Raw genomic sequence first — 55283 nt, 5'->3', positions numbered from 1 at the left:
GTCGCGTCATCCTCGAACAGGATCTCGACCGGGCGCCCGGCAATGCCGCCGCCGTCGTTGATCAGCTTCAGCGCTGCCTGCGCCGTGCGCTCATACCAGCGGCCATAGCTGGCGCCGATCCCGGTCCGGTGCAACTGGAAGCCGATCTTGATCGGAGCGGCCTGGGCGCCGACCACCGCGGGCAGCGCCGTGGCCAGAAGCCCCGCACCCGCACCCATCAGCAGCGCCCGGCGGGTGGGCATCAGAAGCGAAGTCATGTCGTCTCTCCTCTGTTGGGCGGGCGCCTCTTGGCCGGGTCGCCTCGCGGTCAAGTTTGTATGCGTGCAAACGGCTTGTCCACGGAAATCTCACCCGACCCTGGCCGTGGACAGAAGCCAGAGACCGAGAACCGTATAGCCCACCATCAGCCCGGTCATCGGCAGATGCGCCAGTGCCCGGGTGCCCTGCCCCGCCAGCTTCAGCGCCAGCACGACCGCCAACAGATGCGCGCCCAGAATGGCCAGGAACTGGGTGCCGTAGATCAGCGGCATCACCTGCGGATCGGTCAGGAACCCGAACGAGACATAGAACGGCGGCAGGCCCAGCAGGCTGTCGCCGGTGAAGAACGGATCGTTCAGCGCGGCCAGGGTGTATTGCCCGGCAGTCAGCAGCATCACCAGGTAGTGTGCTGCATGATAGCCCGCAGCGATGGCCAGGAAGGACAGCATCACCGGCCCCAGCGCAAAGCCCCCGCCCCCGATCGCCCGGCCCAGCCGCACCACCCCCGGCAGCGCCAGCAGCGTCACCGCCCAGACCCCGAACAGCCCCGCCGTGTTCGCCCAGACAACGGCCGAGCGGCCGGTCGGCTCCAACGGGTTCTCGCCGATCAGCGCCACCCACCAGAAGGTCTCGTGCAGCCCGTCGAAGGTCAGCGCCGACAGGGCGAGGCAGACGAAGGCCACCTCGGACCGCGACAGCGGCGCCATCCCCAGCACCTGCGCGCCCGGCGGACCGGCCATCAGCCGGGCGCGGGCGCCGTCGACCGTCAGCCAGATGGGTGCGATCCGGGCGATGTAGCCGAAAAGGACGGTCAGGAACTCGCCCCGCTGCAGCCAGTCCTCGCCCTCGGCCACCGCCAGCGCGAAGATCGCCGCGTAGTAGCAGGCCGCCAGCGTCGCCAGCACGGCCGGATCGTCGGGGTAAAGCGACACCATCTGGAACCAGGCGAAGCCGGCATAGCCGGCCACCGCCGGCAGATGCCCCAGCCGCGACAGGCCGATGCCCCCGGTCCGGCCCAGAAGCTGCCGTGCAATCCGCACCGGCCCGGTCCAGGGATTGATCGGCCGCCAGAGGTTGCCCAGCAGCATCGACCCCAGCGGCACCGCGATCCAGACCCCGGTCCAGAACACCAGCGTCATCAGGTTGTGCATCGGGTCGCGGCTGCCGGTCCAGCCGATGAACAGCAGCCCCAGAAAGCCGAGGAAGCCCAGATAGGACGACAGGCTTTCCGGCACCAGCACCGGGCGGCTCAGCACCAGCCGTGGCTGCAAGGCGGGCAGCCGGTGCGCCGCGGCCCCCAGGACAGCCGTCAAGGCCACGGTCAGCGCGGCGGCGGTGATGTAGTGCCCGGTCGGCAGCGTCAGGATCACCGAGGGCGGCAGGGCGCAGGCCGCGGCCGCGCCGGGGAAAAGGCAGAGAAGCAGCGTCGGGGTCAGGCCCCTGCCCGTCATCTCAGACCGTCCTCCCCCTTGACCTGGCCGATCTCAAGCCCGCCCATGCGGCTGTGCACCCGCCCGCCCCGCGCCATGGCCAGCGCGAACAGCACCTCGCTGGCCCGCGGCCCGTCCTCGCAGGCCACCGTGATCACGTCGAACCGCGACCGCACATAGGCCGCGTTCAGATGGCCCAGCGGGATGTCCAGCGTGGTGCCCATGCCGCCCACCTTCATGGCGCTTGGCACGATGGCCCGGCATTCGCCCAGCCGGTCGCGCATGCCGTAGCCGCCCGAGACATGCCAGATCGCGCCATGCTCATGCTCGCCGGCCTCGCCGACGATGGCACCCTTGCCATAGGCGTCGATGCCGTCCCGCCCGCCCAGGGCCGCCACCAGCCGGTCGGTCAGCATCAGGGCGAGGGGCTTCAGCGCCTCCATCGCCGGCTGCAGGTCCGGCTCGTAACGCCCGGCGAAGGGATTGGCGCAGATTGCATAGACCGCGCCCTTCACCGGCGCCGGGTCGGCCACCGGCCCGCCCTCGTGGAACACCTCTTCCACCTGGCAAACGATCTTGCGCACCTTGAAGTCAGACACCCAGCTTCTCCCCTTCGGCAAGCGCAAGCGCCCCGGTCATCCTGCATTCACCCTGCAGGAAAAGCGCCGCCCCTTCAATCAATCCGCGCGCGGCCAGGCCCCGGGCGGCCCGCAAGCCCGCCGTCAGCGCCTGGTCCCGGTCCTGTGCCGAAAGAACCGGCACCGAAACCGTCACCAGCCGGTCGCCAAGGTCGCTGTCGGCCTGCACCTCGCAGGCCCGCCGCCGCACGATCCCCGGATGCTCCGGCAGATCGACCGCATTGGCCACCGTCGTCGCCGCCGCATCGGCGAGCGCCGCCGTCCGCGCCACCACCGTCACCGCATCGGCAATGCCCAGCGACAAACTGCGCCCCCGCCAACCCGAGGTGGCAATCCCCCGCACCGGCCCCTCGGCCCGCACCCGCACGCGGTCCAGACCCCCGGTCACGGCCAGCGCACAGACCAACTCCTGCCCCGGCGCCAGCCACAGCGCGATGTCGCCGCCGTTGTTGGCATAGGCCCGGGTCACCCCCGGCCCCGCCAGAGCCGCCACGATCTCTTCGGCCACCGCCCCGGCCACCGCCGCCATCGGCGTGATGAAGGCCGGCCGGAACGGCGCCACCGCCGCCGCCATGCGCCGTGCGATGCTGCCGGTCAGCGGCAAATCCACCCTGCGCAAGGCCGGCAGTTCCGCCACCAGCTCCGCCAGTATGGAAGCAAACCGCCCCGCCGCCCGGGCATGGGCCGCCCGCACCGCCGCCGCCTCGCCAAAGGCCTGCGCGACAATGTCGATCGGCCCGTGCTGCAGATGCAGCCGCCCCTCCGGTAACAGCGCCGCCAAGGCCCCGCTCATGCCAATTGCCCTTTGCCAAATACTCCCGCCGGAGGCATCGCGTTCACCGCCGGGGCCAGGGCTGCACACTTGCCGCCGTCGGATACTCGCCGCCCTCGGCCAGGGTCTGGTCGACCGTGCGGATGCTGTCCTCATGGCCGCCCATCGCGATGTAATCGGCGCGGGCCAGGGTGAACTCCAGGGGCGCCACCAGCGCCGGCGTCGGCACATAGCCGAAGGCGCCCTTCGGCAGCCGCGTCACGTCGACCATGAAGGTGATGCCGCCGCCCGGCCAGACATAGCACTCGGCCCCGCCGCTGGTCAGCCGGGTGACCCGCCCCTGGACCGAGCGTGTCAGCCGCACCGGGTTCCTCGTCACGCCGGCCCGCAGGCTGCCGCCCGCGCCGCCCATGAAGAGGACCGTGCAAAGCGAGGCCTCGCAGTTCTCGTCGATCAGTTCGACCGATGTCCGCAGGGCGTCGGGCAGATCGCGCCTTTGCGGCTGCAACGCCTCGTCCAGCACGTAATAGGCGAACTCCTCGCCGGTGGTCGAGACCATCAGCAGCGTCAGCCCCGGCCGCGCGCCCTTCTTCGGGTTCCACTCGCCAAGGATTTCCAGCGGATCGGTCAGCTTCGTGCCGCCCCAGCCCAGCCCGGGCTCGGAGACCTTGAAATACCGCCCCGGCGTGCTGCGGTGGCCCTTGATGCGGATGCCGGTGGGCGGCCAGCCCAGCACCTTGCCGGCCTGATGCTCAGAGACGACGCCGGTGATGTGGTCGTCGACCACCACCACCTCGTCGACCAGGCCCTGCCATTGCACCGCGAACATGCCGATGGTGGCCGAGCCGCAGCCGACCCGCATCCGCCGCTCCGGCACGCCGTCGACGATTGGCGGCTGGCCGGCCTGGACGATGACCGAGGAGCCGTGGTCGACCACCATCTCGACCGCCTCGCCGTTGCACAGCCGCAGAAGGGCGTCGCAGGTGATGCGGCCTTCGGCCTTGGAGCCGCCGGTCAGGTGGTGCACGCCACCAAGCGACAGCATCTGCGACCCGTATTCGGCGGTGCAGACATGGCCGATGACTTCGCCTTGCACCCGCACCTTGGCGCCCTCATGCCCAAGGAAGCGGTCAGTGTCGATCTTCACCTTGACGCCGCAGTAGGAAAAGATCGCCTCGGTCACCACGGTCACCATGTCGGCGCCGTCGATCCGGCTGGAGACGATGAAGGGCGCGGGTTTGTAGTCCGGGTAGGTGGTGCCCGAGCCAATGCCGGTGACAAAGCTGTCGGCCGGCACCGGCGCGCCGTCCCAGTCGCGGACGGCAAAGGGGACGATGCGGGCGCCACCTTCCAGTGCGTGGCTGAGCAGGATCACCGGATCGGTGCGGGTGATGCGGCCGGCCTCGTTGGCGTAGCGGTCGCAGGCGCCGGTCTGGCCGGGCGCAATGTAGCACATCACCGGGCAGGCATCGCAGCGGATCTTTTCGGGCGCTTCAGGCAGGGGCGCTTCAGACATGGGCGCGGCTCCGGGTGGGGCCGGAGGCCGGGGGTTTCACACCCCCGGACCCCCGTGGGATATTTGAGGACAGATGAAAGGGGCGGTCATTCCCGGCCCTCCAGCGCGGCGAGGATGCGGTGCGGCAGCGCCGGGGTGCGGGTGAGGCTGGCGCCGGTGGCGTGGCGGATCGCGTTCAGGATCGCCGGGGCGGTGGGGATCAGGACGTGTTCGCCCAGACCCTTGGCGCCGAAGGGGCCTTCGGGATCGGGGATCTCCAGGATCAGGCTGTCGATCGGGGGCACGTCGCCGGTGGTGGGGATCAGGTAGTCGTGCAGGTTCTCGGTCCGGCCCGAAAGGTAGTCTTCCATCAGCGCAAGACCGATGCCTTGGGCGATGCCGCCCTCGATCTGGCCGGTCACCAGTTGCGGGTTGATCGCGCGGCCGACGTCGTGGGCGGCGGTGATGCGGTGCAGCGTCACGGTGCCAAGCGCAGGATCGACCGACAGTTCCACCAGTTGCGCGCCGTAGCCGTAGACGGCGTAAGGCGTGCCCTGGCCGTTGGCGTCGAGCTTGGTCGTCGGCGGATCATAGGTTTCCTCGGCCGAGACGGCATAGCCGCGCGGGTCGGTCGGCAGGGTGGCAAGGTCGATCACGCGCCGGGTGGCGCCTTCGGTGACCGTCACCTTGCCGGGGGCAAGGGTCAGCGTCGCGCCCTGCCCCGCATTGGCCAGCCGCAGCAGCGCCGCGCGCAAGGAGCCGCCCGCCTTCTGCGCGGCCTTGCCGGAAACATAGGTCTGCCGGCTGGCGCTGGTCTTGCCGGCATCCGGGGTGATCGCGGTATCGCCCCCCAGCAGGCGCAGGGCATGGACCGGGACGCCCAGGGCATCGGCGGCGATCTGGGCGATCACCGTGTTGGACCCCTGGCCGATATCGGTGGCGCCCTGATGCAGGACGATGTCGCCGGCCCTTGTGAGGCCGATGCGGATGGTGGAGGGGTTCGGCAGCGCGGTGTTGCCGCAGCCATACCAGCAGGAGGCGACGCCGACGCCGCGACCGGGGGCCTGCGCGGCCCAGTCGAGGGCCTCGCGCCAGCGCGGACGCAGCGCCTCAAGGCAGGGGCCGATGCCCACGGCCTGCAGGACCTGCCCCGTGGCACTGGCATCGCCATCGCGCAGGGCGTTCAGGATGCGGAACTCCAGCCGGTCGAGGCCGGCCTGTCCGGCCAGCCGGTCGTACAGGGTTTCCTGCCACAGCGCCCCCTGCGGCACGCCAAAGCCGCGGAAGGCGCCCGAGACCGGACCATGAGTGTGCACGGCGCGGGCGCGGGCGGTGATGTGGGGGGTGCGGTAGGGGCCCGAGACGTGAACGGGCACCCGGTTCGCCACCGTCGGGCCCCAGCTGGAATAGGCGCCGGTGTTGAAGCGGCCCTCGAAGTCCAGGCCGGTGATGCGCCCTTGCGCATCGCAGCCGATCCGGCCCGTCATCTCGGCCGGGTGGCGCTTGGTCGTCGAGGCCATGCTTTCGCCGCGGCTGTAGACCATCCGCGCCGGCCGGCCGGTCTTCAGCGCCACGAGCCCGATCAGCGGTTGCAGGCTGATATCCAGCTTGGAGCCGAAGCCGCCCCCCACGGCGGACGGGATGATCCGCACCCGCTCCAGCGGCAGGCCCAGGATCAGCGCGGTGTCTTCGCGGTCCATCCCCGGGGCCTGGGTGCAGGCGCGGATGACGAGGGTATCGCCGTCCATCCAGGCCACGCCGGCCTCGGGCTCGATATAGGCGTGTTCGACGTATTGGGTGGTGAAGCGGCCTTCGACAACATGGGCCGATGCCGCCAGCGCCGCGCCGGCGTCGCCCTTCTGCACCCGGCCTTCGATCAGCAGGTTCGCGGCGCGGTCGGGGTGCAGGAGGGGTGCGCCGTCCGCTTCCGCCTCGGCGGGAGTCAGCAGCGGGGGAATTTCGGTCCAGCTGACGGGGAAGCCGTCGAGGCGGGCCTCCGCGCCCGGCTCGAACGCCACCAGCGCCACGCATTCGCCGCGGAAGCGGGCGGGCGAGGCCGCGATGGCGGGCTGGTCGGCGAAGGGCGGGATGACGGAAAAGGCGTTGCGGCCGGGGATGTCGGCGGCGGTGAAGACGCCGGCCACGCCGGGGCGGGCGGCCCAGGCGGCCAGGTCGCCGAAGCCAAATTCGGCATGGGCGTGCGGCGAGCGCACCGCCTTGACGATCAGCGCGCCTTCGGGGGCGAAGTCGGCGCCGAAGACATCGCCCGCCACCTTGGCGGCACCGTCCAGCCGGGCAATGGCGCAGCCCACCGCCTGCCCGGCCGGCGGGGCCTCGGTCGCGCCTGCCGGTGTGGCATCGCAGACCGCGGCCAGGATCTTGCGGTAGCCGGTGCAGCGGCACAGCACACCGCCCAGGGCCTCCATCGCCTCGGCCTCGCTGGGCCGCGGGGTGCGCACCAAGAGTTCCGCCCCGGCGATCAGCATGCCCGGCGTGCAGATGCCGCATTGCGCCGCCCCATGGCGCAGGAAGGCGTCCTTCAGGCGGAGCAGTTCCGGCGTCTCGCCCTCGACCGTCACGATCTCGGCGCCGTCGGCCTGGGCCACCGGCACCAGACAGGCGCAGACCGACCGGCCGTCCATCAGCACCGTGCAGGCCCCGCAGTCGCCGGCATCGCAGCCGACCTTGGTGCCCCGCGCGCCCAGCCGTTCGCGCAAGACCTCGGACAGCCGCTCGCCCCCCGGGGCATCGACCCCGACATCCTTGCCGTTCAGGCGGAAGCGGATCACAGGCACCTCCCCACGGCGCGGGCCACCAGTTCGACAGCCGCCGACCGGCGATAGGCGGCGGTCGCGCGCACATCGTCAATCGGCGACAGTGCCGAGAAATCGGCGGCGCGGGCGCGATCCACGGCCCCCTGCACCGGGCCGACCAAGGCCGCCTCGACCGGCGCCAGCCGCAAGGCAACCGGCCCGCAGGCGCCAACCGAAACGGCAGCCCGGGTGATGGCCCCACCGGCCACCTCAAGCCGCACCGCCGCCATGGCGATGGAAATCACCAGATAGGCCCGCGCGCCCAGTTTCTCGAAGGCTGATACGCCGGCCAGCGCGGCCTGCGGCACACAGACCGCCGCCAGCACCTCACCCGGCCGCAGGTCCACCTTGCGGGGGCCCAAGAGAAACGCTGACAACGGCACCCGGCGCGGGCCGGTGACCGAGACCAGCTCGACCTCGGCCTCCAGCGCCAACAGCGGCGGCACCCCGTCCGCCGCGGGTGAGGCGTTGCACAGGTTGCCGCCCAGCGTCCCCGCGTTCTGGATCTGCCGCCCGCCGACCTGCCGCGCCGCCTGTTGCAGGGCGGCACAGGCGGGGGGCAGCGCGGCCTCGGCCAGATCGGTCCAGCGCGTGCAGGCGCCGATGCGCAGGCCCCCGGCATCGCGCGTGATGCCGCGGAACCCCGGCAGCGCCGTCAGGTCCACCACCGGCCCGGCAATCCGCGCCCCTTGCCCGGGATAGACATCCGTCCCGCCCGCCAGCACCCGCGCGCCCGCGGCCAGCGCCGGAAACACCTCGCTCAGGCTTGCAGGGCGAAGATAGTCCATCGGCGCCTCGGGCAGGATTGTTCGCACACCAACAGGTTTCCCGATCCGCCGCCGTCCTGTCAACAGCCTTGCCAGCCCCGCCGCCCGCGCGCTATGCCCAAAGCCAGAATGAGCACGCGGCCCTATGCCCTGGATGAACAGATCGGCTACCTGCTGCGGCGGGTGACCCAACGCCATCTGGCGATCTTCGCCCAGGCCATCCCCGAGGTCACGACGACCCAGTTCGCCGTGCTGGCGCGGCTGTCCGAGCTGGGGCCGCAGTCGCAAAACCACCTGGGCCGCGAAACCGCGATGGATGCGGCCACCATCAAGGGCGTGGTCGACCGGTTGGCCCGCCAGGGCCTTGTCGCCACCGCGCCCGACCCCGACGACCGCCGCCGCCTGACCGTGGCCCTCACGGCCGAAGGCGAGGCGCTGTTCCGCGCCCGCATCGACACCGCGCTGGGCGTCTCCGACAGCACCCTTGCGCCGCTGACCGAGGCGGAACGGCAGACGCTTACCGATCTTCTGGCGCGGCTGACCTGACCGCATGCCGCGCCCGAAAGGCGGCAACCTCGGCCGCGGAAGGCGCCAGCCCGGTGAACACCAGCACATATTCCGGAATGCGCGCCATCCGGGTCTCGAAATCCTCGTCCGAGCGCAGGGCGATATAGCCGACCTGCGTCAGATAGACGGTGCGCGCCCGGGTATCGGCCTGCACCGGCGGCACGCCGTGGCGCAGGAACAAGGCGGTCAGCGCGGCGATGCGGTGGGCGTCTTCCTCGGCAAGGGCGCGCGCCACCGAAGGGTCGGTCAGCGCCCAGGTGCGCATGGCGAACTCGGCCCGGCTGTCGAACAGGCCAGGGTCCACCCAGGCGTCGAACAGGCCAAGGATGGCCTCGGTGACGGTGGCCGCCGGGGCCTCGATCCGCGCCACCAGGGCGGCGGTGTTGGTGGCCCGCCAGCGCTGCACCAGCGCCGCCAGCAAGGCCTCGCGGTCGGCGAAATGCCAGTAGAAACTGGTCCGCGACAGGCCCAGCCGGTCGGCCAGGGCGCCGATCTTGACCGCCTCGACCCCGCCTTCCACCAAGAGCACATGCGCGCCCTCCAGCCACAACTCGGCCGACCCTCGCCAGCCCCGCTCCGCCGCCTGTTCCACGCCCGTATCCATCATGGCCCTGACGATAGGCCGCCCCACCCCGGCCCGCAACCGGGGGCGCAGGAAAATCGACACCCCTGTCGAGATTTCTGTTGACCGCCGCCGCGCCCTGCCGGACGATGCCGCCATCCCCCTTGGCATACCCCACCCGGAGCCCGGCCAATGTCGAACGACCCCCTGCTGCAACCCTACCAGCTGGCCCACCTGACCCTGCGCAACCGGATCATCACCACCAGCCATGAGCCGGCCTATGGCGAAGACGGCATGCCCAAGGACCGCTACCGCCTCTATCACCTCGCCCGCGCCAAGGCCGGCGTGGCCATGGTGATGACCGCCGGCTCGGCATCGGTCAGCCGCGACAGCCCGCCGGTGTTCTCCAACCTGCTGGTCTGGAAAGACGAGGTGGTGCCGTGGATGAAGAGCCTTGCCGACGACTGCCACGAGGCCGGCGCCGCGGTGATGATCCAGCTTTCCCACCTTGGCCGCCGCACCCGCTGGGACAAGGGCGACTGGCTGCCGGTGCCCGCGCCCGGCCCGTTCCGCGAACCCAGCCACCGCGCCTTTCCCAAGGTGATGGAGGACTGGGACATTTCCCGCATCGTCACCGACTACGCCGATGCTGCCGAACGGATGCAGGCCGCCGGCCTCGATGGGGTGGAATTCGAATGCTACGGCCACCTGATGGACCAGTTCATCAGCCCCTTGACCAACGGCATGCCGCCCGGGCCCTATGACGGCTCGTCGCTGGACAACCGCCTGCGCTTTGCCTTCGACGTGCTGCAGGCCTGCCGCGACCGGGTCGGCCCCGGCTTCCTGCTGGGCATGCGCTATGTCGCGGACGAAGACGCGCCCGGCGGCCTGCCGGTCGAGGAAGGCGTCGAGATGGCGCGGCGGTTCAAGGCCTCGGGGCTGGTCGACTTCGTCAACATCATCAAGGGCCGCATCCACACCGATGCCGCGATGACCGACGTGATCCCGATCCAGGGCATGCGCTCGGCCCCGCACCTGGGCCTGGCGGGGCGCATAAGGGCCGAGGTCGGCCTGCCCACCTTCCACGCCGCCCGCATTCCCGACGTCGCCACCGCCCGCCATGCGGTGGCGTCCGGTCTGGTCGACATGGTCGGCATGACCCGCGCCCACATGGCCGACCCGCAGGTGGTGCGGAAGATCGTCGAAGGCCGCGAGCATGACATCCGCCCCTGCGTCGGCGCCACCTACTGCCTTGACCGCATCTACCAGGGCGGCATGGCGCTGTGCATCCACAACCCGGCCACGGGGCGCGAAGAGACCATGCCGCACGACATCCCGCCGGCTTCGGTGAAGAAGAAGGTGGTCGTCGTCGGCGCCGGCCCGGCCGGTCTGGAAGCCGCCCGCGTCGCCGCCGAACGCGGCCATGACGTGACCGTGTTCGAGGTGGCCGACCGCCCCGGCGGCCAGATCCGCCTGACCGCGCAAAGCAAGCGCCGGGCCGAGATGATCGGCATCATCGACTGGCGGCTGGCCCAGTGCCAGGCGAAGGGCGTGAGACTCAACTTCAACACCTGGGCCGAAGCCGCTGATGTAACGGCACTTTCCCCCGACGTGGTGATCGTGGCCACCGGTGGCCTGCCGCAGCGCCCCGAAATGACCTCGGGCGCCGATCTGACCGTCACCGCCTGGGACATCCTGTCGGGCGACGTCAAGCCCGGCAGCAACGTTCTCTTGTTCGACGATGCCGGCGACCATACCGCGCTTCAGACCGCCGAAGTGCTGGCGGCAGCCGGTGCCACGGTCGAGGTGATCACCCCCGACCGCAGCTTCGCGCCCGAGATCATGGGCATGAACATCGTCCCCTACATGCGTAGCCTGCAAGGGAAATCCGTCACCTTTACCGTCACCTACCGGCTCTTGTCCGTGGCCCGCGACGGCAACCGCCTGCGCGCCACCATCGGCAGCGACTACCGCACCGACTGGTCAGAAGTGCGGGATTTCGACCAGGTGGTGGTCAATCACGGCACCGAACCGAACGCCGGCCTCTACTTCGACCTTAAACCCGGGTCGGAAAACCTGGGCGCGGTGGATTACGACGCCCTGGTCGATGGCCGCCCGCAACCGGCGGGCAAGGGGCCGCAAGGCTTCCGCCTCTACCGCATCGGCGACGCGGTGGAATCGCGCAACACCCATGCCGCGATCTACGATGCGCTGCGGCTGGTCAAGGACATCTGACCTTCGTCGCGCCGGTCTGGACAAGGCCAGGAACCGGCCTCAGGCTGGTCCTCCCGGGCCTGGACCTGTTCCATACGGAGGCGCAGGGTGGGCCGATTGCCGCAAAGGAACCGCCATGCGCCTTGCCCTGCTGCAGCTTCCCTCACCGGCCGGAGACCTGGACGCCGCCTGCCGCGCCGTCGAGGCCGGTCTGGCCGCCGCTGCCGCCGCGGGGGCGGCGGTGCTGGTCACGCCAGAGTTGCTGTTGCCCGGCTACAACCAGCCGGACCTTGCCGGCCAGGCTCTGACCGCGGACAGCCCATCCCTGCGCCGCCTGGCGCAAGCCGCGGGCGACGCGGCCTGCGCCCTGGTCATCGGCTATGCCGAACGTGCGGGGGCGCAGGTCTACAATGCCGCGGCCTGCTTCGGCGCGGATGGGGCGCTGCTGGCGAATTACCGCAAGGTCCAGCTTTACGGTCCGCGGGAAAAGGCGACCTTCGCCCCGGGCAATGCCTATGCGGTGTTTCCGCTGGCCGGCGAAACGGTGGCGCTGCTGATCTGCTACGATGTCGAGTTCTCGCCGCATGTGAAGGCCCTGTCCGACCGCGGGGTGACCGTGCTCTTGGTCCCCACGGCGAACATGCAGCCCTTCACGCATGTCGGACGCGCCACGGTTCCCGCCATGGCGGCGAACCACGGCGTGAGCATTGCCTACGCCAACCTCTGCGGAACGGAAGGCGACCTTGCCTATGTCGGCGGCAGCCTCATCGCCGGGCCGCATGGCGAGGTTCTGGCGCAGGCCGGCGAGATGCCGGCGCTGCTGGTGGTCGACCTGCCGCGCCGCGACCCGCACCGGCTGTCGACACAATCCGCCGACCTGCGGCGGATCGGCTGACCCGGCGCCGCGGCGGCGATCGCCCCTGCCGACCCGCCCCTGCCGACCGGCCTTGCCGGCTGGACAACGGGCCGGGTCCGGTGGCACATCCTGACGCCATGGCCGACACCCATCGCCCGCTTGCCGCCGCCCTCTGGATGACCGGCTCGATCGCCGCCTTCACCGCCATGGCGGTGGCCACCCGCGCGATCCGGGACCGGCATGACACCTTCGAGATTCTTGCCTACCGGTCGCTGCTGGGCCTGCTGCTGGTGCTGGCGGCGGCGGCGGTCCTGGGCCGGTTGCACCGGATCAGCGCCCGCCGCCTGCCCGGCCATGTGCTGCGCAACGGGTTCCACTTCACCGGCCAGGCGCTGTGGTTCTGGGCGATCACCCAGATCCCCCTGGCCCAGGTCTTCGCGCTGGAATTCACCTCGCCGCTCTGGGTGATCCTGCTGTCGCCGCTGGTGCTGGGCGAGCGGATCACGCGCGGTCGGCTGGCTGCAGCGGGGCTGGGCTTTCTGGGCGTGCTGCTGGTCGCACAACCCGATTTCGGCCGCATCCAGCCCGGCGTGCTGGCTGCCGCCGGCTGCGCGCTGTTCTTTGCCGCCTCGATGCTGATGACCAAGCGGCTGACGAGGGGAGAGGACGTCGTCTCGATCCTGTTCTGGCTGACGCTGCTGCAGTCGGCCATCGGCCTTGCCCTCAGCCTGCGCGACGGTGCGATCACCCCGCCCGATGCCGGCAGCCTGCCCTGGCTGGCGCTGATCGGCCTAGCGGGGCTTCTGGCGCACCTGTGCCTGACCAGGGCCCTGTCGCTGGCCCCGGCCAGCTTTGTCGGCCCGGTCGACTTCGTGCGTCTTCCGGTCATCGCGCTGATCGGCGCCGCCTTCTACGCCGAGCCGGTCGGCTGGAGCCTTGGCCTGGGCGCCGGGCTGATCCTGCTGGCAAACTGGCTGTCGCTCAGGACCGAATCCCGTGCGCCCAGGACACAGCGAGGGCTTCACAATTCCGTGACGCGGCGTCATTGATTGACCGGTCCGGTCGCGCCTCCTAGCGTGGCCGAAGGGGAAATCCGTCTCGGGGATGAGGACAATGAGAAGACTGACGACAAGTGCGGTCGCACTGGCGGCCGCGGCGGGCGCGGCGCAAGCCGGGGGGCTGGATCGCACCGGCCAAGGCCTTGCATTCCTGTTCGAAACCGGAACCTACGCCGAACTCACCTTCGGGTTTGGCGCGCCCTCGGTGTCGGGCGTCGCGGTGGCCGGGCTGGGCGGCGCCTCATCGGGCGACATGGCCGCCAGCTACTCGAATGTCGCGATGGCCTACAAGCGCGACCTGTCGGACAAGCTGGCGCTTGGCCTGGTGCTGGACCAGCCCTTCGGGGCCAACGTCGATTACCCGGCGGGAACCGGCTACTACGCGCAGGGCTCGCAGGCCGAACTGAAGACCATGGCCCTGACGGCCATCCTGAAATACAAGACTCCGTCCAACATCTCGGTCTATGGCGGCCTGCGCTACCAGACGATGGAAGCCTGGGCCAACGTGCCCTTCGTGGGCACCTACTCGGTTGAAGGCGACCGCGATGCCGCGCTGGGATATCTGGTCGGCGTCGCCTGGGAAAAACCCGAGATCGCATTGCGCGTGGCGCTGACCTACAATTCGGCCATCGAGCACAAGCTTGACACCGTGGACAGAAGCGCACTCACCGGCGGGGCGGACGTGGCCTCGGTCACCACCATCGAAGCGCCGCAATCGGTGAACCTGGATGTGCAGTCCGGCATCGCCAAGGATACCCTGCTGTTCGGTTCGATCCGCTGGGTGGACTGGACAAGCTTCTCGATCGACCCGGCCGGCTATCCCGCCGCGACACCGCTGGTCTCCTATGACAACGACACGGTTTCGTATTCGCTCGGCCTTGGCCGGCGGTTCAACGAGAACTGGTCCGGCGCCGTGACCCTGGGGTATGAACCCTCGCACGGCGGCTATTCGTCGAACCTGGGGCCGACCGATGGCTACTGGTCGGTCGGCCTGGGCACAACCTACACCCAGGGCAACATGAAGGTGACGGCGGGCGTGCGCTACGTCGACATCGGCGACGCGCAGACCCAGTTGCCGGTCGCCGCACCCTCTGCCAACTTCACCGACAATTCGGCGATCGGCCTTGGCGTGAAAGTCGGCTGGTCGTTCTGACCCGCCAGCACCGGCTGCGACACCCGCCCCCGGCCCCCGGGGGCGGGTTTTTCGTTGCGCCGTCCCGGCCCCGGCGCTAGGCAAGGGCGCAGGGCGTGCGGGCGGGGGCGGCGCGATGATCTACGGCTCGGGGCATGAATATCTTTCGGCCGCCCGCAAGCGGGTTCTCCTCGTCGGCATGTCGGGCCTGGGCAAGACCTGGCTGTCGAACCTCTTGCGCGACACCGGCAACTGGTTCCACTACTCGGTCGATTTCCGCATCGGCACGCATTACATGGGCGAATACATCGCCGACATGTTCAAGCGCGAGGCGATGAAGCTGCCGCTCCTGCGCGAACTGCTGATGTCTGACAGCGTCTACATCGCCTCGAACATCACCTTCAACAACCTGGCGCCGCTGTCCACCTACCTGGGCAAGCCCGGCGACCCGGCCCGGGGCGGCCTGCCCTTCGCCGAATACATGAAGCGCCAGGACCAGCACCGCGAGGCCGAGATCGCCGCCACGCTGGACACCGCGCGCTTCATCGAGCGGGCCGAGGACATCTACGGCTACCGCAACTTCGTCTGCGACACCTCTGGTTCGATCTGCGAGGTGGTGAATCCGCATGACGCGCACGATCCGGTGATGACGCAACTCTCTGCAACGCTGCTTCTGGTCTGGATTCGCGGTTCGGACGCCCATACGGCCGAACTGGTGCGCCGCTTCGACCGTGCGCCCAAGCCGATGTATTATCAGCCCGCGTTTCTTCATGACATGTGGGAAGAATATCGCACAACCTATGGAAAAACAGAAGCAAACTGCGATCCAGACCATTTTGTCCGCTGGACCTATGCCCGCGCCCTGGCCCATCGCCAGCCGCGCTATGCCGCGATGGCCGAATGGGGCGTCACGGTCACCGCCGAAGAGGTGGGGCTGGTCCGCACCCCCGGCGACTTCGACGCGCTGATCGCCCGAGCCATTGACCGGCGCATCTCCGGCCATATCTGACCCTCCCTCGCGCCCGCCAGGATTCGTTCCCCCGATGCCCATCACCTTGCCCGAGACCCTGCCCGCCTATGACGTGCTGCGCCGCGAAGGCGTCAGCGTCATGTCGCCCGAGCGTGCCGCGCGGCAGGACATCCGGCCGCTGCGCATCGGCCTTCTCAACCTGATGCCGAAGAAGATCCAGACCGAGAACCAGTTTGCCCGGCTGATCGGCGCGACGCCGCTGCAGATCGACTTCCAGCTGATCCGCATGTCCGAGCACAAGACCAGGAACACCGCCGCCGAGCACATGGCGACCTTCTACCGCCCGTTCCGCGAGGTGCAGGCCAGCGGCGAGAAGTTCGACGGCCTGATCATCACCGGCGCGCCCATCGAGCACCTGCCCTTCGAGGAGGTGACCTATTGGGACGAACTCACCCAGGTGATGAACTGGACCCAGACCCATGTGCAGTCGACCTTTGGCGTCTGCTGGGGCGGCATGGCGATGATCTACCATTTCCATGGCGTGCCCAAGCACATGCTGCCGCGCAAGGCCTTCGGCTGCTTCCGGCACCAGAACCTGGCCCCGACCTCGCCGCTGCTGCGCGGATTCTCTGACGATTTCGTCATCCCCGTCAGCCGCTGGACCGAGATGCGCGCCGCCGAGATCGACGCCGCCCCGGGGCTGCGCACCCTACTGGGCAGCGACGAGGTCGGCCCCTGCCTGGTCGAGGATGCCGGCCACCGGGCGCTCTATATCTTCAACCACTTCGAATACGACAGCGACACGCTGAAGCAGGAATACGACCGCGACATTGCCAACGGCACGCCGATCAACGTGCCGCTGAACTACTATCCCGAGGATGATCCGTCGCGGCCGCCCTTGAATCGCTGGCGCAGCCACGCACATCTTCTTTATGGCAACTGGATCAACGAGATCTACCAGACCACGCCCTATGAGATAGACCGGATTGGCAATCGTTAGCACCGTCGGAACCGCGGTGGCCGGCGCCCTGGCCGGGGTGACCGGCTGGCGCTTGCGGGGGCGGGCAGAACGCGCTGAGAAGGCGCATCCGCCCGAAGGCCGGCTGTTGCAGGTAAACGGGCTGACCGTCCATGCGGTGGTCCGCGGCGCCGGGCCTGATCTGGTGCTGATCCACGGTGCCTCGGGGTCGTCGCGTGACTTCACCTTCTCGCTGATCGACCGGCTGGCCCCCCATTACCGGGTAATCGCCTTCGACCGGCCGGGCCTGGGCCATTCCGACCCGCTGCCCGGCGGCGATGCCTCGATCAAGGGGCAGGTCGCGGTGCTGAAGGCTGCAGCCGACCAATTGGGCGCGACCCGGCCGCTGCTGGTCGGCCAAAGCTACGGTGGCACGGTGGCGCTGGCCTGGGCGCTGGACCACCCCGCGGCGGCGCTGGTGATGCTGGTCACGCCCTCGCTGCCCTGGCAGGGTGACCTCGGGCTTTGGTACCGGCTGACCTCGACGCCGATGCGCCGCGCCTTCCTGGTGCCGCTTGCGGCGGCCTGGGTGCCGGAAGTCTTCGTGCAGTCGCAGATCGACGAGATCTTCGCCCCGGATCACGCCCCGCCCGGCTACCTTCGGCATCTGGGCATCGACCTGATCCTGCGGCATGGCCAGCTGGTGGCCAACGTGGCCCAGATCAACAGCCTCTTGCAGCAGGTCACGGCGATGGCCCCGCGCTATTCCGAACTGACCCTGCCGATCGAAATGGTGCATGGCGATGCCGATACCATCGTTCCCCTGCACATCCACTCCGGCCCGCTGGCTCCGCGCCTGCCGACGGCTCACCTGACGGTGATCCCCGGCGCCGGTCACATGCCGCACCACACCCATCCCCAGATCGTGCTGGACGCCATCGACCGCGCCGCCACCCGCGCCGGATTGCGGTAGACCCGCCGGCCCGCCATACTGCGGCTCGACTTCAGGGAGGAACCCATGGACCTGCCGTTCGACGGCGCGATCAGCCGCTATTTTCGCGAAGGCGCCCCGAAAGAGGTGCGCAAGGCCATCGAGAAGGCCGGCAAGGACGACATCCTGACGAAATCCTACCCCTACCGCGCGGAACTCAAGGGCAAGGACTACGCCGCCGCGATGGAGCGGCTGCAGATCGAACTGGCCAAGATGCAGGCCGGCCTCAAGGCCAGCGGCCAGCGCCTGATGGTGGTCTTCGAAGGCCGCGACGCCGCCGGCAAGGGCGGCACCATCCAGGCGGTGACCGAGAACATGAACCCGCGCGCCGCCTATGTCGTGGCGCTGCCCAAGCCCACCGAGCGCGAATCGCAGCAATGGTATTTCCAGCGCTATGTCGACTGGTTCCCGGCCAGGGGCGAGATCGCGCTCTACGACCGCAGCTGGTACAACCGGGCGATGATCGAACACGTCTTCGGCTTCTGCAAACCCGAGGACCGGGCGCGGTTCTTCCGGCAACTGCCGGAGTTCGAACAGATGATCGTCGATGAAGGGATCATCTTCCTGAAGATCTGGCTTGAAGTCGGCCGCACCGAACAGTTGAAGCGCTTTCTCGACCGCGAGGGCGATCTGCTGAAGCAATGGAAGCTCAGCCAGATCGACGTCGATGGCCTGGGCAAGTGGGACGAATACTCCGCCGCCATCGCCGAGACGATGGAAGAGACCAGCTTTGGCCACGCGCCCTGGACGGTGATCCTGTCGGACGACAAGAAGCGCGCGCGGATCGCGGCGATCCAGACCATCCTGTCGGCGGTCGACTACAAGGGCAAGGATGCCGCCGCCATCGGCAAGGTGGATGGCAAGATCTGCGGCGGGCCGGACCTGCGGCCCAGGGACTGACGGTGAAGCGCGGCTATCACCACGGCAACCTGCGGCAGGCTCTGGTCGAAGCGGCGCTGACGCTGATCGCCGAGACCGGTCCGCAGGGCTTTACGCTCTCCGAGGCGGCGAAGGCGGCGGACGTGACACCCGCCGCCGTCTACCGCCATTTCGGCGGTCGTGACGACCTGCTGGCCGAGGTCGCCCGCCAGGGCTTCGACATTTTCGCGGCCCTGCTGGAATACGCCTATGACGAAGGCCGCCCGACGCCGATGGCCGCGTTCGAGGCGACGGGCCGCGCCTACCTGGCCTTCGCGCGCAAGTATCCCGGCCACTACCAGGCGATGTTCGAAGCCGGCCTTCAGCCCGGCAAGCACCCCGACCTGGCCGTGGTCGCCGCCAAGGCCCGCGACACCATGGACCGCGCCGCCGAGGCCCTGCTGCAGGCCCTGCCCGCCGCCCGCCGCCCGCCGGCGCGGATGGTCGCGGCCCATGTCTGGGCCGTCAGCCATGGCGTGGTGGAGCTGTTCCTGCGCGGCAACGGCGGCCCGCAGCCCTGGCCGCCCGAGGACCTGCTGGAAAGCGCCATCGGCATCTACCTGCGCGGGCTTGGGGTCCTTCCCCCCGACCACTAGGCCCTGCGGACAAGCCGGGGGCTCTGCCCCCGGACCCCCGGGATATTTTCAGACAGATGAAACGGGGAACGCGGCTTGCGTTTCCCGCGCGGCGCGACACCCGAGCCGGTTGCGCGCTTGCGCGCACAGGCGAGAAAAAAGACCTGCGGCCGCCTTTGCGGCCGCCCCTTTGAAGCAGATCGGTCAGCGGAACAGCACCAGCGCCTCGGGGCTCCAGGCGACGCGGACCTTGTCGCCGACGTCCAGCACCGGGCGACCGGGGACGTTGCGCATCGACAGGCGCACCTCGGTGTCCGTGCCGCCCAGGTAGACGTCGTAATAGGTCATGTCGCCGAAGTAGATCACCTCGTCGATTACCCCGGCCGTTTCCCGCTCGGTCGCCGTCTGGCCGGGGTAAAGCAGGGTCAGCGTCTCGGGGCGCAGGCCCACCACCGGGGTTTCACCGCGCGGCGGCGGCGCCTGGTGGATGTCGAGCGCGACCTTGCCCAGGCCCTTGGCATCGACCTCGACCTTGTCGCCCGCTTCGCTGAGGATCGTGCAGGGAATGAAGTTCATCGTGCCGATGAAATCCGCCACCTTCTTCGAATTCGGCCGGCGATACAGCGTCTCGGGGTCGGCCAGCTGGGCGATCTCGCCTTCGAACATCACCGCGATGCGGTCGGACATCACCAGCGCCTCTTCCTGGTCATGGGTGACCAGGACGAAGGTGATGCCCACCTCGCGCTGCAGCTTGATCAGTTCGACCTGCATCTGTTCGCGCATCTTCTTGTCCAGCGCGGACAAGGGCTCGTCCAGCAGCAGCACCTTGGGCTTCAGGATCAGAGCCCGCGCCAGCGCCACCCGCTGCCGCTGGCCGCCCGACAGCGCATGCGCCGCCCGCTTGCCATAGCCCTTGAGGCCTACCATCTCGAGCGCCTCTTCCACGGCGCGGGCCTTTTCCGCCGCCGAGCGCGGATCGCGGCGCAGGCCGAAGCCGACGTTTTCCTGCACGCTCATGTGCGGGAAGATGGCGTAGCTCTGGAACACCATGTTGGTCGGCCGCACGTTGGCCGGCACGCCCGCCATGGTCTTGCCGTCGATCAGCACCGCCCCCGAGGAGATGTCCTCGAACCCCGCGATGGTGCGCAAGAGCGTGGTCTTGCCGCAGCCCGACGGGCCAAGCAGCGAGAAGAACTCGCCCGCCTTGATGGTGCCGTTGATGCCGCGCAGGGCGTGGTAGTCGCCATAATATTTATGGACGTCCTTGAACTCGATCATGTTGGGACGGTCGGCGGAAAAGGTCACAGGAAGCCTCCGGTATCCTTGCCGCCGGCCTTGGCGATGCCGCGGCGGCGGAAATATTCGGCAGTGGCCAAGAGGCAGACCGAGAAGGCGACAAGCACCGTCCCCAGCGCCAGCATGGAGGGCACCTTCGCCGGAAAGCGGAACTGCCCGAAGATATAGACCGACAGCACCGGCCGCCCCGAGCCGAGGAAGTTCGAGATGATGAACTCGTCGATCGAGATGGTGAAGGTGATCAGGAAGCTGGCCAGGATGCCCGGCATCACCAGCGGCAGCACGATCAGCCGGAAGGTGCCCCAGGCGGTTTCGCCCAGGTCGGTCGCGGCCTCTTCCAGCGACCGGTCCAGGCTCTGGAAGGCCGAGGTCAGGATCGCCACCGCGAAGGGCATGCAGATCAGCACATGGCCCAGGATGATGGTGAAGATCGACAGCGGCACGCCGATCGACAGCAGCACCACCAGGAGCGCCATCGCCACGATCATCTCAGGCAAGACCAGCGGCAGCATGATCATGCCCATCACCGGCGCCTTGCCCGGCCAGGCGTAGCGCACCGAGGACCGCGCCGCAAAGACGCCCAGCACGGTGGCCAGCGTCGCCGTCGACAGCGCGATGATCAGGCTGTTCTTCAGTGCGATGCGCAGGTTCGGGTCGGCCCACATTTCGCCGAACCACTGGGTGGTAAAGCCGCGCAGCGGGAAACTGACCACGGTGTTGTCGTTGAAGGCAAAGATCGGCAGCACGATGATCGGCGCGTAAAGCACCAGCAGGTAGACCAGCGCATAGAGGCGCAGCGCGGGGGCCTTGCTCATTTCTGTCCCCCGATGAATCGTCGGTTCATCAGCACGAAGACCACGCTGACGATCCCCACGATCAGCATCGCCGTCACGGCGAGGGCCGAGCCCATGGCCTGGTCGCGCTGCTTCAGCATCTGGCTTTCGATCAGGTTCGCCACCATCGGGGTCTTGCCGCCGCCGATCAGTTCCGGCGTCACGTAGTCGCCCACCGTGGGGATGAAGACGATCAGAACGGCGGCGATCACCCCCGGCATCGACAGCGGAAGGGTGACCCGCAGGAAGGTCATCAGCTTCGATTCCCCCAGGTCCTGCCCGGCCTCGAGCAGCGGCCGCTCGACCTTTTCCAGGCTGACAAAGATCGGCAGCACCGCGAACGGCGCATAGGCATGGCTCAGCGTGATGATGATCGAGATCACCCCGTTCGACAGGATGTTCAGCTGGCTGTCCATCAGGCCGGTGCTGATCAGCGTGCTGTCGATGATGCCGTCATAGCCCAGGATGGTGCGCCACAGCGACACCCGGATGATGTAGCTGGTCCAGAACGGGATGGTGATCAAGAACAGCCAGAGCGACTTTTTCGACGGCGACACGTGGAAGCTGACGAAATAGGCAATCGGATAGGCCAGCAGCACCGTGGTCAGCGTGACCAGCATCGAGACATACAGCGACCGCCACATCACCGCCTTGTAGACCGGCTTCGACAGGATCTCGGCATAGTTCGACAGCGTGAAGGGCGTCGAGACCGCCCCCTTTTCGCCCGTCAGCACTGAATAGAGCAGCACCGTCGCCAGCGGGGCCGCCAGCAGCAGCGCCGCATAGACCGCGGGTGGGGCGGCCAGAAGCCACCCGGCCCGCGCCTCGGCCGAATTCGATTTCGCCATCGCCCCCCCTGCGGAGCCGGTTTCTTGTTTGATCAAACCTGCCGCCGGTTGGACGGCATTGCAAGGCTTGTTTCGCAATGGCCCGGCCGCAATGTGAAATGGGCGGCCGCCGCCGCCCCGCTCCAGCCGATGCCGCGATTGCCTAGCCGGCGACCTTTTCGATCCCGATCGCCCGCTTTTTCAACTCGTCGTAAAGCGTCGGCACGATGCGGTGGCTGCCCACCGCCACGCGCAGCGCATCGGAAATGCGCGCGTCGCTCGCTTCGGGTCCTGCCACGCGCCAGACCATCCGGCGCGCCACGCCATCATCGTAGACGATTTCGGTCGCACCGGCGCGGGTCTTGCGCCAGCCCAGGAAATCGGCCCCGCCGTGCGGGGCATGAAAAGACGTCTGGTGTCCCATGTTCAGGATCTCTTTGCTGCTCGATCGCCGTTAGACGGCTTGTTTTAACAAAGGATGAACGCCTGCCCGGCCTGCGGTCAACGCCTTGGACCGCAAATGCGCGTGAGCGAGTCCGCCGTGCAACACCCCTGCGCCGGGGTCGCGACCGCAGTCAGACCGACAGATCGCCCGGCGGATTGGCCAGAAGCCGCGCCAGCCGGTCCAGCGCGGCCTCGTAGGCCGGCATCGGCAGGTTGCCCGCGACGGCAATCCGCACCGCATTCGGTGCCCGCCCGCCCACCAGCGCATATTCGTCGGCCGGGCGGACCAGCACGCCCTCGGCCTCGGCCATGCGGGCAAAGGTCGAGGTCCGCCAGCCTCGCGGCAAGGTCAGCCAGACGAAGGGCACCCCGGGCTGCCAGCCCAGGTCATAGGCGCCCAGGCGGTTCACCGTCACCTGCAGGCGACGGGCGAACTCGGCCTGGACGCGGGCGCGAATCCTGTCGGCCGCGCCGGACTGGAACAGATGCAGGCACAGGTCGCTGACCGCCCGGCTCAGCGCGAAATACCCGTGCTGTGCCGCCATCCGCCCGGCGTCGCCCATGCCGGCGGGGCAGATGACAAAGCCGAACCGCAGCGCCGCCGAGACGGTCTTCGACATGCCGCCGACATGCCAGACCCGTTCCGGGGCCAGCGCGCGCAAGCTGGGAATGTCGCTTTCGGCCACCGAATAGCAGTCGTCCTCCAGCACCTGCAGATCGAAGGCCCGGGCGATGCGGGCAATCTCGGCCCGGCGTTCCATCGGCATCCGGCCGGTGGTTGGGTTTTGCGCTTCGGTCGTCAGGCACAGCACCTGCGGGCCGTGGCGGCGACAGGCGGCCTCCAGTGCCGCGGGCACCATACCGTGGCGGTCGATCTCGACCGCCACCACCTCGGCCCTCGCGGCCCGGGCGGACGAGCGGAAGCCGGGATAGGCCAGTTCCTCGATCAGCACCACCGGGCGGTCGCCGCGCAGGCAGCAATCGAGGATCAGCCCGATGGCATTCTGTCCGCCGTGGGTCAGCGCCACGTCCTCGGGGCCGATGGGGCCAAGAATGCGGTCGCCCATCCAGCGCACGATTTCGGCGCGCAGGGGCGCTTCGGCGCGCTGGGTGGTATAGTCCAGCCAGCCCTGCCCCGTGGTCTCGGCCATCGCCAGCAGGGCCGCGCGGAATGCCTCGGCCTGGCCCACCTCGGGCACCTGTGGCGGCCGCAGGTCGACGATCCCGGTCGCCCCGCCAGAGACCCGCTCGGTATACAGCGGCTGCGTCGGCCCCAGCCGCGGCCGCGCGGCGGCGACGAAGGTGCCGCGCCCGACCGTCGCCTCAAGCATCCCCTCCTGCGTGGCCAGCTGATAGGCCCGCGCCACCGTGCCCGGCGTCAGGCTCAGCCGCCAGGCCAGGTCGCGCACCGTCGGCAGTTGCGTGCCGGGCGGCAGCTCTCCCCCCCGGATCGCCTCGCGCAGCGCCCGGCTCAACCCCTGGTATTTGGGGCCGGGAAAGGCGGTCAGGTCAGGTTTCCAGATTGTATCCGGCACAATGTAACTCTGGCGACTCATTTGCGGGCTTTGTTACAATGTTCCTATCAGACACGCCGCATTGTATCAACACAAAGGAGGTGCGCCATGTCCCGCACCGCAAGCAAGACCATCGCCCTTCCTGCCCTGCCGCCGGTCGCGCGCCTGTTGGTCGGTCTGGGGTTGACCTTGGCCCGGATGGACGACCGCCGCCGCACCCGCCGGGCGCTGTCGCATCTGGATGCTCATCTTCTGCGCGACATCGGCCTGACCGATACGGTCCGCGCTTCCGAATGCGGCAAGGCGCCCTGGGTGGACTGACGTCCCGAGGCCCCCCGCACCGCTCCCCTGAGCGACTAAGGGCCGGGAAACCGGCCCTTTTTTTCGTTCCGGCGCCAAAGCAAAAGGCCCGCAACGGGGGCGGGCCTTCGCACTGGAATCCGAACTGATCAGCGCTTCGAGAACTGGAAGCTGCGGCGGGCCTTCGGCTTGCCGTACTTCTTGCGCTCGACCACGCGGCTGTCGCGGGTCAGGAAGCCGGCCGCCTTGAGGGCGCCACGAAGGCTGGGCTCATAGATCTGCAGCGCCTTCGAAATGCCGTGCTTGACCGCACCCGCCTGGCCCGACAGGCCGCCGCCGGTGACGGTGGCCATCACGTCGAACTGGCCTTCCACATTGGCCACGGTGAACGGCTGCTTGAGGATCATCTGCAGCACCGGACGGGCGAAATACGCCGCCATGTCCTTGCCGTTGACGGTGACCTTGCCCGAGCCGGGCTTGACCCAGACGCGGGCGACCGCGTCCTTGCGCTTGCCGGTGGCATAGCTGCGGCCCAGCTTGTCGCGGACCGGCGCCCGCGGGGCGGCGGCGGCGGCAGCTTCGGCCGGGGCGGCGACGGCGGCCTTCAGATCGTCGAGAGACTTGATGTCGGCCATGGTTTACGCGCTCCGGGTGTTCTTCGGGTTCAGCGCCTTCACGTCCAGGACGGTGGGAGCTTGGGCTTCATGAGGATGGGTGGCGCCGGCATAGACGCGCAGGTTGGTCATCTGCTGGCGGCCAAGGCGGTTGCGGGTGATCATCCGCTCGACGGCCTTCTCGACCACGCGCTCGGGATGCGCGCCTTCCAGGATGGCCTTGGCGGTGCGGCTCTTGATCCCGCCCGGGTGGCCGGTGTGCCAGAAATAGACCTTGTCGTTGCGCTTGTTGCCGGTCATCTGCACCTTGTCGGCGTTGATGACGATCACGTTGTCGCCCATGTCCATGTGCGGCGTGAAGGTCGGCTTGTTCTTGCCGCGCAGGATATTGGCGACGATCGTGGCAAGGCGGCCCAGAACGACGCCCTCGGCGTCGATCAGGATCCACTTCTTCTCGATCTCCGCAGGCGTTGCGGTATAGGTTTTCATCGGTGGTCCCATGAACGTTGGGGCGGGGAAGTCCCCCCCGCGAATTCGGATGCGGGCTTATCGCCGAAGCCCGCCCCCCCGTCAAGCGCACCCCGAAACAAAATACCAAGCAAAATCAATACCCTTGAAGATGCGGTATCATGATACCCCAACCCTGCCCGCTTGCCCTTTGCCAAATACTCCCGCCGGAGGCCCCGGCTGCCCCCCCGCGGCCCGCCCGGCCTCAGCGCAGCTTCGGCGGGCGCGCCGGGTCCATCCCGGGCGGCTTCGGCGCCACCGGCTCGGTCGCCTCGGGCACCGGCAGGTCGAACCGCAGGCCCACCGCCGCCAGCGCCTCTGCCGCCGGCTCGCCCGCGGTCAGGAAGGCCACGTCCACCTCGCCGGCCTCCAGCCCGGAAAACACCAGCGCCTCCTGCACCGCCCGCGCCAGCGCGCCCTGCGACCCCGGCACGGCATCCAGAAAGGCCAGCAGGTGCCCCTGCCGCCCGCCGGCATAGACCACCCCGGCCAGCACTGCTGCCGTGGCCAGCCCGCCGGCCCGGGCCAGCTTGGCGTCCAGCCCCGCGACAAAGTCCTCGGGCACCACCGGCGCCACAAAGGACTCCGGCACCGCCTCCACCTCCTCGGGCGCCGGCGCCAGCGCATCGGCCAGCCAGTCCAGCGCCTCTGGCGGCAACAGCATCTCTGACGGCGCGACGCCCAGGTTCACCCCCAGCCCGATCCCCTGCCCCTTCAGCAGCCCCGCGATCACCCGCCCCGGCAAGGCAGCATAAGGTGCGACCACCCCGCCCGAGAACTCGGCCAGCCGCTCTTCGCGGTCAAAGACCAGCACCACCGGCCCGCTGTCCAGCGCAAAGACCCTCGGGTCCAGCACCTCGGCCTCGGCTTCGCGCTCCAACAGCAGGAACAGCTCGCCATCCGCCAGCCGTTCATAGAAGCGCAGCCGCGCCCGCTCGTCGTCAGGCGCGGCCGACACCGCGGCATGGGCCGCATCCAGCAAGGTCACCACAGTCATGCCGCCTCCATCACCGCGCGCACCTGCACCCGCAGGGCCGGCACAAGCTCGGCCTCGAACCAGGGGTTGCGCTTCAGCCATGCGGTATTCCGCCAGGACGGGTGCGGCAAGGGGAACACCCCCTGATCCGCCCAGATGCGCCAATCCGCCACCGCGGCAGTGACACCGCGCAGGCCCAGATGCCAGCGGATCGCAGCGCCCCCGACCAGCAGCCGCAACCGCAGCCCCGGCAGCGAAGTCATCACCCGCGCCCGCCAGGTGGCCGCGCACAGCGGCGGCGGCGGCAGGTCCGCACCCCGCGCGTCATGGCCCGGAAAGCAGAAGGCCATCGGCACGATGGCCACCCGGTCGCGGTCATAGAAGGCCTCCGGCGACAGCCCCGTCCAGGCCCGCAGCCGGTCGCCGGACGGATCGGTGAAGGGCCGCCCAGAGGCCTGCACCCGCGCCCCCGGCGCCTGCCCCGCGATCAACAGCCGCGCGCCGGGCGCGAACCAGACCACAGGGCGCGGCGCATGCCCCGTGGCCGAGGTCGCAAACCGGGGCGCACAGAGTCGGCAGGCGCGGATGTCCTCGACCAGTCCCATGCGGCCAGACTATCCGCTTGCCACCGCTTCGTCACGCTGCCGCCCGGGCCCCGGATTTTCGACGAAAATCCGCACCGATTTCCGGCTGCGGAAATCGGCACGGCACCCGGTCCGGTGCAGTCCGGCCACAACCCGCTGTCATGCCGCGTCCTTGCCTTGCGGCTCCGCCTGGCAGGGTCTACCCGGAAGACTGGCAACGCACACTCCCGTCATGTATCGAATCTCGCCCTTCGTCCGGCATTTCGCCTTTGCGCTGCTTTGCGGCGCGGGTCTTGCAACGCTTTGGGTGAACCTGTCGCCGGAAACCTACTACGACTTCATCGAATCGCACCTGGTCGAGATCGACCTGCCCGCCTGGATGTGGCCCGGCACCGTGACGCTCACCCCTTTCCTTGTCGTCACCGACATCCTCATGGCGCTGTTCTTCTTCTTCATCGGCAAAGAGCTGTGGGAAGCGTTGATCCTCGAACGCGGCGCGCTTTCGCAGGACCGGGCGCTGATGCCGATGGGCCTTGTCGGCGCCGGCATGGCCGGGGCACTGATCGCCTGGGTCGTGCTGGCCGCCCTGATCGAGACCGCCGAGGAAGCCGGCTTTGCCACCGGCTGGCAGGTGCCGCTCGGCACCGACGTGGTGCTGGCCTATCTGTTCGGTCGCCTGGCCTTCGGCGCCGGCCACCCGGCGCTGCATCTGCTGCTGCTGCTGGCCATCGCGACCGACATCCTGGCGCTGCTGATCCTCGGGCTGTCGAACCCCAACCTGTCCTTGCGCCTGATGTGGCTTGCCCTGCCTGCGGTGGCCTCGGTCGGCGTCTGGGCATTGTATGGCCGCCGCCCGCCCCCCGGCGCCTCCGAACGCCGCCGCCGGGCCGGACTGGCCCTCTGGCCCTATACGCTGGCCGGTGCGCTCAGCTGGTTCGGCGTCGCCGCCTCGGGCCTGCCGGCCACGCTGGGCCTGTTGCCGGTGATCCCCGCCATCGCCCATGCCGACCGCAGCTTCGGCCTGTTCGCCGAAGCCGAGACCTTCCTGCACGATCCGTTGAACCGGCTGGCGCATCTCTTGGTGCGCCCCGTCGCGGTGGTGCTGTTCCTGTTCGGCCTGGTCCGCGGCGGGGTCGACCTTCTGGCCTTTTCGCCGACGACGCTGGTCACGCTTGCCAGCCTCTGGATCGGCCGCCCGCTGGGCATGGTCGCAGGGGCGCTTGCGCTGGCGCTGGCGTTCGGCCTGCGGCTGCCGCCCGGCGTGCGGCTGGCGGACCTGGCGGTGATCACCGTGATCCTTGGCTGCGGCTTCACCGTCCCGGCCATCGCCATCGACGCCAGCCTGCCCGGCGGCCTGATGCAGGAAGCCGCCCGGATGGGCCTGGCCTTCAGCCTGCTGGCCGGGCCGCTTGCCCTGGTGCTGTCGCGCAGCCTGCGGGCGTGACCGCGCCCGGGCTTCCGCCGCCCCCCCGAACCGGCGCCGATCCGCCACCCCCCATTGTCAGCCGGCCCGGTTTGCCACCATAATGGTGCCGCAATGGCCGGCGAACCTGACTTCGGCGCGGTGCGGACGGGCATGAACCGGACGTTCACGAAGATCCGGCACAAAGATCCGGCACCTTGGGGAATGCCCGTTCCGCAAGTCAACGTCGAGGCAGGGCAAGGCACAGAGGCAAGGCGCGACCGGTTCGAACCGGCGCGGAACCGCGGGATGATCGAGTTCGACAACGTCTCCAAGTCGTTCTGGACCGGCACGCAGCGCAAGGTCATCCTTGACCAGGCCTCGTTCCGGGTCGAGATGGGCCGTTCGCTGGGCATCCTGGCGCAGAACGGCACCGGCAAGACCACGCTGATCAATATGATGGCCGGGCTTGAGAAGCCGGACGAAGGCAAGATCACCCGCAGCTGCCGGGTGTCCTTCCCTCTCGGCTTCATGGGCGGGGTCTCGACCCGGCATTCGGCGCATGAGAACTGCCGCTACATCGCCCGCCTCTATGCCCTTGACGCCGACTACGTCGAGAGCTTCTGCCGCTGGGTCTGCAACCTGGGCGAGTATTTCGAGATGCCGCTTTCGACCTATTCTTCGGGAATGCGGGCACGCTTCACCTTCGCACTGATGCTGGCGCTGGAATTCGACATCTACCTGATCGACGAAGGCATGCCCTCGACGGTGGACGTCGAGTTCAACCGCAAGGCCGGCGACATCCTGCGCGAGCGGCTGAAGAATGCCACCGTCGTCATCGTCTCGCATTCGGCCCAGACGCTTGAGAAGTTCTGCCGTCAGGCGGCCGTGCTCAAGCACGGCCGGCTCTACATGTTCGACACTCTGGAAGAGGCGAAGCGGCTGTATGACTATGCTTAAGGTGGCCCGGTTCAACATCCATCGCCAGAACCCCGAGGCCCGGGCCGAAGCCGCGCCACGCCCGGCTGCGCAAGCCGCGACGCCCCGCGCCGCCGCCGCGGCAGCGGCCGCCGCCGACGCGATGCCGTTCGACACCCAGGACGATGGCTTTGGCGACCAGGCCTTCCCCGGCTCGGCCGCCGCCGACCGGGCCGCCGCGGCCGCCGCGACGGCGAACCCGGCGACGGCCGCCGCTGCTCCTGCTCCTGCTCCTGCTCCTGCCCCCGCCTCTCCCTCCGCCTCTCCCCCTGCCCGCCCCGACGCATCGGTTGAAGCGATCCTGGCGGCGATCCGGCGCGAAGGCCTCACGGGGCGCCAACTGCGCACCGCGCGCCGGTTGGCGCAACGTCACAACCTGCAGGCCATATCGGATTTCGATGCCGTGCGGCTGCTGCGCGACGCCGGGGTCGACCCGTTCCAACGCGGCTCGATGCTGGAACTGGTGTCGCCCGAAGCCGCCCCCGACACCGCGTCCGACGCTGCCTCCAGTCCCGCGTCCGCGCCAGGATCCCCGTCGGGGCCCCGACCGGATGCCGCGCTTCCCTCCCCCGGTCGCGCGCTGACGCCGCTGCCCGGCGATGGCGTCCGCCTGCCCGAGACGGTCAAGCCGATCCGGGTTCCGACCCCCGAACAGCGGGCCGAGGTGAACCACGCGGCCGAAATCCTGAAGATGCAGCAGGACATCGCGCGCCGCCGCCGCCGCAAGCTCAGCCTGCTGGCCGCTCGCATGTTCATCTTCGTCCTGCTGCCGACGATTCTGGCCGGCTGGTATTTTGCCAAGATCGCGACGCCGCTCTATTCCACCCGTTCGGAATTCGTCATCCAGCAGGCCGATCCGCCGCAGTCTGCCGGACTGGGCGGGCTTCTGTCCGGCACCGGGCTGGCCACGTCGCAGGATTCGATCGCCGTCCAGGGCTACCTGCAAAGCCGCGAGGCGATGCAGCGGCTGGAAGCCGACCATGGCTTCCGGGTGCATTTTCAGGGCAGCGAAATCGACCCGATCACCCGGCTGCCGGCCGATGCCTCGCTGGAACAGGCCTACAAGCTCTATCGCAAATATGTCCTGATCTCCTATGACCCGACCGAAGGCCTGGTGAAGATGGAGGTCATGGCCGCCGACCCGCAGCTGTCGGCGGACTGGTCAAGGCAGCTGATCGCCTATGCCGAAGAGCAGGTTGACCAGCTGACCCAGCGCCTGCGCGAAGACTCGATGAAAGGCGCGCGCGAAAGCTACAAGGAGGCCGAGGCCGCCGTCATCGCCTCGCAAGAGCACGTCGTCGAGTTGCAGGAGAAATACAAGGTCCTGTCCTCTGACGTCGAGGTCGGCCTCTTGACCACGCAGATCAGCCAGCTTGAAACGCTGCTCACTCAGGAAAAGCTGAACCTGGCGCAGATGGAGGCGAACGAAAGCCCCAACGTGGCCCGGATCGAGCCGGTCCGCCGCCGCATCAGCACCCTGGAAGAGGAAATCGCCCTGCTGCGCGGCAAGCTGACCCAGGGGCAGGTGGGCGACGAATCGCTGGCCCGCATCCAGGGCGAGCTGCTGGTCGCCCAGGCCGATGTCGAGACCCGCCAGATGGTGCTGGCCCAGTCGCTGCAAGCCATGGAAAACGCCCGCATCGAGGCCAACCGGCAGGTGCGCTACCTGTCGCTGTCGGTCACCCCGGTGCCGCCGGACGAGGCGGCCTATCCGCGCGCGTTCGAAAACACGCTGGTCACCATGTTGATCCTGCTTGGCATCTACCTCATGGTCTCGATGACCGCCGCGATCCTGCGGGAACAGGTCTCGGCCTGAAGGAGTTGCGATGAAGACCGTAGGGATTGCCGGCCTGACCGTGGGAAACCGCCACGCGCTGACCGTGATCGCCGGGCCGTGCCAGCTGGAAAGCCTGGACCACGCCCAGATGATCGCCGGCACCATGGCCGAGGCCTGCCGCGCCGCCGGGGCGCAGTTCGTGTTCAAGGCCAGCTACGACAAGGCCAATCGCACCTCGCTTTCAGGTCGGCGCGGAATGGGAATGGCGGCCGGGCTGAAGGTGCTTGAGACGATCCGCGCCGGCGGCACCCCGGTGCTGACCGACATCCACGATGAGGCCCAGGCCCGCGAGGCGGCGCATGTGGTGGACGTGATCCAGATCCCCGCCTTCCTGTGCCGCCAGACCGACCTTCTGCTCACCGCCGGAAAGACCGGTGCCGTGGTGAACATCAAGAAGGGCCAGTTCCTGGCCCCCTGGGACATGGCCAACGTGGCCGACAAGGTGGCCTCGACCGGCAACGACCGCATCCTGCTGACAGAACGGGGGGTCAGCTTCGGCTACAACACCCTTGTGGCCGACATGCGAGCACTGCCGATCATGGCCCGCACCGGCTGGCCGGTGATCATGGACGCCACTCATTCGGTGCAGCAGCCGGGCGGCATGGGCGGCAGCAGCGGCGGCCAGCGCGAATTCGCCCCGGTGATGGCCCGCTGCGCGGTGTCGCTCGGCATCGCCGGCGTCTTCATCGAAACCCACGAGGCCCCCGACACCGCCCCCTCCGACGGCCCCAACATGGTGCCCCTCTCACAGATGCCGGCCCTGGTCGCCAGCCTGATGGCCTTCGACCGCCTCGCCAAGGCCGACCCGCTGCACGTGTGAGCGGGGAGCAGGCCGGTAGCCGGCGATGTGCGCTTTGCGGGACGGAGCGGACGTTCGTGGAAACGAGCCAAACGGCAACTTTGAAACTGAGCGTCCGAAGCCTTTGAGAACCAAGGAACCTGTGAGATGCTGAAACAGGTTTGTTGATTTCGGAGCAAATCGGATGGGCATCACCAACGCCATGCGCGGCGATGGCTTTCCCCGGGAGCAAGACATTCTGCGGGAGCTTGAGCAACGCCACCGAGATGCGATGCTCGATCTTGTGTTGGCTTGGGGTGAATTAGACGGCGCGCTGGGAATGTTGCTATCGGCAGCGTCAGGAGTTCCCATGGCGGAAGGAGCAGAAAAATTCGGAAGACTCCCCGGGTCTGATAAGCTGCAGCAACTTTTCAAGGCAGTTCGGGCACATCCTAGAGGAGAGAGCGCTGCTAGACAGATCCGGAAGCATAAGAAGGCTTACGAGCGTCATTCGTTTCCCCGGAATCGCATCGCCCATTCAAAGTGCCTGGGGATCAGCCGTCGGGATCAAGACTTCATCATGTTCGCAGCATTTGAAAAGCACGGGGAGGACGAATTGATCGTTGACTCAATCCCGATCCAAGTGATGGAACGTGCAACCCGTTGGGGGAAAGCCATGACAGGATTGGCCCTTAGGATTGTCGACGAGATATCTCCCGTTCCGAATCATTGACGAGTTTGCGGGTTTCCGACGCAACGGTGCCGATGTCTCGGAATTCGGAACCGGGCATTCTCTGAGAAGAAGAACGCGTCAGATTGGGCTCAAGGCCGACCGTCGTCTGGGGAGCGGCGACCATCGTCGCCGCCACAGCGCCCCGCATCCCCTGCCCCAGCCGAGGGCCCAAAGCCCTCGGCCAGCGCCCGCCCCGCCCCCAGGCGGGCGCTTCTCGCCCGCCGGGCCGGGCGCTGTCCTCTGTCGCGCCCGGCACCGCCAGCACAGCCGCACTCTCGTGCAACGGGCGGGGTAACGCATGCGTTTCCCGTTCCGCCCGGCCGGGCCACGGGAAGGATCGGACGGCGATGGTCTCCTGTGCCGTGTTTCCAGCTGTCTTCAGCCCCGGCCCGGGAGCCAATCCCTTGAATCCCTTGCGGTCGCCCCTCTCCCATCCCGGGGCGCCCTCACGCCACCTGCCCCGCCGCCCAGCCGCTGGACCAGGCCCACTGGAAATTGTAGCCGCCCAGCCAGCCGGTGATGTCCACCACCTCGCCCACGAAATACAGCCCCGCCACCGCCTTGGCCTGCATCGTGCGGGCGTCCAGCCCGTCGGTATCGACCCCGCCCAGGGTCACCTCGGCGGTGCGGTAGCCCTCGGTCCCGACCGGCTTGAGCCGCCAGTCGTGCAGCCCTGCCGCCAGCCGGTCGAGAACCGCCCCCGGCACCTCGGCCAGCGGCCCCGTCACGCCGGCGCCCTCGGCCAGGTGCCGCGCCACCCGTTCGGGCACCAGCCGGGCCAGCGCGCCCGCCAGATGGCCCTTTCCGGCGCGGGCCTTTGCCGCCCGCAGCGCGGCCGCCGCGTCCAGCCCGGGGCAAAGGTCCAGCGCGATCTCCTGCCCCTCGCGCCAGTAGGACGACAGCTGCAGAACCGCCGGGCCGCTGAGGCCCCGGTGGGTGAACAGCACCGCCTCATTGAATCCGGTCTTGCCGCAGGACACCCGGCCCTGCACCGCCACGCCCGCCAGCGGCCGCATCCAGGCCAGGTCCTGCTCGGCAAAGGTCAGCGGCACCAGCGCCGGGCGGGTCTCGGTCACCGCCAGCCCGAAGCTCTCTGCCACCCGGTAGCCGAAGCCCGTCGCCCCCATCTTGGGGATCGACTTTCCCCCTGTCGCCACGATGACCGCGGCGGTCTGCTGCACCCCGCGGGCGGTCTCGACCGCAAAGCCCGGGCCGGCCGCCGTCACCGCGCCCAACGCGCAGCCCGTCCACAACACCCCGCCGGCCGCCGCCAGGTCGCGCAACAGCCAGTCCACCACCTGCGTCGCCGCGCCGTCGCAAAACAGCTGTCCAAGGGTCTTTTCGTGCCAGGCGATCCCGGCGCCTTCCAGGCGGGCAATGAAGTCCCGGGCGGTGAACCGCTTCAGCGCCGAAAGCGCGAAACGCGGGTTGCGGCCCAGGAAGCGGTCGGCCGCGATGCCGAGGTTGGTGAAGTTGCACCTCCCCCCGCCCGAAATGCGGATCTTCTCGCCGGCCTTGGCGGCATGGTCTACCACCAGCACCCGCCGGCCCCGCCGCCCCGCCTCGATGGCGGCAAAAAGCCCTGCGGCCCCGGCGCCCAGAACGATCACATCCCAGTCCACGACACCCCCGGACAGCCGCCGAAATTTCGCGCCCTCCCCCCTTGCGGGCCGCAGGTCGCTTCGCTAAACACCCCGGCACGGTTGGGGCGTCGCCAAGTGGTAAGGCATCGGTTTTTGGTACCGACATACCTAGGTTCGAATCCTAGCGCCCCAGCCAATCCCTTGATCACGAAAGCATCGCCTGTCGACGGTGTGCACCGGGCGTTCCGCCCTGGCAATCGCCTCGGCCCGGTCTGAGAACCGGTGCAGCGGAATGGGGGCGAGGCCAAGGGCCTCGCCCGCACCGCAATCAAAACGGCCTGCGAAAAATGTCCGCCGAACGGCGGGGAACCGAGTCCGATGGCATTCGTGTCAAATCCCATCCGACTCTGGTCCCTGATTGCCTGGCCGATGTGGCCTTTCGAAGATGGTTTCGTGGCGGACTGCCGAAATCATCATGACCGTCCGCATCCGACTGTCCAGACCGGCGCCGCGCAATGAGAAAGGCGCCCCGGGGGGCGCCTTCCAAGCTTGAGCCAATTTGGCGGCGGCCGGATCAGACCGACTTGCGCCGACGCACGACCGCAAAGGCACCCATGGCGCCCAGCAGCAGCAGGCCACCCGCGGGCAGCGGAACCGGCGCCGGGGCGCTGACGTAGGTCGCCGTCGCCTGGACGGTGGCGCCCTTCTTCGGGCCCTCGTTCAGACCGAACCAGCCCAGGTTGAAGGTCTCGTCGCTGAGCGCGATCTGCAGAAGACCACCGTTGCCGAAAGCGATCTGCAGCGGCGCGCCCCAGTTCACCGAACCCCACTGCCAGACGAAGCCCTGGCCGACCGTCGTTCCCGTCGCGGTGCCAGAAGCCACCGGCTGGGTCATGGTGAAGGCCACGTTGATCGAGTTCGGGACCATGTCGTCCCAATTCACCGATTCCTCGTTGGTCCAGATGTCGAACAGATCGAAGGTGAGGCTTTCACCGACGTCCAGATCGAAGCTGCCGCTGCCCGACATCGGGCTGGCGGAAACCTCGAGACCGGGATCGCTGAAAGCGTCGCCGCTCAGCGCGAAGGAACCGCTGAACGTTGCCGCAATTGCCGCCACCGAGGTTGTCGCAAGAACTGCGGCCGCGGCGGCGCAGGTCTTGAGTTGCGATAAGAGGCCCATGAGACCCACTCCAATGTTCTTTGGCCAAACCACACCATACCGACCTGCGTGGTCGGCACTGTCGGCGGAAAACCGCCACAGGCACTGTAGGCGATCGGCATGATTCCTGCCACGAAAAAGTCACGATCTGCCGAAGTTACACGCATAGGGCGATTGCCCTTGCCGGACCCAGACTGGCGCCTGGGTCGGCTTGTCCCAAGCCCTTCATCGGTAACGCTTTTCCTTCCGCAGCGGCGACCTGTGCGAGCCACCCGCGACGGCACCCGTCGGCCACGGAAGCCCGCACCGGGCAGAATGACCGACACAGCCCGAAAGCGCGGCGTCAGCGCTGCGCGTCGCGCAGCACGGACAGCACCGCCTCGGGCGGCACATCCTCGGCCACGAAGGCCTGGCCGATGCCCCGCGCCAGGACAAAGCGCAGGCGGCCGTCGATCACCTTCTTGTCCTGCCCCATCAGCGCCAGCAGCGCCTCGGCCGGCGGCAAGTCACCGGGGATGTCGCGCAGATCGACCTTCATCCCCATCCCGCGCAGATGCGCCCGAACCCGGCTGGGCACTTCCTGGCTGCACAGGCCCAGGCGCTGACTCAACTCGAAAGCCAGGGCGCAGCCGATCGCCACGCCCTCGCCATGCAGCAGGCGGTCGGAATAGCCGGTGGCCTTTTCCAAGGCGTGGCAGAAGGTGTGGCCCAGGTTCAAGAGCGCGCGCTCACCCTCTTCGGTCTCGTCACGGCTGACGATGCCGGCCTTCATCTCGACGCTGCGCGTCACCGCGCGCAGCCGCGCCGCGGCATCTCCGGCGGCCAGCGCGGGACCCGCCGCCTCAAGCCAGTCGAAAAAGGCCGCATCGCCCAGCAGGCCGTATTTCACCACCTCGCCGTAGCCGGCCAGGAAATCGCGCGCCGGCAGAGTGTCCAGGATGCCGATGTCGGCCAGCACAAGGCTGGGCTGATGAAACGCACCGACCAGATTCTTGCCCTGGGCGGTGTTGATCCCGGTCTTGCCGCCAACGCTGGAATCGACCTGGGCCAGCAGCGTGGTGGGCAGTTGCACGAAGCGCACCCCGCGCCGCAGCACCGCCGCCGCAAAGCCCACCAGGTCGCCGATCACGCCGCCACCGAAGGCCACCACAACGTCGCGCCGCTCGACCTTGGCGTCCAGCAGCCACTCGACGCAGCGGCTGAATTGCGGCCAGCCCTTGGTGGCTTCGCCCGGCGGCAGCGCCAGCGCCGACACGGCAATCCCCTCGGCCTGAAAGGCCGCGGTCAGCCGGTCCAGGTGCAGCCCGGCCACGGTCTCGTCCGTCACCACGGCCACCCGCCTGCGGCGCAGCAGCGGCGCGATCTCGGCCCCGGCCCGGTCGAGCAGTCCGGCGCCGATCCGCACCTCGTAAGAGCGGTCCCCCAGGTTCACCGGAACCACGTTCATGCGTCACCCTCTTCCAGCACATCGGGCCGGGCCTGAAGCGCCTCGATCACGCGGCCCGCCATCTGCTCGATCGAGTAGTCGGGCGAAGCGTCGACGGCAAGGTCGGCCAGCGCATAGGCCGGCAGCCGCGCCTCATGCAGCGCGCGCAGGGTCTCGCGCGGGTTCGCGGTGCGCAACAGCGGCCGGGTGGTCTTGTGGCGCACCCGCTGCCACAACAGATCAAGGTCGGCACGCAACCAGACCGAGACGCCGGCGGCGTTGATCTGGCTGCGGTTGCGCTCTGACAGGAAGGCGCCTCCGCCGGTGGACAGAACGCAAGGTGCGCCGCGCAGCAGGCGGCCGATCACCTCGAATTCGCGGTCGCGAAAGAACGCCTCGCCGTCACGCTGGAAGATCTCGGCGATGCTGCGGCTGGCGGCCTTGACGATCTCTTCGTCCGAATCAAGGAAGGGCACCTTCAGCGCCCTGGCGACCGCAGTGCCCACGGCGGTCTTGCCCGCGCCCATCATGCCGACCATCACCACGGTCTTCTTCAGTCGCAGCATTGCCTTTCACCATGTCGTGATCGGTCCGGCGCGGCCTTGCCGATCCGTCGCATTCCCTGCCTCAATGCCGTGATCTTGCGCGGAAAGCCATATACAATCACCGCATGCGCCCGGGCCACAGGGTTCGGTCAACGGATCGGAGCCGGGCGCAGAGGCAGACCAGGCAGAACAAGGACAGGCAAGCATGGGGCGAATCTTCAAGGCGCTGGTGCTGCTCGCGATCATCGGATTCGTCGGGCTCACCGGCTTCGCCTATCTCGGCGACCTTTCGCCCGACCAGCAAGAGGTCAAGAAACCCGTGGTGCTGGATGCGGACTGAGCTGCGCCTCGGCCTGTGCCTGGCCCTGGGTCTGAACGCCCCGGCCGCGCTGGCGGCGGGCGGCGATCCGTTGTCGGCCATCGACTGGCTGTCGCAATCGGTGGCAACACCCGCAGCCACGGTGCTGCCCTCGGGCACGCCGGCGGTGGTGGCGCGACCGGACGAGCCGCCGGTGACCGATGCCAGCGCGCTGCCGGCCGCGGTGGCGACGACGCCGCTTGACGGTCCCTCGCCCGATGCGGTGGGGCTGATCGCGCCGGCGGTCTCGGGCCTGCCGCATGATCTTTGGGGCGCGGGGCGCACCGACGAAGTCGCACAGGCGATCATCCGCGACCGGATGGACAGCCTGCCGGCGCTGCGCCAGCTGTTCCTGACCATCCTGCTGGCCGAGACCGCGGCCCCGGCGGATTCCGAAGCCCAGGGCCGGCTCTTGCTGGCGCGCGTCGACAAGCTGCTGCAAATCGGTGCGCTGGAACAGGCGGCGGCGCTGATCGACATTGCCGGCATCGAGACCCCGGAGCTGTTCCGCCGCGCCTTCGACGTGGCGCTTCTGACCGGCAATGAGGACCGCGCCTGCGACACCATGCAGGCCAACCCCGGCCTTGCACCCACGCTGCAAGCCCGGGTGTTCTGCCTGGCGCGGGCCGGCCAGTGGGAGGTGGCGGCGCTGACGCTGCAGACGGCGGCGGCGCTGGGTCAGGTGAACTCGGCCGAATCCGAACTGCTGGCGCGGTTCCTGGAACCCGATCTCTTCGACGGCGAACTGATGCCGCCACCGCCCAATCCGGTCACGCCGCTGGATTGGAAAATCTATGAAGCGATCGGGGAATCGCTGCCCACCGCCTCGCTGCCGGTCGCCTTCGCCTATGCCGAGACCGGCCCCGCGGCGGGCTGGAAGGGGCAGATCGAGGCGGCCGAGCGGCTGACCCGCGCCGGGACCATCGCGCCGAACGTGATCCTCGGGCTCTATACCGACCGCGATCCGGCCGCCTCGGGCGGAGTCTGGGACCGCGTCGCCGCCTTTCAGGACTTCGACGCCGCGATGCAGTCGGGGGACCCGCAGCGGGTGACCCAGACCCTGCCACCGGTCTGGTCGCAGATGCAGGAGGCCGAACTGGAAGTGCCCTTCGCGCTGCTCTACGGCCGCGACCTGGCCGGGCTTTCGCTGACTGGCGAGGCGGCTTCCATGGCGTTCCGCGTGGCGCTGCTGTCGCCGTCGGCAGCGACCGCGGCCAAGGATCGCATCGCCAGCGATGCGACCGAATCCTTCCTTGCGGCCCTTGCGCTGGGTCAGTTGGACGGCGTTGCCGCGCCCGACAGCATCGGCCGTGCCATCGTCCCGGCCTTCCTTGCACCCGAGATTTCCCCGGAGACCCGGGCGCTGATCGAAGAAGACCGGCTGGGCGAGGCCATCCTGCTGGCCATCGAGGAAATCGCCCGCGGCGTCGAGGGCGACCTGAGCGGCGTGACCCATGGCCTGTCGCTTCTGCGCAGCGTCGGCCTGGACGGCGTGGCACGACGCACCGCACTGGAACTGATGATTCTGGAACGGCGGGGCTGACACGCATGGCTCCGGCCGCCCCGTCGCAGTGGATCTCGACCTTCCTGGACGCCATCGCCGCCGAACAGGATGCGGCGCGCAACACCCGCCTGGCCTATGGCCGCGACCTCAAGGACTTTGTCGACTGGTGCGCCCGGCACGGCCATGACCTGGCGAGCCTGGAGCGGACGGCGGTCGAATCCTATCTGGTGGCCTGCGATGCACAGGGCCTGGCCAAGGCCACCCGCGCCCGCCGGCTGTCGGCCATCCGCCAGCTTTACCGCTTTGCCTTCGACGAAGGCTGGCGCGCCGACAACCCGGCGCTGCGCATCAGCGGCCCCGGCAAGGCGCAAGGCCTGCCGCAGACCCTGACCCAGGACGAGGTCGCCCGCCTGCTGGACGCCGCCCGCGACCATGGCCGGACTGCGGCCGAGCGGCTGCGCAACACCGCCCTGGTCGAGCTTCTCTACGCCACCGGCCTGCGGGTCAGCGAACTGGTGTCGCTGCCGCAGGCGGCGGTGCGCGGGGGGCCGCGGATGATCCTGGTGCGCGGCAAGGGCGGCAAGGAGCGGATGGTGCCCGTCTCGGGCCCCGCCCGCGCCGCCGTCGCGGCCTGGCTGGTGCATCTGGACGCCGAGGCGGACGCGGCCCGCAAGGCCGGCAAGCCGGTGCCGAAACACCTGTTCCCCGGCCCGGGCGCCGAGGGCCACCTGACCCGGCAGAATTTCTTTGCCCTGCTCAAGGCGGTGGCCGTGCGGGCGGGTCTGTCGCCCGGCACGGTCACGCCGCATGTGCTGCGGCACGCCTTCGCCACCCACCTGCTGGCCGGCGGCGCCGATCTGCGGGTGATCCAGACCTTGCTGGGCCATGCCGACGTGGCCACCACCGAAATCTACACTCATGTCCTGGACGACCACCTCAAGGACCTGGTGCTGACCCGCCACCCGCTTGCGAAACCGCGCCGGTCGCGGGCATAACATCGGGCCATCGCCGCGCGCCCTGGGATTGCCATGGATACCGCCTTCTGGATCACTGTTCTTGCCGTGCTGGCGCTGCTGGTCGCCTCGGCCTTCTTTTCGGGGTCCGAAACGGCGCTGACCGCCGCATCCCGGGCCAAGCTGACGGCGCAGGCCGACAAGGGATCGCGCGGGGCAAGAACCGCCCTGCGGATCACCGAGGACCGCGAACGGATGATCGGTGCCCTGCTGCTGGGCAACAACGTGGTGAACATCCTGTCCGCCTCGCTGGCCACTGCCCTGATGACGCGGCTGTTCGGCGATTCCGGGGTGGCGCTGGCGACGATGGGGATGACGGCACTGGTGCTGATCTTCGGCGAGGTGCTGCCGAAGACGCTGGCCATCACCTTCCCCGAGCCGGTTGCGACCCGGGTCGCCCCGCCGATCCGGGTGCTGATCCTGCTGTTCTCGCCCATCGTGGCACTGGTTCGCATCCTGGTGCGCAGCCTGTTGTGGCTGATGGGGGTCAGGGCAAACCCCGAAGGCAACATGCTGGCCCTGCGCGAGGAAATCGCCGGCGCCATCGCCCTGGGCCATACCGCCGGTGCCGTCGCCAGGGAAAGCCGCAACCGCCTGCTTGGCGCCCTTGACCTGGGCGAACGCACGGTGGACGAGATCATGCGCCACCGCCGGCAGATCGAGATGATCGACGCCGACAACCCGCCCGAGGCGATCCTGTCGCAGGTGCTGGCCTCGGCCCACACCCGGTTGCCGGTGTTCCGCGGCTCGGACGACAACATCCTGGGCGTGGTGCATGTCAAGGACCTGCTGCGCGAGGTCGACCGCCTGATCCGCGGCCCGGACAGCCCGACCGAGGGCCTTGCCGCGCTGGACATCGCCAAGGTCGCGATGAAGCCCTACTTCATCCCCGAGACCACCGCGCTGGACGAACAGATGCGCGAATTCCTCAAGCGGCGCACGCATTTTGCCCTGGTGGTCGACGAATACGGCGGGCTGCAGGGGCTGATCACGCTGGAAGACATCCTGGAAGAGATCGTCGGCGAGATCACCGACGAATTCGACGTGGTGGCAAAAGAGGGCCACCTCACGGCCACCGAGGACGGCGCCTGGGTGGTCGATGGTGCGATGACCATCCGCGACCTGAACCGCGCCATGGACTGGGCATTGCCCGACAACGAGGCGAACACCCTGGCCGGCCTGGTCATCCACGAGGCCCAGATGATTCCCACCGAGGGCCAGGTGTTTGCCTTCCACGGTTTCCGCTTCGAGGTGATGGCGCGGCGCGAAAACCGCCTGACCCGGCTGAAGCTGCGCCCGCTGTGACGCCGGGGAACCGATTTCCGAAACCGGAAATCGTGGCCGGAATTCGACTTCGAATTCCGGTGCCTCAACGCCGGCCGAACAGGGTGCCCAGCACCCCGCGCACGATCGCCTGGCCGCCCTTGGTGCCCAGCTGGCGGGCAAAGCTCTTGGCGAAGGTCTCGGTGATCGAATCCGACCGGCTGGAGGTGGTCCGCTTCGTCCGCGCCTCGGTCGGGCCGCCGTCAAAGCGCCGGCCGCGGTTGAACTCTTCCAGGTCCAGCGTCAGCCCGCCACCGCCGCCGTCGCGCTGCGCCGCCGCTTCATCCGCTGCCGCCGCGCGCGCCTTTTCCTTGGCCTTTCGCGCCAGCATCTCATAGGCGCTGTCGCGGTCGACCGCCTGGTCGTACTTGCCCGCCACCGGAGAGCCGGCCAGCACCTGCGCCCGCACCCCCTCGTCGCAGGGCCCCAGCCGGCTGGACGGCGGCCGCACCAAGGTGCGCTCGGCCACGCCGGGGATGCCCTTCAGTTCCAGGAACGAGGTCACCGCCTCGCCGGTGCCGACATCGCGGATCGCGTCCTCGATCAGGAACCGCGGGTTCTGCCGGTAGTTCTGCGCCGCCATGCGCAGGTCCTTCTGGTCCTTGGCGGTAAAGGCGCGCAGCGCGTGCTGCACCCGGTTGCCCAACTGGCCCAGGATGTTCTCCGGCACGTCGGCGGGGTTCTGGGTGATGAAATAGACCCCCACCCCCTTGGACCGGATCAGTCGCGCCACCTGCTCGACCTTCGCCACCAGTGCCTTGGGCGCGTCGTCGAACAGCAGGTGCGCCTCGTCGAAGAAGAACACCAGCTTGGGCTTGTCGGGGTCGCCCACCTCGGGCAGGGCCTCGAACAGTTCCGACAGCAGCCACAGCAGGAAGGTCGCGTAAAGCCGCGGGCTGTTCATCAGCCGGTCCGAGGCCAGGATCGACACCCGGCCGTTGCCGTTCGCATCGGTCAGCATCAGGTCGGCCAGGTCCAGCGCCGGCTCACCGAACAATTTGGCGCCGCCCTCGTTCTCCAGCACCAGAAGGCGGCGCTGGATGGCGCCGACCGATTCCTTCGACACCAGCCCGTAGCGGGCCGACATCGCATCGGCGTTCTCGGCCACGAAGGTCAGCAGCGCCTGCAGGTCCTTCAGGTCCAGAAGCGGCAGGCCCTCTTCGTCGGCCAGCCGGAAGGCGACGTTCAGCACACCCTCCTGCGGCTCGGACAGTTCCAGCAGACGGCTCAGCAGCAAGGGGCCCATCTCGGCCACCGTGGTGCGGATCGGGTGGCCCTTTTCGCCGAACAGATCCCAGAACGTCACCGGAAAGGCGCGGTAGGCGATGGTCCAGCCGATGGTCGCGGCGCGCTTGGCAAAGGCCTCGTGCAGCTTGTGGGTGTCCGACCCGGCCTGGCACAGGCCCGACAGATCCCCCTTCACGTCCGACAGAAAGACCGGCACGCCGGCGGCCGAAAAGCCCTCGGCCAGCACCTGCAGCGTCACCGTCTTGCCGGTGCCGGTGGCGCCGGCGATCAGCCCGTGCCGGTTGCCGTATTTCAACAGCAAGGTCTGGGGCAAGCCATAGCCCTCGCCGCCTCCGCCCACGAAAATCGCCTCGTCCGACACCTGTCACCTCCCGACGCCAAGACCCGCCTGCCCGGCAAGCGGGCGCGCGCAGCCACCATACATTCTTAACCGTTCGGTGCCAGTCTGGATCGTGCCGAGGGCGCGTCTCCTGCCTTTCCGGCTGTGACTTCCTCCCTGTTGAACTGGCCGCGCCTTCCCGAAAGGCGCGGTTTTTTCACATCTTTTCCCCCGGGTTCCCCCGGTCCACAGCTGAAGAATCCCGTTGACGGAGCCGGAAAACCGCCTTAGCGTTCCGGCCATGAAGTCGGCCAGTCCGACAGGGAGCAAAGAACACCACGCCTCAGGCGTCCTCAAAGGGCCGGACTTCCGGCCCTTTGTCCATTCTTGCGCTCCGATCTTGCGGCAAGCCGCCGCCGCTCGCGCTTTTCTCAACTGACATGGCGCGGACCGCGTGCTAAGGACGCGCCCGATGCCGGGCCGACACCCGGCCTGCGCGGCCATCGCGCCCGAACCGAAGGACCAGCATTCCATGCCAAGACCCCCGATTTCCCGCCTCGCCCTGCTTCTGGCGCTGGCCGCGGCGCCGCTGCCGCTGGCCGCCCAGGACACCACTGCACCCGCCGAGGGGATGACGGGCGACGCAGCACCGGCCGATGCCGCCAAGGCCGACGACCTGACCCTCGGGGTCGAAGTCGGTGGCACGCCCAAGGTCGGCGACACCTACACCGCAGCCAGCTTCGATTCCTGGGACCAGCGCTGCGTCAAGACCGACCTTTCGGCCGATCCCTGCCAGCTGTACCAGCTGCTCAAGGACCAGGACGGCAACTCGGTCGCCGAATTCTCGGTCTTCACCCTGCCCGAAGGCAGCGAAGGCCCTGCCGTTGCCGGCGCCACCTTCATCGCGCCCTTGGAAACCCTGCTCACCGAAGGGCTGCGGATCGAGGTCGATGGCAACAAGCCGCGCGCCTATCCCTTCACCTTCTGCGCCCAGATCGGCTGCGTCGCCCGCATCGGCTTTACCACCGAAGAGGTGGACATGCTGAAGAAGGGCGCCAAGGCAACCGCGGTCATCGTGCCGTTCGTGGCGCCGGATCAGAAGGTGGTGCTCGAAGTCTCGCTCAAGGGCTTCACCGCCGGCATGGATGCGGTCGGTGCCGCCAACAAGGCCGCCGATGCGGCCGCGGCGGCGAAACCGGCCGACGGCGGCAACTAGTCCGTCAGACCGCCCGCAGCGCCAGAACGGCGTTCAGGCCGCCAAAGGCAAAGGCATTCGACAGCGCCGCGCCCACAGGGGCGCGGCGCGCCTCGTTCGGGACATGGTCAAGGTCGCAACCGGGGTCGGGCTGATCCAGCCCCACGGTCGGCGGCACGATCCCGTCCTTCAACGCCAGAATCGCTGCCAGCAATTCGATCGCCCCCGTCGCGCCGATGGCATGGCCATGCATCGCCTTGGTCGAACTGACCATCAGCCCCTCGGCCGCCGCCCCGAACGCCGCCCGGATCGCCGCCACTTCGGTGCGGTCGTTGACCTGGGTGCCGGTGCCATGGGCGTTGACGTAACCCACCTCGGCCGGGTCCATCTGTGCCTCGGCCAGGGCCGCGCGCATCGCCGCCGCCGCGCCAGTGGCCGAGGGCACCACGATGTCACCCGCATCGGCCGTCATGCCGAAGCCGGCGACCTCGGCCAAGGCCACCGCCCCCCGCGCCGCCGCACGCGCAGCGTCCTCCAGCACGAAGACCGCGGCCCCCTCGCCCATCACCATGCCGTTGCGGCGCGCATCGAACGGCCGGCAACCGTCGGGTGACATCACCCGCAGCGATTCCCAGGCCTTCACCCCGCCGAAACACAGCATCGCCTCGGCGCCGCCGGCCAGCATCGCCGGCGCCTGGCCGTCGCGCACCATGCGGAAGGCCAGCCCCAGCGCATGGTTGGAACTGGCGCAGGCCGAACTGACCGCAAACGCCGGCCCGGTCAGCCCGTGCCGCATCGCCACATGGCTGGCCGCCGCATTGCCCATCAGCCGCGGCACCACCAGCGGCGGCACCCGGTTCCTGCCCTCGGCAAACACCGCGCGATAGCTGTCCTCCCAGGTGGATATCCCGCCCGCCGCGCTGCCGATGATGACGCCCGCGCCCTGCCCGGCCTCGCCCCCCGCCATGGCCAGGGCTTCGGCCGCCGCCACCACCGCGAACTGGGTGAAGCGGTCATAAAGCGCGATCTCGCCGCGGCTGAACCGGGCGGTCTCGTCCCAGCCCTTGACCTGTGCGCCAATGCGGATCGCCAGCCGCTCGACATCGCGGAACGCCAGCGCACCGATGCCGGACTGCCCCGCGGTCATCGCGGCCCAGGTGCCGGGCACGTCGCTGGCCAGAGCATTGACGCTGCCCGCGCCGGTGATGACCACCCGCCTCATGCCGCCTTTCCGGCAACCAGGCCTTCGACCGCCGCCACGATGCTGGCAACCGACGAGATGTCAAAGCTGCTTGCACCCGGTTCGCTGGGGTTGAACGGCACATGCACGTCGAACGCCTCTTCGATGGCGAAGACCGCCTCGACCAGACCCAGGCTGTCCAGGCCCAGGCTGTCCACCGTGGCCTCGTCGGTCACCTCGGAGGGGTCCAACAGCGCCTGCGTCGCCAGGATGTCGATCACCTTCGCACGAACCTCAGACATCGCCGGTCCCCCGGTCGGTCGGCGGCGGCGCCATCGCCTTTTCCAGATCGGCGACCCGCCCGGCCAGCCTCGGCAGCCGGCGCAGCGCCTTCTGCATCTCGACATGGGTCTCCATCTTCACCGCCGGATAGCCCAGCAGCACCCGGCCCGCCGGCGCGTTGGTGAAGATCTTGGTAGCACCCCCGCAGATCACGTCGTCTCCGACAAAGATGTTGTCGTTGACGCCGCATTGCCCGCCCATCACCACCCGGTCGCCGATCCGGGCGCTGCCGGCGATGCCGACCTGGCCGCAGAGTAGGCAGTCGCGGCCCACCTGCACGTTGTGGCCGATGTGGACCAGGTTATCCAACTTGGTCCCGGCGCCAATCACGGTATCGCGGATGGTGCCGCGGTCGATGCAGACATTGGCGCCGATCTCGACATCGTCGCCGATGCTGACCGCGCCCAGCGAATGAATGCGCGTCCAGCTCTGATCCTTGATTTCGGCACGCGAGCCCAGGGTTTCGCGGATCTCCTCGACGCCGGACTTCTCCGGCGTCACGAAGCTGAACCCGTCGGCGCCGATCACCGCCCCGGGCTGGCAGATGAAGCGGTCGCCGATGCTGACCCGCGCGCCGATCCGGACGCCCTGCAGGATCAGCGCATCGGCGCCGATCCGGGCGCCCTCGGCAATCGAGACATGGCTGGCGATCCGCGCCCGCGGGCCGATCACCGCGCCCCGCCCGATCACCACGAAAGGCCCGATCGCCGCGCCCTCGCCGACCTGGGCCGAGGGATGGACCACCGCCAGGGCGTGAAGGCCCGGCGCAAGGTCTGGCCCCGGGTCCAGCAATCGCGTCAGCCCGGCCATCGCCAGCCGGCCACGCGGGGCGAAGATCGCCGCCTTCAGGCCCATCGCCCGCCAGTCGGCACCCGGCCAGACCACCGCCGCCTGTGCCCGGCCCTTGCCGATGCCATCGCCATAGCGCGGGTCCATCGCCAGCGCCAACTGGTCCGGAGCCGCCGCCTGCGGCTCGGCCGCACCGGTCACCACCAGATCCAGCGCCCCCTCGGCCTGGGCGCCAAGCGCATCGGCGATCTGACGGATGGTGTGCGGCATCGGCCCCTTCCTTGCGGTCCGGGGCACGGTCTACTGCGATTCCGCGCCCAACTCCACCCCGGCCTCGGCCAGGGCTTGCCACAGCTTTGCGTCACGCCCGTAAACGTCACGGCGGAACCCCATGCGGCCCTTCGCCTCTGGGTAGGCGGTATAGTAAACCAGATGGACGGGCACCGTTTTCTCAAACTTCACAAGGGTTTCCGCGCCGCCTTTCAGGTAGCTCTGGAATTCCTCCTCGACCGCGGCCGACTGCACCGACAACAGCGCATGGGCCAGATCGAACGGATCGGCCACCCTTATGCAGCCGTGGCTGTAGGCCCGCACGTCGGTGTCGAACAGCGACTTCGACGGCGTGTCGTGCAGATAGATGTTGTAGGGGTTCGGGAACATGAACTTCACCTTGCCCAGGGCATTGCCGTCCGAGGGCGGCTGGCGCAGCGCGAAGGGAAAGTTGCGAGCATTGTAGGCGGCAAAGTTCACCGCGCCGCGCGACACCACGCGGCCGCGCCCGTCGATGACCTGCAGATGGCCGACCGCGTTCGGGTTGCGCTGCAGCAGCGGCAGGTATTCCTTGACCGTGATCGACCGCGGCACGCCCCAGCTGGGGTTGACCACGATATGCTCCATCTCGTCCGAGAATTCCGGGCTGCGCTGGTCGGGCTGGTTCTTGCCGATCACCACGCGGGTGCGGAACACGGTGCGGCCGTGGTCCACGATGCGGGCGGTAAAGTCGGGCTGGTTCACCCAGATGTGGCGGACGCTCCGGTCGATGTCCAGCCAGCGCTCGCGCTCCATCGCCACGATCACCGCCTTCAGCCGGTCTTCGACGGCAACGTTGACCTCGGCCAGCGTGGTTTCGCCGGCCACACCGTCGGCCGGCAGGCCATGGCCCAGCTGGAAGGACTGCACCGCGCGCTGGATGTCGCGGTCGTAGTCCTGCGTCGGGGTGCGCTCCAGATAGCCCATCGCCGCCAGCCGGTCGCGCAGCGCCACCACGGCGGGGCCGCTGTCGCCCGGGCCCAATGCGCCGCCGGGCACCGCAGGCCCCCAGCCGCCGGCCGCAACGGCAGCCTCCAGCCCGATCTTCGCCTTCATCAGCTGGGCATAGACGTTCGATGACGGCACCAGCCCGCGCAGCACGGTCGCCGGGTCGTCGCCGGCGATGGCCCTCAGCAGGACCTGCGGGTCCTCGACCGCGATCTCGCGCACGATGGACGGGTCGATCTTGCGCGGCTCCAGCAGGCCCGAGGTCAGGTCGCGCGCCCAGGCCAGATAGGCCCGGGTCATCGCCACTTCCAGCCGGCCCAGGTCGCCCTCGGTCTCGGCCGCGGCAAAGCCGGCCCGCAGGCCGGCGGCATCATAGCGGGCGGGCGGCAGACCATGGTCGGCGGCCGTGTCCAGCGCGGCAAACAGCGCGGCGCGGCGATCCGCATCCTCGGCGCCGGTCCACAGCGTGTCATAGGCGGTCTGGCGATACCAGTCGGCGACCGCGGCCTCATCGGCGGCCGATGCGGCCAGCGATTGCGCAAAAGCGGTCGACGTCGCGGTTTCCGCGACCGTTGCCTCTGCTGTGAGAAGACCAAGACCCAGGGCCAGGGTGGCCGAGCACAAAATCTGTCTTGCCCGGCAGCGGGCCGTCTCGCGCAAAACCATTCCAGCCCCTGAAAACGCAGCAGATTTTAGCGGTTCCGGCGAGGATCGGTGGAATCGCGGCAACTGTCCACTCACATTCCCGCTGCTTCGGCCTTGCAAACCGGGCGCTTGCGGTCGATGCGACGTTTTCGCCCGCCACCGTTGCATCGGCGCCACGGCACAGCCCGGTCATGCCCGTTCAGCAATTTTTTGCCGATTCCGGCTTCACTGGCGGCGCTGCAGCTTTTGACTGTTCCTTTTCCGGTCGGATTTGCCGTAAGGTGCCCGCACTGGAAGACAGCCAGTCACAGAAGCTGCCGTACAGGCAGTCGAAGACTTGCAGGGGACAGGCGACAGAATGGCGGACCTCGTTTACAACGGCATTTCGCGGCGTGGGCTTCTTGGAGTTTTTGCCGCCACCACCGTTACGGCAGCACCCTTCTTCAGCAGCGCAGTGGCCTATGCCCGGGGCGCGGGCGACATCCGGCGGATCCGGATGCAGTCCGGCCGCACCGGCGAAAGCATCGACACGATCTACTGGATCGAGGGCGAGTACATCCCCGAGGTGCTGAAGGAAATCAACCACTTCATGCGCGACTGGCGGACCGACGACGTGGTCAAGATGGACCCGCGCAATGTCGACATCATGGCAGCCGCGCATCGGTTGATGGATGTGTCCGAGCCTTACATGCTGCTCTCGGGCTATCGCAGCCCGAAGACCAACGCGATGTTGCGCTCGCGCTCGCGCGGGGTGGCCAAGAATTCGCTTCACATGACGGGCATGGCGGCCGACCTGCGGCTGAACTCCCGCTCGGTCGGGCAGATGGCCAAGGCGGCGGCGGCCTGCGCAGCCGGCGGCGTCGGGCGCTACTCGCGGTCGAACTTCGTCCACATGGATTGCGGCGCGGTGCGCAGCTGGGGCGGCTGAACCGTCCGGCACCGGACGAACGAAAGCGGCGCCCTGCGGGGCGCCTTTTTCGTTTCGGTCGCCGATTTCAGTCTGCGGCCGATTCCTCGGCGGCGCGGTCCCGCCCGCGAAAGCCCATCGCCACGACGAACTTTTCTGAACTGTCGGCCCGACTCGACGGCGGCTTGACGTTCGCCACCTTGGTAAAGTTCTGCTTCAGCATTTGCTGCATCGCGTTTTCGGCGCCACCGGCCAGCACCTTGGCCACGAAGGTGCCGCCGTCTTCCAGCACGTCGAAGGCAAAATCCAGCGCCGCCTCGACCAGCGCCACGATGCGCAAATGGTCGGTCGGCTTGTGGCCGCTCGACGCCGCCGCCATGTCGGACAGCACCACATCGGCCCGGCCGCCCAGCCAGCCCTTGACCAGATCGTCCGCCCCGTCGGCCAGGAAATCCAGCTGGTGCAACTCGGCCCCCGGGATCGGCTCGACCTCCTGCAGGTCCACCCCCAGCACCCGGCCCACCGGTTTCTTCGCATTCGCGCCCAAGGCGTTCACCCGCGGCACCGCCACCTGGCACCAGCCGCCCGGCGCGCAGCCCAGGTCCACCACCCGGGCGCCGGGCTTGAAGAAACCGTACTTGTCGTCCAGCTCCATGATCTTGAACGCCGCCCGGCCGCGATAGCCCTCGCGCTTGGCGCGGGCGACGTAGGGGTCGTTCAACTGCCGTTCCAGCCACAGGGTGGACGACAGCTTGCGCCCCTTGGCCGTCTTGACCCGCACCCGCAGGTCGCGGCTGCCCCGGCCGGAGGTGGGTTTCTCGGTCATAGGTAAGGCCCATCCTCCAACACGCCGTCCGCACTCATCTGCGCATAAAGCAGCCCCTCGCGCAGCCCGCGGTCGGCCACCGACAGCCGGTCGGTCGGCCAGATCCGCATCAAGGCCTGCAGGATCGCGGCACCCGACATGATCAGCGTATGCCGGTCTCGGCCGATCCGCGGATCGGTGCGCCGCCCCTCGGGGCCAAGCTGCAGATAGTCGCGGATCACCGTGTCGATCTGCGCCGATGTCATCTGCAAGCCATCCACCTTGGCCCGGTCATAGCGCCGCAGGCCCAGGAAACTGGCCGCCACCGTGGTCACGGTGCCGGAGGTGCCAATGATCTGGAACCCCTCGCGCGGGGCCTGGGCATGGTAGGGGCTGAAGCTGGACAGGTTTTCCTCGAAGAACCAGCTCATCAGCGCGAACCGGGCCGAGTCGTCCTCGACATCGGCGAACTGGTCCTTCAGCGTGGCGACGCCCAGCTTGACGCTGATCCAGTCCACCACCCGCGCCACCGGCCCTTCGCCCTGTGCGCCAAATCCCATGTGCAGGCGCATGATCGCCTGCGGCCGGTCTTCCGGCGCCACCGCCGACAGGTCGATCCACACCAGTTCGGTCGATCCGCCGCCGATGTCCACCACCAGAAGCTGCTCGGTCTTCGGGTTGACCAGCGGCGCGCAAGAGATCACCGCCAGCCGCGCCTCTTCTTCCGGCGCGATGATTTCCAGGCTGAGGCCGGTTTCCCGCCGCACCTGGCGGATGAACTCGCGCGCATTGCGGGCGCGGCGGCAGGCCTCGGTGGCCACCAGCCGCATCCGCATGACGCCGTGCTTCTCGATCTTCTTGCCGCAGATGCGCAGCGCCTGGATGGTGCGCGCCATCGAGGCCCGGCTCAGCCGGCCCGAAGCCTCAAGCCCCGCGCCCAGTTGCACGGTCTTGGAAAAGCTGTCCGTGACGGAAAACTGGCTGCCCCTTGGCTGGGCAATCAGCATCCGGCAACTGTTCGTGCCAAGGTCCAGCGCCGCATACAGCGCCGGCCCGGGTTCGGCAGGGGTGGACGGCCCGTCCCCGTGGAAGCGCGCGACCTGCGGCTCGACCGACGAAAACGCTGCGTCCTCCCCTGGGGGACGCTCGGGCGTCATATCCGCCCTCCAACTGTGGTTGCGCCAAGGGTAGTCCTGCCGGTCGGGGCTTGGCAAGCCTTCGCGTGACACTGGGGCCGGGTTGCCCGACCCGGCGCCCGGCCGATTTCACCGCAAGCCGGAATTCGTGCGAATTCCTTCCACGATTTCCGTACGGAAATCGTTTCCGCGCCAATGGTCGCTAGCGACACGGGCCATGTCGAAAACCGACTTCGCCTGTTGCGGGGCGACGTCTATCAACAAGGCGACAGCCGCCCCAGGAATCGCGCCCATGCCCGACGTGACCATCGTCTACTGGAGAGACATCCCGGCCCAGGTGATCGTGGGCAAGGGCCGGCGCGCATCGAAAGTGCAACTGGCCGAACGGTTCGAGCAGGCCATCGACCGCTGCGCCATGAAGATCGGCGCACGCGATACCGACAGCTACCTCGCCGAATGGCGCAAAGCGGCCCCCTATGAGGTTGACGGCGACCCCGACCAGATCGCCCGCGACACCGCCGCCCGGCTGGAAGCGGACCACGACACCGCCCGCGTCCAGGCTTTGATCGACGCCGATGGCTGGGCAAAGCCCTGATCCCATGTCCCCGCCCGCCCCAAGCTTCCCCGCCCCAAGCTTAAAGGAGCGCCTGATGGCCCTGTTTCCCTTCCGCAAGAAAGCCGCTCCGGTTGCCGCTCCGATCGGCCAGGCCGCCCAGCTTGAGGCCTTTCTCAAGGGCTATTCGATCGAGGTGATGCCGCGCACCGCCGAGAAGATCCCGGATTTCCGCGCCATCCTGCCGGCCGGAACCCGGGTCTACGTCGCCCATATCGAGGGCACCCCGATCGAGGACATGGTCGCCACCGCGCGGCGCGTCGGCGCCGAAGGCTTCACCGCGATGCCGCACTTTCCCGCGCGCATCATCAAGGACAAGGCGACGCTGCTGGACTGGGTGGCGCGCTACCGCGACGCGGGCGTGCGCCAGGGCCTGATCCTGGCCGGCGGCCTTCCGCAGCCGCAGGGCGACTATGCCACCTCGATGCAATTGCTGGAATCGGGTGCCTTCGACGGGTTTGAACGGCTGCACGTCGCCGGCCACCCCGAGGGCAACAAGGACATCGACCCCGATGGATCGGACCGCATGGTGATGGAAGCCGCGCGCTGGAAAGCCGCCTTCGCCGAGCGCACCGATGCGCAGATGGCCATGGCCACGCAGTTCTGCTTTGACTCCCAGCCGGTGATCGACTGGGTCAACCGTCTGGCCGCCGAGAACATCGCTCTGCCGGTTCACATCGGCATCGCCGGCCCGGCCAAGCTGCAGACCCTGATCAAGTTCGCCATCGCCTGCGGTGTCGGCCCCTCGCTCAAGGTGCTGCAAAAGCGCGCGCTGGATGTGTCGAAGCTGCTGACGCCCTACGAGCCGACCGAACTTCTGGCCGACCTTGCGGCCCAGAAGGCGGCAAACCCGGGCTTCGGAATCGAACAGGTGCATTTCTTCCCGCTGGGTGGCATCAAGACCAATGCCGAATGGGTCACCGCAAATGGCGGCGCCTCGGGCAAGCCGGCCCGCGCGGCCTGACTGAATCCGTGAACAAAGGTTGAGAAATGACCCGCACCGTTATTGAATCGAAAACGAAAACCGTCGTCATCGGCTTTGATGAGCCGTTCTGCGTGATCGGTGAGCGGATCAATCCCACCGGCCGCAAGAAACTCGCGGCGGAACTTGAGGCGGGGAATTTCGAAACCGTCATCCGCGACGCGCTGGAACAGGTCGCCTGTGGCGCGACCGTGCTGGACGTGAACTCGGGCGCCGTCTTCACCAACAAGATGGCGACCGATCCGCGTTATGCCGACAACAACTTCGTCGAGCCGCCCTTGATGAAGGCGCTGATCGAGATCGTGCAGCAAACCGTCGACGTGCCCCTGTGCATCGATTCGTCGGTTCCCGGCGCCCTGGAAGCCGGCCTGATGGCCTGCGAAGGCCGCCCCTTGCTGAACTCGGTCACCGGCGAAGAGCACCGGCTGGAACTCGTCCTGCCGCTGGTCAAGAAATACAACGTGCCGGTGGTGGCGATTTCCAACGACGACACCGGCATTTCGGAAGACCCCGACGTGCGCTTTGCGGTGGCGAAAAGGATCGTCGAGCGCGCGGCCGATTTCGGCATTCCCGCGCATGACATCGTGGTCGATCCGCTGGTGATGCCGGTCGGCGCCATGGGCAGCGCCGGCCAGCAGGTCTTCGCGCTGGTGCGCCGGCTGCGCGACGAGTTGGGGGTGAACACCACCTGCGGGGCATCGAACATCAGCTTCGGCCTGCCGCACCGCCACGGCATCAACGGGGCCTTCCTGCCGATGGCCATCGGTGCCGGGATGACCTCGGCGATCATGAACCCGGTCCGCCAGCAGGAAATGGAGGCGATCCGCGCCGCCAACTTCCTGATGAACCACGATGCCAACGGCGGCGAATGGATTCGCTTTGCCAAGGTGCTTGAGGCGGTCGAAGGCGGCATGACCTTCGCCGAGGCCTCTGCCGCCGCCCAATCCGCCGCCGGCGGCCGCCGCGGCGGGCGTCGCGGTCGCGGCTAGTCGCGCGCCACGGCCCGCAGGCTGGCCGCGCGGGCCGCGGGCACGCCGTCCACCTCGACGCAGGTAAAGACGTGCAGCGTGTCCAGATCGCGGTCGGCGACCGCATGGTCGCTGACCCAGCCCCCCATCCCCAGATAGCTGCGCAACAGCGGCGGCAGGCCCGCAAGGGCCGCCGTCCGGTCGGTGACCGGCCCGGCCAGCGCCGGAAACTCCACCACCTCTGCCGCCCGCCGCCCCGGCCGCAGGCCCACAGGCCCCAGGTGGCGGTCCGCCAGCAAGGCCAGCGCCGCGCGATGCGGCTGCCAGTCGGCGCCTGCAAAGGACGTGCAGCCGATCATCCGCCCTGCCCCCGCCGCATCCACGATCTGCGTCATCGCCGCCCAGGCCAGCCGCAGCACGTCCGGGTCGGCCAGACCCGGCGCCAGGCAGAACCGCCCCATCTCGACAGACGGCCGCGCATCCCCCGCCAGCGGCGCCAGATCGTAGAATTGCGCCGCATAGCCCTGCTCCAGCGCGGCGGATTGCAGGATCGCCACCCGAAAGCCGCCGCACAGCGTGCCCCCGGCCCCTTCCACCAGCACATGCCGGCAGCGCGCATCCAGCGCGTCGGCATCATCGCCGCCAGCCCGGAACACCGCTCCCCGCAGCGCCAGCATGCGCGCGATGTCCGCCGGCCCCTCGGCCAGCCGCGCGACGTATCTGCCCCGGATCAGCGGCTGCATCCCTTTTCCCCGCGCCCCTGGCGCCCTAGATCAATGGCAAAGGAGTTCCCAAGGATGGACAAGATCGTCAAGACCGATGCCGAGTGGCGGGCCCAGCTTTCCGACCTCGCCTACAAGGTGGCCCGCAAGCACGGCACCGAACGCCCCTTCAGCCATGACGACTTTCCGAAAGGCCCCGGCACATTCCGCTGCATCTGCTGCGACGCGCCATTGTTCGATGCCGCGTCCAAGTTCGATTCGGGCACCGGCTGGCCTTCGTTCTTCCAGCCGCTCGACGCGCAGGCGGTGGGCGAGACCACCGATCGCAGCTTCTTCATGCGCCGCACCGAAGTTCATTGCGCCCGCTGCGAGGCGCACCTGGGCCATGTCTTCCCAGACGGCCCGGCCCCCACCGGCCTGCGCTACTGCATGAACGGCGTGGCGCTGCGATTCCAGCCAAAGCCGGACTGAGCGCCCTCAGCCGCGTCGCAAATCCGCTGGTCCGGCCCGCTGGTCCGGCCCGCGTCGTCAGTCTCCGGCCAGATCGGACAACTGGATGCGGCCGAAGTTCGACAACAACTGCCGGATGAAGCCCACGCCCTTGACGTTGGTCTCGGTCACCCGGCGCGAAATCTCGATCATGCGGCCGTCTTCCAGCCCGTAGCGG

56 protein-coding genes and 1 tRNA gene (2 of these 57 cut by a window edge) are annotated in these 55283 nt (G+C 68.7%); 27 read left to right on the top strand and 30 right to left on the bottom strand.

Features of this window, described 5'->3' with window-relative positions; all coding sequences use genetic code 11:
• The 7 genes from LHP98_RS02965 to LHP98_RS02935 all read right to left on the bottom strand — a co-directional run.
• A protein-coding gene (locus LHP98_RS02965; protein WP_227250993.1) for an ABC transporter substrate-binding protein crosses the window boundary here: on the bottom strand, positions 1-257 show its start. It extends 1015 nt beyond the left edge of the window; the window shows 257 of its 1272 coding nt (coding positions 1-257); the start codon lies at positions 255-257; its stop codon lies beyond the left edge, outside the window.
• A 90-nt stretch (positions 258-347) separates the two neighbouring features.
• A complete protein-coding gene (locus tag LHP98_RS02960) occupies positions 348-1709 on the bottom strand; it encodes a hypothetical protein (protein WP_227250992.1) in 1362 nt (453 codons plus the stop codon).
• The gene (locus LHP98_RS02955; RefSeq protein ID WP_227250991.1) at positions 1706-2287 is read right to left on the bottom strand and encodes an amino acid synthesis family protein; all 582 of its coding nucleotides are present in this window, start codon (positions 2285-2287) and stop codon (positions 1706-1708) included. Before LHP98_RS02955 ends, LHP98_RS02960 begins: the two co-directional genes overlap by 4 nt.
• Positions 2280-3119, bottom strand: coding sequence for a UPF0280 family protein (locus LHP98_RS02950; RefSeq protein ID WP_227250990.1), 840 nt, complete (start codon positions 3117-3119; stop codon positions 2280-2282). Before LHP98_RS02950 ends, LHP98_RS02955 begins: the two co-directional genes overlap by 8 nt.
• 43 nt (positions 3120-3162) lie before the next feature.
• Positions 3163-4614: a 6-hydroxynicotinate reductase gene (locus tag LHP98_RS02945; RefSeq protein ID WP_227250989.1), complete on the bottom strand. Its 1452-nt coding sequence runs from the start codon at positions 4612-4614 to the stop codon at positions 3163-3165.
• An 86-nt stretch (positions 4615-4700) separates the two neighbouring features.
• Positions 4701-7382, bottom strand: a complete 2682-nt coding sequence (locus LHP98_RS02940; RefSeq protein WP_227250988.1) for a molybdopterin-dependent oxidoreductase — start codon at positions 7380-7382, stop codon at positions 4701-4703.
• Positions 7379-8194, bottom strand: a complete 816-nt coding sequence (locus LHP98_RS02935) for an FAD binding domain-containing protein (RefSeq protein WP_227250987.1) — start codon at positions 8192-8194, stop codon at positions 7379-7381. The genes LHP98_RS02940 and LHP98_RS02935 overlap by 4 nt, the downstream gene beginning before the upstream one ends.
• Before the next feature lie 108 nt (positions 8195-8302).
• Between LHP98_RS02935 and LHP98_RS02930 the strand changes: the two genes are divergently transcribed.
• A complete protein-coding gene (locus tag LHP98_RS02930; protein ID WP_227250986.1) occupies positions 8303-8719 on the top strand; it encodes a MarR family winged helix-turn-helix transcriptional regulator in 417 nt (138 codons plus the stop codon).
• On the opposite strand, the gene LHP98_RS02925 is transcribed toward LHP98_RS02930, so the two are convergent.
• On the bottom strand, positions 8691-9332 hold the full coding sequence (locus tag LHP98_RS02925; protein WP_319638907.1) for a TetR/AcrR family transcriptional regulator: 642 nt from the start codon (positions 9330-9332) through the stop codon (positions 8691-8693). The two genes, LHP98_RS02930 and LHP98_RS02925, sit on opposite strands and share 29 nt — an antisense overlap.
• A gap of 162 nt (positions 9333-9494) precedes the next feature.
• Between LHP98_RS02925 and LHP98_RS02920 the strand changes: the two genes are divergently transcribed.
• The 9 genes from LHP98_RS02920 (at position 9495) to LHP98_RS02880 (ending at position 18995) form a co-directional block, all read left to right on the top strand.
• Positions 9495-11537, top strand: coding sequence for an NADH:flavin oxidoreductase (locus LHP98_RS02920; protein WP_227250985.1), 2043 nt, complete (start codon positions 9495-9497; stop codon positions 11535-11537).
• Positions 11538-11652: 115 nt separating this feature from the next.
• On the top strand, positions 11653-12411 hold the full coding sequence (locus LHP98_RS02915; RefSeq protein WP_227250984.1) for a nitrilase-related carbon-nitrogen hydrolase: 759 nt from the start codon (positions 11653-11655) through the stop codon (positions 12409-12411).
• A 98-nt stretch (positions 12412-12509) separates the two neighbouring features.
• Complete coding sequence (locus tag LHP98_RS02910; RefSeq protein ID WP_227251541.1) at positions 12510-13421, top strand: DMT family transporter; 912 nt, start codon at positions 12510-12512, stop codon at positions 13419-13421.
• Positions 13422-13485: 64 nt separating this feature from the next.
• On the top strand, positions 13486-14583 hold the full coding sequence (locus LHP98_RS02905) for an OmpP1/FadL family transporter (protein ID WP_227250983.1): 1098 nt from the start codon (positions 13486-13488) through the stop codon (positions 14581-14583).
• Between the two features lie 115 nt (positions 14584-14698).
• Complete coding sequence (locus tag LHP98_RS02900) at positions 14699-15571, top strand: ATPase (RefSeq protein WP_227250982.1); 873 nt, start codon at positions 14699-14701, stop codon at positions 15569-15571.
• A 34-nt stretch (positions 15572-15605) separates the two neighbouring features.
• Positions 15606-16532 (top strand): homoserine O-acetyltransferase MetA, encoded by a 927-nt coding sequence (metA, locus tag LHP98_RS02895; RefSeq protein WP_227250981.1) that lies wholly within the window; start codon positions 15606-15608, stop codon positions 16530-16532.
• Positions 16519-17463, top strand: coding sequence for an alpha/beta fold hydrolase (locus tag LHP98_RS02890; RefSeq protein ID WP_227250980.1), 945 nt, complete (start codon positions 16519-16521; stop codon positions 17461-17463). The genes metA and LHP98_RS02890 overlap by 14 nt, the downstream gene beginning before the upstream one ends.
• Positions 17464-17508: 45 nt before the next feature.
• On the top strand, positions 17509-18381 hold the full coding sequence (ppk2, locus tag LHP98_RS02885; protein ID WP_227250979.1) for a polyphosphate kinase 2: 873 nt from the start codon (positions 17509-17511) through the stop codon (positions 18379-18381).
• Positions 18378-18995 carry a TetR/AcrR family transcriptional regulator gene (locus LHP98_RS02880; protein ID WP_227251540.1) on the top strand — a complete coding sequence of 206 codons (618 nt, stop codon included), beginning with the start codon at positions 18378-18380 and terminating at the stop codon, positions 18993-18995. The genes ppk2 and LHP98_RS02880 overlap by 4 nt, the downstream gene beginning before the upstream one ends.
• A gap of 183 nt (positions 18996-19178) precedes the next feature.
• Here the strand turns inward: LHP98_RS02880 and LHP98_RS02875 are convergent, their stop codons facing one another.
• The 5 genes from LHP98_RS02875 to LHP98_RS02855 all read right to left on the bottom strand — a co-directional run bounded on the left by LHP98_RS02875 (position 19179) and on the right by LHP98_RS02855 (position 23930).
• Positions 19179-20252 (bottom strand): ABC transporter ATP-binding protein, encoded by a 1074-nt coding sequence (locus tag LHP98_RS02875; RefSeq protein ID WP_227251539.1) that lies wholly within the window; start codon positions 20250-20252, stop codon positions 19179-19181.
• Positions 20253-20275: 23 nt separating this feature from the next.
• On the bottom strand, positions 20276-21085 hold the full coding sequence (locus LHP98_RS02870; protein WP_227250978.1) for an ABC transporter permease: 810 nt from the start codon (positions 21083-21085) through the stop codon (positions 20276-20278).
• Positions 21082-21951, bottom strand: a complete 870-nt coding sequence (locus LHP98_RS02865) for an ABC transporter permease (RefSeq protein ID WP_227250977.1) — start codon at positions 21949-21951, stop codon at positions 21082-21084. Before LHP98_RS02865 ends, LHP98_RS02870 begins: the two co-directional genes overlap by 4 nt.
• 142 nt (positions 21952-22093) lie before the next feature.
• Positions 22094-22354: a hypothetical protein gene (locus LHP98_RS02860; protein WP_227250976.1), complete on the bottom strand. Its 261-nt coding sequence runs from the start codon at positions 22352-22354 to the stop codon at positions 22094-22096.
• A gap of 151 nt (positions 22355-22505) precedes the next feature.
• Positions 22506-23930 (bottom strand): PLP-dependent aminotransferase family protein, encoded by a 1425-nt coding sequence (locus LHP98_RS02855; protein WP_227250975.1) that lies wholly within the window; start codon positions 23928-23930, stop codon positions 22506-22508.
• A 66-nt stretch (positions 23931-23996) separates the two neighbouring features.
• Here LHP98_RS02855 and LHP98_RS02850 point away from each other — a divergent pair, with 66 nt between their 5' ends.
• The gene (locus LHP98_RS02850; RefSeq protein ID WP_227250974.1) at positions 23997-24209 is read left to right on the top strand and encodes a DUF1127 domain-containing protein; all 213 of its coding nucleotides are present in this window, start codon (positions 23997-23999) and stop codon (positions 24207-24209) included.
• Between the two features lie 128 nt (positions 24210-24337).
• Here the strand turns inward: LHP98_RS02850 and rpsI are convergent, their stop codons facing one another.
• From rpsI to LHP98_RS02830, 4 genes are all read right to left on the bottom strand, one after another.
• The gene (gene rpsI / locus LHP98_RS02845; RefSeq protein ID WP_227250973.1) at positions 24338-24823 is read right to left on the bottom strand and encodes a 30S ribosomal protein S9; all 486 of its coding nucleotides are present in this window, start codon (positions 24821-24823) and stop codon (positions 24338-24340) included.
• A gap of 3 nt (positions 24824-24826) precedes the next feature.
• Complete coding sequence (rplM, locus tag LHP98_RS02840; RefSeq protein ID WP_227250972.1) at positions 24827-25291, bottom strand: 50S ribosomal protein L13; 465 nt, start codon at positions 25289-25291, stop codon at positions 24827-24829.
• A 223-nt stretch (positions 25292-25514) separates the two neighbouring features.
• The gene (locus tag LHP98_RS02835) at positions 25515-26297 is read right to left on the bottom strand and encodes an SseB family protein (RefSeq protein WP_227251538.1); all 783 of its coding nucleotides are present in this window, start codon (positions 26295-26297) and stop codon (positions 25515-25517) included.
• Positions 26298-26302: 5 nt separating this feature from the next.
• The gene (locus LHP98_RS02830) at positions 26303-26890 is read right to left on the bottom strand and encodes a uracil-DNA glycosylase family protein (RefSeq protein ID WP_227250971.1); all 588 of its coding nucleotides are present in this window, start codon (positions 26888-26890) and stop codon (positions 26303-26305) included.
• Positions 26891-27101: 211 nt separating this feature from the next.
• Here LHP98_RS02830 and LHP98_RS02825 point away from each other — a divergent pair, with 211 nt between their 5' ends.
• The 5 genes from LHP98_RS02825 (at position 27102) to LHP98_RS02805 (ending at position 32597) form a co-directional block, all read left to right on the top strand.
• Positions 27102-28313, top strand: coding sequence for a Na+/H+ antiporter NhaA (locus LHP98_RS02825; RefSeq protein ID WP_227250970.1), 1212 nt, complete (start codon positions 27102-27104; stop codon positions 28311-28313).
• A 267-nt stretch (positions 28314-28580) separates the two neighbouring features.
• A complete protein-coding gene (locus LHP98_RS02820; RefSeq protein WP_227250969.1) occupies positions 28581-29231 on the top strand; it encodes an ABC transporter ATP-binding protein in 651 nt (216 codons plus the stop codon).
• Positions 29218-31065, top strand: a complete 1848-nt coding sequence (locus LHP98_RS02815) for a capsule biosynthesis protein (protein WP_227250968.1) — start codon at positions 29218-29220, stop codon at positions 31063-31065. The genes LHP98_RS02820 and LHP98_RS02815 overlap by 14 nt, the downstream gene beginning before the upstream one ends.
• Before the next feature lie 10 nt (positions 31066-31075).
• Positions 31076-31906, top strand: coding sequence for a 3-deoxy-8-phosphooctulonate synthase (gene kdsA, locus LHP98_RS02810; RefSeq protein WP_227250967.1), 831 nt, complete (start codon positions 31076-31078; stop codon positions 31904-31906).
• Positions 31907-32069: 163 nt separating this feature from the next.
• On the top strand, positions 32070-32597 hold the full coding sequence (locus tag LHP98_RS02805; protein WP_227250966.1) for a hypothetical protein: 528 nt from the start codon (positions 32070-32072) through the stop codon (positions 32595-32597).
• 446 nt (positions 32598-33043) lie between these two features.
• Here the strand turns inward: LHP98_RS02805 and LHP98_RS02800 are convergent, their stop codons facing one another.
• Positions 33044-34219, bottom strand: a complete 1176-nt coding sequence (locus LHP98_RS02800) for an NAD(P)/FAD-dependent oxidoreductase (RefSeq protein ID WP_227250965.1) — start codon at positions 34217-34219, stop codon at positions 33044-33046.
• An 82-nt stretch (positions 34220-34301) separates the two neighbouring features.
• Between LHP98_RS02800 and LHP98_RS02795 the strand changes: the two genes are divergently transcribed.
• Positions 34302-34376: transfer RNA gene (locus LHP98_RS02795), tRNA-Gln, on the top strand.
• 378 nt (positions 34377-34754) lie between these two features.
• On the opposite strand, the gene LHP98_RS02790 is transcribed toward LHP98_RS02795, so the two are convergent.
• The 3 genes from LHP98_RS02790 to LHP98_RS02780 all read right to left on the bottom strand — a co-directional run bounded on the left by LHP98_RS02790 (position 34755) and on the right by LHP98_RS02780 (position 37331).
• The gene (locus LHP98_RS02790; RefSeq protein WP_227250964.1) at positions 34755-35360 is read right to left on the bottom strand and encodes a VPLPA-CTERM sorting domain-containing protein; all 606 of its coding nucleotides are present in this window, start codon (positions 35358-35360) and stop codon (positions 34755-34757) included.
• A gap of 322 nt (positions 35361-35682) precedes the next feature.
• On the bottom strand, positions 35683-36786 hold the full coding sequence (aroB, locus tag LHP98_RS02785; protein WP_227250963.1) for a 3-dehydroquinate synthase: 1104 nt from the start codon (positions 36784-36786) through the stop codon (positions 35683-35685).
• On the bottom strand, positions 36783-37331 hold the full coding sequence (locus LHP98_RS02780; protein ID WP_227250962.1) for a shikimate kinase: 549 nt from the start codon (positions 37329-37331) through the stop codon (positions 36783-36785). Before LHP98_RS02780 ends, aroB begins: the two co-directional genes overlap by 4 nt.
• Positions 37332-37515: 184 nt before the next feature.
• On the opposite strand from LHP98_RS02780, the gene LHP98_RS19445 reads away from it, so the two are divergent.
• Genes LHP98_RS19445 through LHP98_RS02765 form a run of 4 tightly spaced genes read left to right on the top strand, consistent with a single transcriptional unit; the run spans position 37516 to position 41490 of the window.
• Positions 37516-37650: a hypothetical protein gene (locus LHP98_RS19445; protein ID WP_264473548.1), complete on the top strand. Its 135-nt coding sequence runs from the start codon at positions 37516-37518 to the stop codon at positions 37648-37650.
• The gene (locus LHP98_RS02775; protein ID WP_227250961.1) at positions 37640-39211 is read left to right on the top strand and encodes a hypothetical protein; all 1572 of its coding nucleotides are present in this window, start codon (positions 37640-37642) and stop codon (positions 39209-39211) included. Before LHP98_RS19445 ends, LHP98_RS02775 begins: the two co-directional genes overlap by 11 nt.
• A 5-nt stretch (positions 39212-39216) precedes the next feature.
• Positions 39217-40167 (top strand): site-specific tyrosine recombinase XerD, encoded by a 951-nt coding sequence (locus LHP98_RS02770; protein WP_227250960.1) that lies wholly within the window; start codon positions 39217-39219, stop codon positions 40165-40167.
• Positions 40168-40200: 33 nt separating this feature from the next.
• Positions 40201-41490 carry an HlyC/CorC family transporter gene (locus tag LHP98_RS02765; protein WP_227250959.1) on the top strand — a complete coding sequence of 430 codons (1290 nt, stop codon included), beginning with the start codon at positions 40201-40203 and terminating at the stop codon, positions 41488-41490.
• Between the two features lie 64 nt (positions 41491-41554).
• On the opposite strand, the gene LHP98_RS02760 is transcribed toward LHP98_RS02765, so the two are convergent.
• Positions 41555-43117 carry a helicase HerA-like domain-containing protein gene (locus LHP98_RS02760; RefSeq protein WP_227250958.1) on the bottom strand — a complete coding sequence of 521 codons (1563 nt, stop codon included), beginning with the start codon at positions 43115-43117 and terminating at the stop codon, positions 41555-41557.
• 430 nt (positions 43118-43547) lie between these two features.
• On the opposite strand from LHP98_RS02760, the gene LHP98_RS02755 reads away from it, so the two are divergent.
• Complete coding sequence (locus tag LHP98_RS02755) at positions 43548-44291, top strand: invasion associated locus B family protein (protein ID WP_227250957.1); 744 nt, start codon at positions 43548-43550, stop codon at positions 44289-44291.
• A 4-nt stretch (positions 44292-44295) separates the two neighbouring features.
• Here the strand turns inward: LHP98_RS02755 and LHP98_RS02750 are convergent, their stop codons facing one another.
• The 4 genes from LHP98_RS02750 to LHP98_RS02735 are packed head-to-tail and all read right to left on the bottom strand — an operon-like array spanning position 44296 to position 48504.
• The gene (locus LHP98_RS02750; RefSeq protein WP_227250956.1) at positions 44296-45492 is read right to left on the bottom strand and encodes a beta-ketoacyl-[acyl-carrier-protein] synthase family protein; all 1197 of its coding nucleotides are present in this window, start codon (positions 45490-45492) and stop codon (positions 44296-44298) included.
• Entirely contained in the window at positions 45489-45752 is a 264-nt protein-coding gene (locus LHP98_RS02745; protein ID WP_227250955.1) for an acyl carrier protein, read from the bottom strand. Before LHP98_RS02745 ends, LHP98_RS02750 begins: the two co-directional genes overlap by 4 nt.
• Positions 45745-46851, bottom strand: coding sequence for a UDP-3-O-(3-hydroxymyristoyl)glucosamine N-acyltransferase (locus tag LHP98_RS02740; RefSeq protein ID WP_227250954.1), 1107 nt, complete (start codon positions 46849-46851; stop codon positions 45745-45747). The genes LHP98_RS02745 and LHP98_RS02740 overlap by 8 nt, the downstream gene beginning before the upstream one ends.
• 30 nt (positions 46852-46881) lie before the next feature.
• A complete protein-coding gene (locus LHP98_RS02735) occupies positions 46882-48504 on the bottom strand; it encodes a L,D-transpeptidase family protein (RefSeq protein ID WP_227250953.1) in 1623 nt (540 codons plus the stop codon).
• Positions 48505-48841: 337 nt separating this feature from the next.
• Here LHP98_RS02735 and LHP98_RS02730 point away from each other — a divergent pair, with 337 nt between their 5' ends.
• Positions 48842-49411 (top strand): YcbK family protein, encoded by a 570-nt coding sequence (locus LHP98_RS02730; protein ID WP_227250952.1) that lies wholly within the window; start codon positions 48842-48844, stop codon positions 49409-49411.
• Positions 49412-49478: 67 nt separating this feature from the next.
• On the opposite strand, the gene LHP98_RS02725 is transcribed toward LHP98_RS02730, so the two are convergent.
• A complete protein-coding gene (locus LHP98_RS02725) occupies positions 49479-50216 on the bottom strand; it encodes an RlmE family RNA methyltransferase (RefSeq protein ID WP_227250951.1) in 738 nt (245 codons plus the stop codon).
• The gene (locus tag LHP98_RS02720) at positions 50213-51352 is read right to left on the bottom strand and encodes a Ppx/GppA phosphatase family protein (RefSeq protein WP_227250950.1); all 1140 of its coding nucleotides are present in this window, start codon (positions 51350-51352) and stop codon (positions 50213-50215) included. The genes LHP98_RS02725 and LHP98_RS02720 overlap by 4 nt, the downstream gene beginning before the upstream one ends.
• A 271-nt stretch (positions 51353-51623) precedes the next feature.
• Between LHP98_RS02720 and LHP98_RS02715 the strand changes: the two genes are divergently transcribed.
• Genes LHP98_RS02715 through LHP98_RS02705 form a run of 3 tightly spaced genes read left to right on the top strand, consistent with a single transcriptional unit; the run spans position 51624 to position 53915 of the window.
• A complete protein-coding gene (locus LHP98_RS02715; RefSeq protein ID WP_227250949.1) occupies positions 51624-51926 on the top strand; it encodes a virulence factor in 303 nt (100 codons plus the stop codon).
• Positions 51927-51981: 55 nt separating this feature from the next.
• A complete protein-coding gene (locus tag LHP98_RS02710; RefSeq protein WP_227250948.1) occupies positions 51982-52908 on the top strand; it encodes a methylenetetrahydrofolate reductase in 927 nt (308 codons plus the stop codon).
• A gap of 26 nt (positions 52909-52934) precedes the next feature.
• The gene (locus tag LHP98_RS02705) at positions 52935-53915 is read left to right on the top strand and encodes a methyltetrahydrofolate cobalamin methyltransferase (protein ID WP_227250947.1); all 981 of its coding nucleotides are present in this window, start codon (positions 52935-52937) and stop codon (positions 53913-53915) included.
• Here the strand turns inward: LHP98_RS02705 and LHP98_RS02700 are convergent.
• Positions 53912-54637: a GNAT family N-acyltransferase gene (locus LHP98_RS02700; protein ID WP_227250946.1), complete on the bottom strand. Its 726-nt coding sequence runs from the start codon at positions 54635-54637 to the stop codon at positions 53912-53914. The two genes, LHP98_RS02705 and LHP98_RS02700, sit on opposite strands and share 4 nt — an antisense overlap.
• 54 nt (positions 54638-54691) lie before the next feature.
• Between LHP98_RS02700 and msrB the strand changes: the two genes are divergently transcribed.
• Positions 54692-55087, top strand: a complete 396-nt coding sequence (msrB, locus tag LHP98_RS02695; protein WP_227250945.1) for a peptide-methionine (R)-S-oxide reductase MsrB — start codon at positions 54692-54694, stop codon at positions 55085-55087.
• Positions 55088-55144: 57 nt separating this feature from the next.
• On the opposite strand, the gene LHP98_RS02690 is transcribed toward msrB, so the two are convergent.
• Positions 55145-55283, bottom strand: the final stretch of a protein-coding gene (locus LHP98_RS02690; RefSeq protein ID WP_227250944.1) for an outer membrane protein assembly factor BamE. Its footprint extends 368 nt past the window's final position; 139 of the gene's 507 nt are visible here — the last part of the coding sequence; the start codon falls outside the window, past its right edge; its stop codon occupies positions 55145-55147.

It is taken from the genome of Rhodobacter sp. Har01 (genome assembly GCF_020564565.1).
GTDB lineage: Bacteria > Pseudomonadota > Alphaproteobacteria > Rhodobacterales > Rhodobacteraceae > Pseudogemmobacter.
The sequence above is the reverse complement of the archived record's forward strand: the minus strand, read 5'-3'. Positions and strand labels throughout refer to the sequence as shown.

Coding starts and splice junctions, on each gene's coding strand:
- LHP98_RS02960 (WP_227250992.1), bottom strand. CDS start 1,709: ATGACGGGCAGGGGCCTGACCCCGACGCTGCTTCTCTGCCTTTTCCCC.
- LHP98_RS02950 (WP_227250990.1), bottom strand. CDS start 3,119: ATGAGCGGGGCCTTGGCGGCGCTGTTACCGGAGGGGCGGCTGCATCTG.
- LHP98_RS02945 (WP_227250989.1), bottom strand. CDS start 4,614: ATGTCTGAAGCGCCCCTGCCTGAAGCGCCCGAAAAGATCCGCTGCGAT.
- LHP98_RS02935 (WP_227250987.1), bottom strand. CDS start 8,194: ATGGACTATCTTCGCCCTGCAAGCCTGAGCGAGGTGTTTCCGGCGCTG.
- LHP98_RS02930 (WP_227250986.1), top strand. CDS start 8,303: ATGAGCACGCGGCCCTATGCCCTGGATGAACAGATCGGCTACCTGCTG.
- LHP98_RS02920 (WP_227250985.1), top strand. CDS start 9,495: ATGTCGAACGACCCCCTGCTGCAACCCTACCAGCTGGCCCACCTGACC.
- LHP98_RS02915 (WP_227250984.1), top strand. CDS start 11,653: ATGCGCCTTGCCCTGCTGCAGCTTCCCTCACCGGCCGGAGACCTGGAC.
- LHP98_RS02910 (WP_227251541.1), top strand. CDS start 12,510: ATGGCCGACACCCATCGCCCGCTTGCCGCCGCCCTCTGGATGACCGGC.
- LHP98_RS02905 (WP_227250983.1), top strand. CDS start 13,486: ATGAGAAGACTGACGACAAGTGCGGTCGCACTGGCGGCCGCGGCGGGC.
- LHP98_RS02900 (WP_227250982.1), top strand. CDS start 14,699: ATGATCTACGGCTCGGGGCATGAATATCTTTCGGCCGCCCGCAAGCGG.
- metA (WP_227250981.1), top strand. CDS start 15,606: ATGCCCATCACCTTGCCCGAGACCCTGCCCGCCTATGACGTGCTGCGC.
- ppk2 (WP_227250979.1), top strand. CDS start 17,509: ATGGACCTGCCGTTCGACGGCGCGATCAGCCGCTATTTTCGCGAAGGC.
- LHP98_RS02875 (WP_227251539.1), bottom strand. CDS start 20,252: ATGATCGAGTTCAAGGACGTCCATAAATATTATGGCGACTACCACGCC.
- LHP98_RS02870 (WP_227250978.1), bottom strand. CDS start 21,085: ATGAGCAAGGCCCCCGCGCTGCGCCTCTATGCGCTGGTCTACCTGCTG.
- LHP98_RS02865 (WP_227250977.1), bottom strand. CDS start 21,951: ATGGCGAAATCGAATTCGGCCGAGGCGCGGGCCGGGTGGCTTCTGGCC.
- LHP98_RS02860 (WP_227250976.1), bottom strand. CDS start 22,354: ATGGGACACCAGACGTCTTTTCATGCCCCGCACGGCGGGGCCGATTTC.
- LHP98_RS02855 (WP_227250975.1), bottom strand. CDS start 23,930: ATGAGTCGCCAGAGTTACATTGTGCCGGATACAATCTGGAAACCTGAC.
- LHP98_RS02850 (WP_227250974.1), top strand. CDS start 23,997: ATGTCCCGCACCGCAAGCAAGACCATCGCCCTTCCTGCCCTGCCGCCG.
- rpsI (WP_227250973.1), bottom strand. CDS start 24,823: ATGGCCGACATCAAGTCTCTCGACGATCTGAAGGCCGCCGTCGCCGCC.
- rplM (WP_227250972.1), bottom strand. CDS start 25,291: ATGAAAACCTATACCGCAACGCCTGCGGAGATCGAGAAGAAGTGGATC.
- LHP98_RS02830 (WP_227250971.1), bottom strand. CDS start 26,890: ATGGGACTGGTCGAGGACATCCGCGCCTGCCGACTCTGTGCGCCCCGG.
- LHP98_RS02825 (WP_227250970.1), top strand. CDS start 27,102: ATGTATCGAATCTCGCCCTTCGTCCGGCATTTCGCCTTTGCGCTGCTT.
- LHP98_RS02820 (WP_227250969.1), top strand. CDS start 28,581: ATGATCGAGTTCGACAACGTCTCCAAGTCGTTCTGGACCGGCACGCAG.
- LHP98_RS02815 (WP_227250968.1), top strand. CDS start 29,218: ATGACTATGCTTAAGGTGGCCCGGTTCAACATCCATCGCCAGAACCCC.
- kdsA (WP_227250967.1), top strand. CDS start 31,076: ATGAAGACCGTAGGGATTGCCGGCCTGACCGTGGGAAACCGCCACGCG.
- LHP98_RS02805 (WP_227250966.1), top strand. CDS start 32,070: ATGGGCATCACCAACGCCATGCGCGGCGATGGCTTTCCCCGGGAGCAA.
- LHP98_RS02790 (WP_227250964.1), bottom strand. CDS start 35,360: ATGGGCCTCTTATCGCAACTCAAGACCTGCGCCGCCGCGGCCGCAGTT.
- aroB (WP_227250963.1), bottom strand. CDS start 36,786: ATGAACGTGGTTCCGGTGAACCTGGGGGACCGCTCTTACGAGGTGCGG.
- LHP98_RS02780 (WP_227250962.1), bottom strand. CDS start 37,331: ATGCTGCGACTGAAGAAGACCGTGGTGATGGTCGGCATGATGGGCGCG.
- LHP98_RS19445 (WP_264473548.1), top strand. CDS start 37,516: ATGGGGCGAATCTTCAAGGCGCTGGTGCTGCTCGCGATCATCGGATTC.
- LHP98_RS02775 (WP_227250961.1), top strand. CDS start 37,640: ATGCGGACTGAGCTGCGCCTCGGCCTGTGCCTGGCCCTGGGTCTGAAC.
- LHP98_RS02770 (WP_227250960.1), top strand. CDS start 39,217: ATGGCTCCGGCCGCCCCGTCGCAGTGGATCTCGACCTTCCTGGACGCC.
- LHP98_RS02765 (WP_227250959.1), top strand. CDS start 40,201: ATGGATACCGCCTTCTGGATCACTGTTCTTGCCGTGCTGGCGCTGCTG.
- LHP98_RS02755 (WP_227250957.1), top strand. CDS start 43,548: ATGCCGGGCCGACACCCGGCCTGCGCGGCCATCGCGCCCGAACCGAAG.
- LHP98_RS02750 (WP_227250956.1), bottom strand. CDS start 45,492: ATGAGGCGGGTGGTCATCACCGGCGCGGGCAGCGTCAATGCTCTGGCC.
- LHP98_RS02745 (WP_227250955.1), bottom strand. CDS start 45,752: ATGTCTGAGGTTCGTGCGAAGGTGATCGACATCCTGGCGACGCAGGCG.
- LHP98_RS02740 (WP_227250954.1), bottom strand. CDS start 46,851: ATGCCGCACACCATCCGTCAGATCGCCGATGCGCTTGGCGCCCAGGCC.
- LHP98_RS02735 (WP_227250953.1), bottom strand. CDS start 48,504: ATGGTTTTGCGCGAGACGGCCCGCTGCCGGGCAAGACAGATTTTGTGC.
- LHP98_RS02730 (WP_227250952.1), top strand. CDS start 48,842: ATGGCGGACCTCGTTTACAACGGCATTTCGCGGCGTGGGCTTCTTGGA.
- LHP98_RS02725 (WP_227250951.1), bottom strand. CDS start 50,216: ATGACCGAGAAACCCACCTCCGGCCGGGGCAGCCGCGACCTGCGGGTG.
- LHP98_RS02720 (WP_227250950.1), bottom strand. CDS start 51,352: ATGACGCCCGAGCGTCCCCCAGGGGAGGACGCAGCGTTTTCGTCGGTC.
- LHP98_RS02715 (WP_227250949.1), top strand. CDS start 51,624: ATGCCCGACGTGACCATCGTCTACTGGAGAGACATCCCGGCCCAGGTG.
- LHP98_RS02710 (WP_227250948.1), top strand. CDS start 51,982: ATGGCCCTGTTTCCCTTCCGCAAGAAAGCCGCTCCGGTTGCCGCTCCG.
- LHP98_RS02705 (WP_227250947.1), top strand. CDS start 52,935: ATGACCCGCACCGTTATTGAATCGAAAACGAAAACCGTCGTCATCGGC.
- LHP98_RS02700 (WP_227250946.1), bottom strand. CDS start 54,637: ATGCAGCCGCTGATCCGGGGCAGATACGTCGCGCGGCTGGCCGAGGGG.
- msrB (WP_227250945.1), top strand. CDS start 54,692: ATGGACAAGATCGTCAAGACCGATGCCGAGTGGCGGGCCCAGCTTTCC.